This is a genomic window from Asticcacaulis sp. P4_H10, from assembly GCF_056400965.1.
Genome location: NZ_JBFUKH010000009.1, coordinates 1 through 57,671, shown reverse-complemented (window position 1 = coordinate 57,671; position 57,671 = coordinate 1). Strand labels below are relative to the sequence as shown.

The 57,671-nt window shown below is 61.1% G+C and carries 50 protein-coding genes (1 of these 50 running past the window's edge); 24 read left to right on the top strand and 26 right to left on the bottom strand.

The window, feature by feature from the left end:
- On the top strand, window positions 1-2,476 hold the 3' portion of the coding sequence (locus tag AC1DON_RS16580; protein ID WP_476935925.1) for a glycoside hydrolase family 3 protein. 200 nt of this gene lie to the left of the window's left edge; 2,476 of the gene's 2,676 nt are visible here — the last part of the coding sequence; its start codon lies beyond the left edge, outside the window; it ends in the stop codon at window positions 2,474-2,476.
- A 214-nt stretch (window positions 2,477-2,690) separates the two neighbouring features.
- Here AC1DON_RS16580 and AC1DON_RS16575 read toward each other — a convergent pair whose 3' ends face one another.
- From AC1DON_RS16575 to AC1DON_RS16565, 3 genes are read right to left on the bottom strand one after another with little or no spacing between them, the layout of a single operon-like run.
- On the bottom strand, window positions 2,691-5,144 hold the full coding sequence (locus AC1DON_RS16575; protein WP_476935924.1) for an ABC transporter permease: 2,454 nt from the start codon (window positions 5,142-5,144) through the stop codon (window positions 2,691-2,693).
- Window positions 5,144-5,836 (bottom strand): ABC transporter ATP-binding protein, encoded by a 693-nt coding sequence (locus AC1DON_RS16570; RefSeq protein WP_476935923.1) that lies wholly within the window; start codon window positions 5,834-5,836, stop codon window positions 5,144-5,146. The genes AC1DON_RS16575 and AC1DON_RS16570 overlap by 1 nt, the downstream gene beginning before the upstream one ends.
- Window positions 5,833-7,140 (bottom strand): efflux RND transporter periplasmic adaptor subunit, encoded by a 1,308-nt coding sequence (locus AC1DON_RS16565; protein ID WP_476935922.1) that lies wholly within the window; start codon window positions 7,138-7,140, stop codon window positions 5,833-5,835. Before AC1DON_RS16565 ends, AC1DON_RS16570 begins: the two co-directional genes overlap by 4 nt.
- A gap of 117 nt (window positions 7,141-7,257) precedes the next feature.
- Between AC1DON_RS16565 and AC1DON_RS16560 the strand changes: the two genes are divergently transcribed.
- From AC1DON_RS16560 to AC1DON_RS16540, 5 genes are all read left to right on the top strand, one after another.
- Window positions 7,258-7,833 carry a response regulator gene (locus AC1DON_RS16560; protein ID WP_476935921.1) on the top strand — a complete coding sequence of 192 codons (576 nt, stop codon included), beginning with the start codon at window positions 7,258-7,260 and terminating at the stop codon, window positions 7,831-7,833.
- Complete coding sequence (locus AC1DON_RS16555) at window positions 7,823-9,043, top strand: sensor histidine kinase (protein WP_476935920.1); 1,221 nt, start codon at window positions 7,823-7,825, stop codon at window positions 9,041-9,043. The genes AC1DON_RS16560 and AC1DON_RS16555 overlap by 11 nt, the downstream gene beginning before the upstream one ends.
- Before the next feature lie 137 nt (window positions 9,044-9,180).
- The gene (locus AC1DON_RS16550) at window positions 9,181-9,477 is read left to right on the top strand and encodes a hypothetical protein (RefSeq protein WP_476935919.1); all 297 of its coding nucleotides are present in this window, start codon (window positions 9,181-9,183) and stop codon (window positions 9,475-9,477) included.
- Between the two features lie 66 nt (window positions 9,478-9,543).
- Entirely contained in the window at window positions 9,544-14,226 is a 4,683-nt protein-coding gene (locus AC1DON_RS16545) for a DUF3320 domain-containing protein (RefSeq protein WP_476935918.1), read from the top strand.
- Window positions 14,227-14,303: 77 nt separating this feature from the next.
- The gene (locus AC1DON_RS16540) at window positions 14,304-14,813 is read left to right on the top strand and encodes a hypothetical protein (RefSeq protein WP_476935917.1); all 510 of its coding nucleotides are present in this window, start codon (window positions 14,304-14,306) and stop codon (window positions 14,811-14,813) included.
- A 19-nt stretch (window positions 14,814-14,832) separates the two neighbouring features.
- Here the strand turns inward: AC1DON_RS16540 and AC1DON_RS16535 are convergent, their stop codons facing one another.
- From AC1DON_RS16535 to AC1DON_RS16525, 3 genes are all read right to left on the bottom strand, one after another.
- Complete coding sequence (locus AC1DON_RS16535) at window positions 14,833-15,093, bottom strand: hypothetical protein (RefSeq protein ID WP_476935916.1); 261 nt, start codon at window positions 15,091-15,093, stop codon at window positions 14,833-14,835.
- 73 nt (window positions 15,094-15,166) lie between these two features.
- Entirely contained in the window at window positions 15,167-15,367 is a 201-nt protein-coding gene (locus tag AC1DON_RS16530) for a hypothetical protein (protein WP_476935915.1), read from the bottom strand.
- 98 nt (window positions 15,368-15,465) lie between these two features.
- Window positions 15,466-15,882: a CBS domain-containing protein gene (locus AC1DON_RS16525; protein WP_476935914.1), complete on the bottom strand. Its 417-nt coding sequence runs from the start codon at window positions 15,880-15,882 to the stop codon at window positions 15,466-15,468.
- A gap of 238 nt (window positions 15,883-16,120) precedes the next feature.
- Here AC1DON_RS16525 and AC1DON_RS16520 point away from each other — a divergent pair, with 238 nt between their 5' ends.
- A complete protein-coding gene (locus AC1DON_RS16520) occupies window positions 16,121-18,106 on the top strand; it encodes an erythromycin esterase family protein (protein ID WP_476935913.1) in 1,986 nt (661 codons plus the stop codon).
- 69 nt (window positions 18,107-18,175) lie between these two features.
- On the opposite strand, the gene AC1DON_RS16515 is transcribed toward AC1DON_RS16520, so the two are convergent.
- The 3 genes from AC1DON_RS16515 to AC1DON_RS16505 form a co-directional block, all read right to left on the bottom strand.
- The gene (locus tag AC1DON_RS16515; protein WP_476935912.1) at window positions 18,176-18,649 is read right to left on the bottom strand and encodes a hemerythrin domain-containing protein; all 474 of its coding nucleotides are present in this window, start codon (window positions 18,647-18,649) and stop codon (window positions 18,176-18,178) included.
- A gap of 146 nt (window positions 18,650-18,795) precedes the next feature.
- A complete protein-coding gene (locus AC1DON_RS16510; protein WP_476935911.1) occupies window positions 18,796-19,905 on the bottom strand; it encodes a mechanosensitive ion channel family protein in 1,110 nt (369 codons plus the stop codon).
- A gap of 87 nt (window positions 19,906-19,992) precedes the next feature.
- Window positions 19,993-20,514 (bottom strand): cysteine hydrolase family protein, encoded by a 522-nt coding sequence (locus tag AC1DON_RS16505; protein WP_476935910.1) that lies wholly within the window; start codon window positions 20,512-20,514, stop codon window positions 19,993-19,995.
- 248 nt (window positions 20,515-20,762) lie between these two features.
- Between AC1DON_RS16505 and AC1DON_RS16500 the strand changes: the two genes are divergently transcribed.
- Together AC1DON_RS16500 and AC1DON_RS16495 are read left to right on the top strand one after the other, a co-directional pair.
- Entirely contained in the window at window positions 20,763-21,644 is an 882-nt protein-coding gene (locus AC1DON_RS16500) for a sugar phosphate isomerase/epimerase family protein (protein ID WP_476935909.1), read from the top strand.
- 189 nt (window positions 21,645-21,833) lie between these two features.
- Window positions 21,834-22,838 (top strand): LacI family DNA-binding transcriptional regulator, encoded by a 1,005-nt coding sequence (locus AC1DON_RS16495; protein ID WP_476935908.1) that lies wholly within the window; start codon window positions 21,834-21,836, stop codon window positions 22,836-22,838.
- Here the strand turns inward: AC1DON_RS16495 and AC1DON_RS16490 are convergent.
- From AC1DON_RS16490 to AC1DON_RS16460, 7 genes are all read right to left on the bottom strand, one after another.
- On the bottom strand, window positions 22,835-24,949 hold the full coding sequence (locus AC1DON_RS16490) for an outer membrane protein assembly factor BamB family protein (protein ID WP_476935907.1): 2,115 nt from the start codon (window positions 24,947-24,949) through the stop codon (window positions 22,835-22,837). The genes AC1DON_RS16495 and AC1DON_RS16490 overlap by 4 nt on opposite strands.
- On the bottom strand, window positions 24,946-25,938 hold the full coding sequence (locus AC1DON_RS16485; protein WP_476935906.1) for an alpha/beta hydrolase: 993 nt from the start codon (window positions 25,936-25,938) through the stop codon (window positions 24,946-24,948). The genes AC1DON_RS16490 and AC1DON_RS16485 overlap by 4 nt, the downstream gene beginning before the upstream one ends.
- Before the next feature lies 1 nt (window position 25,939).
- A complete protein-coding gene (locus AC1DON_RS16480; RefSeq protein ID WP_476935905.1) occupies window positions 25,940-26,992 on the bottom strand; it encodes a sugar phosphate isomerase/epimerase family protein in 1,053 nt (350 codons plus the stop codon).
- Window positions 26,993-27,151: 159 nt separating this feature from the next.
- The gene (locus tag AC1DON_RS16475; protein WP_476935904.1) at window positions 27,152-28,279 is read right to left on the bottom strand and encodes a Gfo/Idh/MocA family protein; all 1,128 of its coding nucleotides are present in this window, start codon (window positions 28,277-28,279) and stop codon (window positions 27,152-27,154) included.
- Entirely contained in the window at window positions 28,272-29,828 is a 1,557-nt protein-coding gene (locus tag AC1DON_RS16470) for an MFS transporter (protein WP_476935903.1), read from the bottom strand. The genes AC1DON_RS16475 and AC1DON_RS16470 overlap by 8 nt, the downstream gene beginning before the upstream one ends.
- A 185-nt stretch (window positions 29,829-30,013) precedes the next feature.
- Window positions 30,014-31,354 carry an NADPH cytochrome P450 oxidoreductase family protein gene (locus tag AC1DON_RS16465; RefSeq protein WP_476935902.1) on the bottom strand — a complete coding sequence of 447 codons (1,341 nt, stop codon included), beginning with the start codon at window positions 31,352-31,354 and terminating at the stop codon, window positions 30,014-30,016.
- Window positions 31,351-32,376 carry an FAD:protein FMN transferase gene (locus AC1DON_RS16460; RefSeq protein WP_476935901.1) on the bottom strand — a complete coding sequence of 342 codons (1,026 nt, stop codon included), beginning with the start codon at window positions 32,374-32,376 and terminating at the stop codon, window positions 31,351-31,353. Before AC1DON_RS16460 ends, AC1DON_RS16465 begins: the two co-directional genes overlap by 4 nt.
- A gap of 278 nt (window positions 32,377-32,654) precedes the next feature.
- Between AC1DON_RS16460 and AC1DON_RS16455 the strand changes: the two genes are divergently transcribed.
- The gene (locus AC1DON_RS16455) at window positions 32,655-33,110 is read left to right on the top strand and encodes an Lrp/AsnC family transcriptional regulator (protein ID WP_476935900.1); all 456 of its coding nucleotides are present in this window, start codon (window positions 32,655-32,657) and stop codon (window positions 33,108-33,110) included.
- A 97-nt stretch (window positions 33,111-33,207) separates the two neighbouring features.
- On the opposite strand, the gene AC1DON_RS16450 is transcribed toward AC1DON_RS16455, so the two are convergent.
- The 3 genes from AC1DON_RS16450 to AC1DON_RS16440 form a co-directional block, all read right to left on the bottom strand.
- Window positions 33,208-33,795, bottom strand: coding sequence for a hypothetical protein (locus AC1DON_RS16450; RefSeq protein WP_476935899.1), 588 nt, complete (start codon window positions 33,793-33,795; stop codon window positions 33,208-33,210).
- A gap of 129 nt (window positions 33,796-33,924) precedes the next feature.
- Window positions 33,925-35,637, bottom strand: coding sequence for a bifunctional protein-serine/threonine kinase/phosphatase (locus AC1DON_RS16445; RefSeq protein WP_476935898.1), 1,713 nt, complete (start codon window positions 35,635-35,637; stop codon window positions 33,925-33,927).
- 21 nt (window positions 35,638-35,658) lie between these two features.
- Window positions 35,659-35,958 carry an antibiotic biosynthesis monooxygenase family protein gene (locus tag AC1DON_RS16440; protein ID WP_476935897.1) on the bottom strand — a complete coding sequence of 100 codons (300 nt, stop codon included), beginning with the start codon at window positions 35,956-35,958 and terminating at the stop codon, window positions 35,659-35,661.
- A 78-nt stretch (window positions 35,959-36,036) separates the two neighbouring features.
- On the opposite strand from AC1DON_RS16440, the gene AC1DON_RS16435 reads away from it, so the two are divergent.
- From AC1DON_RS16435 to AC1DON_RS16425, 3 genes are all read left to right on the top strand, one after another.
- A complete protein-coding gene (locus tag AC1DON_RS16435; RefSeq protein ID WP_476935896.1) occupies window positions 36,037-37,038 on the top strand; it encodes a Gfo/Idh/MocA family protein in 1,002 nt (333 codons plus the stop codon).
- 352 nt (window positions 37,039-37,390) lie between these two features.
- Window positions 37,391-39,805, top strand: coding sequence for a glycosyltransferase family 4 protein (locus tag AC1DON_RS16430; protein ID WP_476935895.1), 2,415 nt, complete (start codon window positions 37,391-37,393; stop codon window positions 39,803-39,805).
- A 188-nt stretch (window positions 39,806-39,993) separates the two neighbouring features.
- Entirely contained in the window at window positions 39,994-41,313 is a 1,320-nt protein-coding gene (locus AC1DON_RS16425) for a glycoside hydrolase family 130 protein (RefSeq protein ID WP_476935894.1), read from the top strand.
- A gap of 141 nt (window positions 41,314-41,454) precedes the next feature.
- On the opposite strand, the gene AC1DON_RS16420 is transcribed toward AC1DON_RS16425, so the two are convergent.
- Window positions 41,455-41,625 carry a hypothetical protein gene (locus AC1DON_RS16420; RefSeq protein ID WP_476935893.1) on the bottom strand — a complete coding sequence of 57 codons (171 nt, stop codon included), beginning with the start codon at window positions 41,623-41,625 and terminating at the stop codon, window positions 41,455-41,457.
- A 384-nt stretch (window positions 41,626-42,009) separates the two neighbouring features.
- Here AC1DON_RS16420 and AC1DON_RS16415 point away from each other — a divergent pair, with 384 nt between their 5' ends.
- From AC1DON_RS16415 to AC1DON_RS16375, 9 genes are all read left to right on the top strand, one after another.
- Window positions 42,010-42,303, top strand: a complete 294-nt coding sequence (locus tag AC1DON_RS16415) for an ElaB/YgaM/YqjD family protein (RefSeq protein WP_476935892.1) — start codon at window positions 42,010-42,012, stop codon at window positions 42,301-42,303.
- Between the two features lie 243 nt (window positions 42,304-42,546).
- Complete coding sequence (locus tag AC1DON_RS16410; protein ID WP_476935891.1) at window positions 42,547-44,400, top strand: sensor histidine kinase; 1,854 nt, start codon at window positions 42,547-42,549, stop codon at window positions 44,398-44,400.
- Window positions 44,401-44,408: 8 nt separating this feature from the next.
- Window positions 44,409-44,855, top strand: a complete 447-nt coding sequence (locus tag AC1DON_RS16405; RefSeq protein WP_476935890.1) for a response regulator — start codon at window positions 44,409-44,411, stop codon at window positions 44,853-44,855.
- Between the two features lie 5 nt (window positions 44,856-44,860).
- A complete protein-coding gene (locus AC1DON_RS16400; RefSeq protein WP_476935889.1) occupies window positions 44,861-46,549 on the top strand; it encodes a response regulator in 1,689 nt (562 codons plus the stop codon).
- 143 nt (window positions 46,550-46,692) lie between these two features.
- Window positions 46,693-46,959: a hypothetical protein gene (locus AC1DON_RS16395; RefSeq protein WP_476935888.1), complete on the top strand. Its 267-nt coding sequence runs from the start codon at window positions 46,693-46,695 to the stop codon at window positions 46,957-46,959.
- 231 nt (window positions 46,960-47,190) lie between these two features.
- Complete coding sequence (locus tag AC1DON_RS16390; RefSeq protein WP_476935887.1) at window positions 47,191-47,817, top strand: hypothetical protein; 627 nt, start codon at window positions 47,191-47,193, stop codon at window positions 47,815-47,817.
- Between the two features lie 16 nt (window positions 47,818-47,833).
- A complete protein-coding gene (locus AC1DON_RS16385; RefSeq protein ID WP_476935886.1) occupies window positions 47,834-48,007 on the top strand; it encodes a hypothetical protein in 174 nt (57 codons plus the stop codon).
- 60 nt (window positions 48,008-48,067) lie between these two features.
- Window positions 48,068-48,415 (top strand): hypothetical protein, encoded by a 348-nt coding sequence (locus AC1DON_RS16380; protein ID WP_476935885.1) that lies wholly within the window; start codon window positions 48,068-48,070, stop codon window positions 48,413-48,415.
- Window positions 48,416-48,549: 134 nt separating this feature from the next.
- Window positions 48,550-49,296 carry a sensor histidine kinase gene (locus AC1DON_RS16375; protein ID WP_476935884.1) on the top strand — a complete coding sequence of 249 codons (747 nt, stop codon included), beginning with the start codon at window positions 48,550-48,552 and terminating at the stop codon, window positions 49,294-49,296.
- Between the two features lie 174 nt (window positions 49,297-49,470).
- Here AC1DON_RS16375 and AC1DON_RS16370 read toward each other — a convergent pair whose 3' ends face one another.
- The 3 genes from AC1DON_RS16370 to AC1DON_RS16360 all read right to left on the bottom strand — a co-directional run bounded on the left by AC1DON_RS16370 (window position 49,471) and on the right by AC1DON_RS16360 (window position 51,102).
- On the bottom strand, window positions 49,471-49,653 hold the full coding sequence (locus AC1DON_RS16370; protein ID WP_209719807.1) for a DUF1328 domain-containing protein: 183 nt from the start codon (window positions 49,651-49,653) through the stop codon (window positions 49,471-49,473).
- A 268-nt stretch (window positions 49,654-49,921) separates the two neighbouring features.
- Window positions 49,922-50,617, bottom strand: a complete 696-nt coding sequence (locus tag AC1DON_RS16365; protein ID WP_192619596.1) for a response regulator — start codon at window positions 50,615-50,617, stop codon at window positions 49,922-49,924.
- Window positions 50,618-50,745: 128 nt separating this feature from the next.
- A complete protein-coding gene (locus tag AC1DON_RS16360) occupies window positions 50,746-51,102 on the bottom strand; it encodes a 4a-hydroxytetrahydrobiopterin dehydratase (RefSeq protein ID WP_476935883.1) in 357 nt (118 codons plus the stop codon).
- 69 nt (window positions 51,103-51,171) lie between these two features.
- On the opposite strand from AC1DON_RS16360, the gene AC1DON_RS16355 reads away from it, so the two are divergent.
- On the top strand, window positions 51,172-53,067 hold the full coding sequence (locus tag AC1DON_RS16355) for a glycoside hydrolase family 2 protein (protein ID WP_476935882.1): 1,896 nt from the start codon (window positions 51,172-51,174) through the stop codon (window positions 53,065-53,067).
- A 131-nt stretch (window positions 53,068-53,198) separates the two neighbouring features.
- On the opposite strand, the gene phhA is transcribed toward AC1DON_RS16355, so the two are convergent.
- The 3 genes from phhA to AC1DON_RS16340 all read right to left on the bottom strand — a co-directional run bounded on the left by phhA (window position 53,199) and on the right by AC1DON_RS16340 (window position 55,034).
- Entirely contained in the window at window positions 53,199-54,062 is an 864-nt protein-coding gene (gene phhA, locus AC1DON_RS16350; protein ID WP_476935881.1) for a phenylalanine 4-monooxygenase, read from the bottom strand.
- A 66-nt stretch (window positions 54,063-54,128) separates the two neighbouring features.
- Complete coding sequence (locus tag AC1DON_RS16345) at window positions 54,129-54,434, bottom strand: winged helix-turn-helix domain-containing protein (protein ID WP_476935880.1); 306 nt, start codon at window positions 54,432-54,434, stop codon at window positions 54,129-54,131.
- A gap of 3 nt (window positions 54,435-54,437) precedes the next feature.
- On the bottom strand, window positions 54,438-55,034 hold the full coding sequence (locus AC1DON_RS16340; protein ID WP_476935879.1) for a hypothetical protein: 597 nt from the start codon (window positions 55,032-55,034) through the stop codon (window positions 54,438-54,440).
- A gap of 172 nt (window positions 55,035-55,206) precedes the next feature.
- Here AC1DON_RS16340 and AC1DON_RS16335 point away from each other — a divergent pair, with 172 nt between their 5' ends.
- Window positions 55,207-57,387 carry a prolyl oligopeptidase family serine peptidase gene (locus AC1DON_RS16335; RefSeq protein ID WP_476935878.1) on the top strand — a complete coding sequence of 727 codons (2,181 nt, stop codon included), beginning with the start codon at window positions 55,207-55,209 and terminating at the stop codon, window positions 57,385-57,387.
- The last annotated feature ends 284 nt before the right edge of the window (window positions 57,388-57,671 follow it).

Genomic DNA, 57,671 nt, shown 5'->3' with positions numbered 1-57,671 from the left:
GCAGATGGGCAATGCGGCTCCCGCCCTGCCGCGTCTGGGCCTGCCCGCCTATGACTGGTGGAACGAAGTCCTGCACGGACTGGCACGCGCCGGCAATGCCACCGTCTATCCGCAGGCTATCGGCATGGCGGCGACCTGGGACAAGGGTCTGATGCTGGATATCGGCGAAGCGATCGCCACCGAAGGCCGCGCCAACTACAATGCCGAGCTGGCCCGCAGCGGCGGCACAGCGCGCTATTTTGGCGTCAACTACTGGTCGCCCAATATCAACATCTTCCGCGACCCACGCTGGGGCCGAGGCCAGGAAACCTACGGCGAGGACCCGTACCTGGCCGGGCATATGGCGATCCCTTTCATCAAGGGCATCCAGGGCGACGACCCCAACTATTTCAAGGGCATCGCCACGCCCAAGCACTTTGTCGTTCACTCGGGGCCTGAGCCGCTGCGCCATGGCTTCAATGTCGACGTGTCGAAGTTCGACCTTGAAGACACCTATACGCCGGCCTTCCGCTCTGCGATCGTTGATGGCCAGGCCTATTCCCTGATGTGCGCCTATAACGCCATCGACGGCTTTCCCGCCTGCGCCAGTCCATTGATGGAAAACCGGGTCCGCAAGGACTGGGGCTTCAAGGGCTTTATCGTCTCCGACTGCGATTCGGTCGACGACATGGTCATGGGCCACAAGAGTCAGAAGGACCACGCCGGAGCGTCCGCCGTCGCCATCCGCGCCGGCACCGATCTCGATTGCGGCGAGAGCTATCGCGCCCTGCCGGCTGCCGTGCGCGCGGGCCTGATCAAAGAGTCCGAGGTCGATAAGTCCCTCATCCGCCTGATAGAAGCCCGGATTCGCATGGGGCTCATCGGCGGCGGCCCGGAAAACGTAAAAAGCTACGACGATATTCCGCTGGCGGCCATCGACACGCCGGAGCATAGGGCCCTGGCCCTGCGCGCCGCGGAAGAATCCATCGTTCTGCTCAACAATGCCAAGGGCCTGCTGCCGCTCAAGGGCAACGAGAAGATTGCCGTGATCGGCCCAAATGCACAGCATCTGCAAAGCCTGGAAGGCAACTATACTGGCGCCGCCGTCGATCCGTCCTATCCACTCAACGGCCTGCGCGGTGTCTACGCAGATCGGGTGACCTATGCCCCCGGCTCCGCTCTGATGGAAAACATGCCGATCGAAATCCCGTCGATCTTCCTCAAGCCCTCCGAAGGCAGCCGTGAGAACGGGCTTAAGGGCGAATATTTCGACAATCCAACCCTCTCAGGGGCGCCGAAGATGACGCGCACGGATGAGGTCATCAATTTCGACTTCTACCACACCGGCCCGACACGCGACTTCGCGCCGCTGAACTTCTCCGTGCGCTGGACGGGCGTGCTGACGCCGCCCGCACCCGGTACTTATCGCATCGGCTTCCGCATGTCGGCGCCGCGCACGGGCCAGGCACGCCCTAACGTCAAGGTGTGGCTCGACGGCAAGGAGGTCGCCCAGAGCGACAGGAACGGCGAGATGGCCGAGGTGACCTTTACCGACACCAGGCCGCACGATATCCGCGTTGATTACGTCCGCGCCAATGAGGACCGGCTGGTCGCACTCGACTGGGTCGCGCCTGCACAGGTGCTGATCGACGGCGCGGTCAAGGCGGCCGAGGCGAGCGATGTGGTGGTGGCTTTTGCCGGCCTGTCGCCCGATCTCGAAGGCGAGGAGATGAAGGTCGACTATCCGGGCTTTGACGGCGGCGACCGCCTGACGCTCGGTTTGCCCGACGCCCAGCGCAAGATGCTCGAAGCCGTCAAGGCGACGGGCAAGCCTTTGGTTGTCGTCTATCTGACCGGTGGCGCGGTGTCCGACCCGTGGGTCGAAAAGAATGCCGACGCGCTCGTCCAGGCCTGGTATCCCGGCCAGGCCGGTGGCCAGGCGATTGCGCGCGTCCTGACCGGTGAAGTGAACCCGGCCGGCCGGCTGCCCTACACCATCTATCGCGATCTCAAGGATCTGCCTGCGTTTGGCGACTACGGCATGGCCAACCGCACCTATCGCTATTTCAAAGGCGACGTGCTGCATCCGTTTGGCAAAGGCCTGAGCTACACGACCTTTGCCTACTCTGCGCCGGTCATGTCGGCGCCTTCGCTCAAGGCCGGTCAGCCGGTCACCGTCACCACCACTGTGCGCAACAGCGGCGCGCACGACGGTGATGAGGTGGTGCAGCTCTATGTTACGAAGCCTGCCGTCAAGGGCGCGCCGAATGCGAAACATGCCCTGACGGGGTTTGAGCGCATCCACCTCAAGGCCGGCGAAAGCCGCCAGGTGACGATGACGCTGGATGCACGCGCCTTGAGCGTTGTCGATGGCAATGGTGTGCGCAAGGTTCGTCCGGGCGCCTACAGCCTCCATGTCGGCGGCGGCCAGCCGGGCTACAGCGCGACCGTAAAGGCGACCTTGAAAATATCAGGCACAGCTTCGGTGCCTAAATAATTATCGACTGAGCGTGTTTGATCGACGCAAGGCCCCGCCCACTATGAATTGGGGAGGGCGAAGTGAACACAAATTTACTGGTATAGTTTGTTTTTTTTACGTGTTTTTGTGGTGGATAATCAAGCTCCTCGCCCTCCCCATTCATGGGGAGGGGGGACCGCCGAAGGCGGTGGGCGGGGCCAGCGTCAGACGAAACAGACCCCGCTTTAAACCACTATTCGTGCCGGAGCGCCTTACCCGGTTCCGTCGAAGCACTCGCCAGGGCCAGCCCACCGACCGTCAGCAACGCAATCGTCATGGCCACCAGCGTCGCCGCCACAAAGATCAGCGGATCAAGCGCCACGGCGTCATCGAACTGCGATAGCCACTGTGACAACGCATACCACGCCAACGGCCAGGCGATCAGGTTGGCCAGAAGGACCGGGCGCAGGAACTGCCCCACCAGCAAACCGACCACCTTGCCACTCGACGCCCCCAACACCTTGCGCAGGCCGATTTCACGGGCCCGGCGCGACGTGTTGAACGCCGCCATGCCGTAGAGGCCGATACAGCCAATCAGGGCAGCAATGCCGGCGCCGATGCTGAACAGGTTCGAGCGATTGCGGTCGGGTTTATAATATGCGTCGATATTCTCGACACCCGATACCGCCTTGAACGGCACCTGCGGCGCGATCGCCTTCCACGCCTTTTCCATGCGCTGACGCATGACCGTCTCCGGTACACCTGCATAGCGCACGCCGGTGATCGCATGCTGATACGGCGTCAGGTCCATCAGATAGAGCATGGGCGCAACCTTTTCCTTGGGAGAGCGGAAGCGCATGTCTTCAATAACGCCGGCGACACGGACCTTGTAGTCGTCGAAGTCCAGCACCTTACCCGGCGCATCCTGCGGCGACTTAAAGCCAAGCGTTTCCGCAGCGGTGCGGTTGATCATGACATTGGCGATTTCACCGCGCGGCGGATCTTCCGCTTCGCCATTGACCCAACGGATATAGACGTCCTCACCGCGCGACGGATCGAGCATCCGCCCGGCGATGACCGAGCCGCCGTAAGCTTTGAAATAGTCCGGGCCCACAAAGGTATAGCTGGACGACGGGCGGCGACCGACATGGCCTTCGCGCGACACGTCGGTGTTGTTGGTCAGCGAGTTGTCGCCCGGCGCGCTGTTTGCGCCGGCCACCGCGATGACACCCGGAAGATTGCGGAAGGCTGCCCAGATGGCTTCGCGCTGAGGGTTGCTCAGGGCTGGATCGTAGGTCGAATCCGAGATCATCAGCCCTTCGCGTTTAAAGCCGATATCGGCCGTCTTCATGTGATTGAGCTGGCTCAGGAAGCCCGCCCCCATGATGAAGAAGGCGATGACAATGGCGAACTGGAGCACGACCAGGGCTTCACGCAACCGAATGGCCATGCGGCCGCCCGCAGGCGTGCGCGACGACGCCAGCACCTGGGCCGGCTTGAAACCGGAGAGCACAAAAGCCGGATAGAGCCCCGCCAGCAAACCAACCAGGACAATGAAGGCGCCGGCCAGTGCAAGCGGGATGGCTTCACCGGCATAGTCGAGCTTGAGCTTCAGGTCGCCGAAGCTGTTGATATGCGGCAGGCTGAGTTCAACAATGCTGAGGCCGATCAGCGCGGCAATAATTGTCGTCAGCAGGGCCTCGCACAGGAACTGCGTCCGCAATGCGCCTTGGGTGGCGCCCAGGGTCTTGCGCACGGCGACCTCCTTGGCGCGCATGCCGGCGCGGGCCGTAGCCAGGTTTATATAGTTGATGGCGGCAATCAGGAAGGCCAGGATGCCGACTATGCCCAGGACATAGACTGCGGTGCGCGTCTTTTCATCTTCCAGGTGCAGGGTGGTCAGCGGCACGACAATGCTTTTCAGAATATGGCTCGGCTTGTCGTCACCGAACTGGTTGGCGGCGTGGCGGTCAATAAAGGCCGGGAAACGCGCGTTCATGTCGGCGGCATCCTTCGGCCTGTCGAAGACGAGGACAGTTTGCAGCCGCTGCGACCCGTAGCGTTCCCAGCCGCGCGTCCGGTCAATCAGGGACCGGTTGAGCAAACGTACGAAATCGAACGTGGAAGTGGTCGTGTTGGGCAAGGCGTCGATAATCGCGCTGATGCGATAATCGTGCGTGCCCTCTTCGTCCGTAAGGCGGACTGTCTTGCCGATCAGATTGCCTGCCGCTTCGCCAGGGAAATACTTGTCTGTCATAGCCTTGGAGACGACGACATTGTCCGGTGAGGCCAGGGCCGTTGCCTTGCTGCCGGCGAGAAGTGGCAGGTCGAAGACCTTGAAGAATGCACTGTCGACCAACAGGCCCTCTTCCTGCGTGCTGTTGGCGCCGATATGGACCGTAGCCTTGAAATCCCACAGGCGCGTCCCGACCTGCTGCGGATTCTCGGACTTGATATCGTCAAGCATGCCGCCATTGGTCCATGGCTCGGGATCGGTGCGCACAGCGGCGAACTTCCAGGCATTTTCGACAACATAGAGCTTGCTGGCATTCGGCAGCCATTGGTCGAACGTCGTCTCAAACCGGAAGAACAGGCCGAGCGTTATGAAGACGGCGATGCCGAAGCTGAGACCCAGCAAATTTAATAGGGCGTAGAGCGGATGGCGCGTAAACGAACGGTAGAAGGCGGTGAAAGTGTTGCGCAACATCACAGTACCTGCGCAACCGAAGCGACCAGTTGGCCATCGAGGATATCGACCTGGCGCGTCGCCTGGTCGGCGTGGGACTGCGAGTGAGTGACCATGATGATGGTCGCACCGGCCTTGTTCAGCCCTTTGAGGATATCCATCACCTGGGCGCCGTTCTCGGTGTCGAGATTGCCGGTCGGTTCGTCCGCCAGGATCAGGTCGGGCTGGCCGACAATGGCGCGGGCAATGGCGGCGCGCTGCTGCTGGCCGCCCGACAGCTGGTGTGGGAAGTGGCGGGCGCGATGGGCGATACCGACCTTGTCCATGGCGCCTTCAATCGCCTGGCGGCGCGAGCCCTTGCGGCCTTCGCGATACAGCAGGCCGAGTTCGATATTCTCGTAGATGGTCAGGTCGTCGACCAGGTTGAAGCTCTGGAAAATAAAGCCGAGATGGCGGGCACGATGTTTGGCGAGGTTCTTTTCGCTCATCTTCGCCAGATCCTGGCCTTCAAAAAGATAGGCACCGCCGGTCGGCCGGTCGATTGTCCCCAGAACGTTCAGAAGCGTGGACTTTCCGCAACCCGACGGCCCCATGATGGCGACGAATTCCCCGCGCTTGATGGTCAGCGAAATGTTGTGCAAGGCCGTCGTTTCGACATCGTCCGAACGATAGAGGCGGGTGATTTTTTGCAGGTCGATCAGGGTGTCGGTCATTGGCTTGCGTTCTTTTTCAGACGGAGGTGTTGTGCTTTTTGATAGTTGGTGGTGCCGGTGACGATGATGCGCTCGCCGGGCTTGAGGCCGCTCAGGACCTCGACATATTCGGGATTGCGGCGGCCGATGGTGACGGCACGGCGCGAGGCCTTGTCACCCTTGGCATTCAACACAAAGACCGAGGTGCCGTTGGTGTCGGATACCCAGCTGCCCGAAGGCGCCAAGGTCGCGACTTCACCGCCGGCGCTCATCTGCAGGCGGATATCGGCGGCCTCACCGCGTTTCAGGTCGGTGGGGACGGCGGAATCGAACTCGAGCTCGACCGTTACGCGGCCATTGGTCACCTGCGGAAAGACCTTGCTGACGTGGACATTGACCGTCTGGTCGTGCAGGCGCGCCTGCGCCTTCAGGCCGGTTGTCAGACGTTGCAAGTAATATTCATCGACCTGGGCGCGCAGCTTGTAGGTGCCCTCAGAGTCGACCTGACCTAAGGCTAAGCCTTGCGTCACGGCCTGGCCCGGCTTGAGGTCAAAACCGGTCAGCCGGCCGGCGGTCGGCGCGGCGATGGTAAGCGCGGTCAGCCCTTTTCGTACCTCGGTCAGCGAGCGGCGCAGGTCAGCCGCGGAATCCACGATCTGCTGGCGCTGCGACTGATAGAAGGCGGTTTCCTGCGCTTCGCTGGTTTTCAGCGCCGACAGGCGCGTGCGCTGATAGTCGGCCTCATCGACATAGATCTTGAGCGCCGCGTCATTGATCACGCCCTGATCGCGCAGCGTCCGCCGGCGGGCCAGGTCCTGATCCGCCTTGTGCAGGGCATAGGCGACGTCGGCGCGCGCCTGTTCGCGCGCCTGTGCCTGGGTTTGCAGGTTCATCAACTGGCTGGTGCTGTCGCTGAGGCGCGCCGAGATGTCGGCTTCGCGCGTCGAGACTTCCAGAGTCAGCGACGGATTGGACAGCCGTGCCAGAGGCTGACCTGCGCCGACCATCACGCCGTCGTCGGCAGCCACGCTTTCGACACGCCCAGGCGCCTCGGCGGTGATGAAGACGGTGACCAGCGGCACGACTTCGGCGCGCAGCGGCACATAGTCCTGGTAGGCCGCGCGGACGACTTCACCGCTGTCGATCGTGGCCGCATTGACATCGACCGTGTTCGCGGCAGGGCGCAGCAGGAAAAGCGTCAGGCTGACGGCGCTGACGGTCGCGACAACCGCGCCGATCTGGAACGGCCGCTTGCGGTACCACGGGCGGTCAAGCGCGCGGTCCATCTTGCGGGTCGGTGCATTGGAAGAGGAGGTATCGGGCATGATAAGAAGCTAACACGCCTTTTTCAATAGACATAAATTACTCATTTCATTTGACTTTTAGGCGAAATACAGCGAAGTTCAGCGGCATCTCACCTCCTCAAGTGTCCGTTTTCGAACATGAGCGATGCGCCCGAAATCAGCGAAAGCCGCTCCCCCATCCGAGCGTTTTTCCTCGATGATGATGCCGATGTGCTGACCTCGGCCGAGTTGGTGCTGATGCGTCACGGCTTTACACTGGCGACGGCCCAGACGCCCGAGGCAGCCCGCGACTATCTCGATCGTGAGCCGGTGGACGTCCTTCTGCTCGACCTCAACTACCGGCGCGGCGATACGTCGGGCGAAGCGGGCCTGGCCTTTCTGAAAGAGCGCATGGCAGCGACCCCGCACCTGCCCGTGGTCATTGTCACGGGCCATAGCGGCATGAATATCGCCATCCAGGCCATGCGCATGGGCGCGCAGGACTTCGTCGTCAAACCCTGGAACAATGAGCGCTTCCTGGCCGCGATCCGCGCCGCCATGGAGGCGCCCCGCCGCGCACCGGCCCCGCCGCAGGATCTCAATCTCGAACGCTCGGAACGCGAGCTGATCAAGGCTGCGCTCGACCGGCACCAGTTCAATATTTCCCATGCGGCCAAGGATCTGGGCCTGACACGAGCGGCGCTTTACCGGCGCATGGAAAAGCATGGACTATAGACGCCTCGCACTTGCGCTTGCGGCACAGCTGGGGGTGTTTGCCGCCGGCGCCCTGGCATGGCTGGCCTTTGCCCGCGGCCTCTATGCCAGCGCCATCCTGTGCAGCCTCATTGGCATCATCTTGGCTAGCCTGGGCTTGACGACAACGGCCTTTCGCATCGGCCGCGATCTGTTGAAGCGTGCGGCTCAGCCCGGCGCCATCTTCACCTCCGAACTCAGCCGGCGGCGCTTGCAGGTGCTGCTCGACCAGACCCCATCGCCGCTGTTGCTCCAGCCGGAAAGCGGCCAATTGATCGCCGTCAACCGCGCCGCCCGCAACCTGTTCGAGGTTTCCTATGCCCTGCCGGTAACGGCGCGGCGGCAGTTGCTGGGCGAAGCCGACGGCCTTGCCACCCTTCCCGGCCAGATCAAGTGGAAAGGCGGCACCTATGCCGTCCATCTGGCCGAAATGGAGGAGGAGAACCGCTCATCGCACCTGGCCGTCCTGACCGATATATCCGCCGATGTCCGCGCCGCCGAGGCGACAGCACTACGCGACCTGCTGCGCGTGCTGAATCACGAACTGATGAACGCCCTGACACCCGTCGCATCGATGAGCAAGAGCGCGCTCGACTTGCTGGGCGACGACACGCCGGAAGCCCGCGCCCTGGCCGTCAAGGCACTGGAACGCGTGGTGGCGCGGACGGAAAACCTGTCGAGCTTTATCAATGCCTATCGCGCCATGACGCGCTTGCCGCCGCCGGTGACGCGGCCGGTGCGGCTCGACGACTGGCTCGACGTCGCCGCCGAGAGCTTCGCTGCGCAATGGGGCGAACGGGTACATCTGGATCATAAACTGTCGGATGGCGATCTTAGCGCCGTCATGGACGAGGACCAGATGTGGCTGTGCGTCGGCAACCTGCTCAATAATGGCGCCCAGGCCGCCCTGGATAATGGCCAGCCACCGGTCGTGCGTTTGCATATCCAAAACCACGGCGACGGCATCGCCGTCCATGTCGAAGATTCAGGTAAGGGTATTCCCGCCGATCAGGCCGACCAGGTCTTTCTGCCCTTCTATACCACCAAGGCGACAGGTACGGGCGTGGGCTTAAGCCTGGCTCGCCAGATCGTACAGGGCCATGGCAGCACCCTGTCCCTGGTGCCGCCGGCACCGGGAGACGCCGCCCGGCTGGGCGGCGCCTGCTTCGCATTTCACCTTCGTACAGTTTGATTTTGTCGCAATGTTTAGCGGAAAACCGCTGCACACTTTTCCGCACATTGCTCGGTGAATCAATCAATGTTGCACACAGCTGTTGACTCTTAATCATGAATGGAACAAAATAAGAACATAGGGCTTGGGGGCCTGTATTGACTGGGAACACCGCCATGATGTTCGATGCGAAACTCTGGATGAAGACGTGGAAATGCCCGCCACAGGTCAAGGATCTGCCGCGCGATGGCCATCTCGATGTCACGTGCCGGTCCTGCCGGTCGCAGTGGAAGCAATCGGTCCGTTCGCTGATCGAAGACAAGCGGCTGGGCGCGCAGTTTCTCGACCTGGTCGAGTGGGAAACGCGTTGCCAGGACAAGACCTGCGGCGGCATGGTGTGCTTTGCCGTTCCCGGTGAGGACGAGGACGAATACGATCTTTTAGCTGCCGCTTAACTTCCCCGTCTTGCGCTCGTTCCTCTCCGGTGCAACATCGTCACCGAGACTCTGCGGGAGACAGGTATGGCCGAAGGTGAAGCGCTGATTTCGATCCGGGACCGGCTGCTAAAGGAGCGCAATGCGCTGCTCGACCTGTCGGCGCGCAATCGCCTGATCAACACGCCCCTGCGAACCAAGAACAATCGCGCCATCGAGATTGTCGATGAAAAGGCCGCTGAGGTCTTTGGCCGCCTGAGCGATGCCAAGGCGATGACCTTCCTGCCCGGCGCCGGCGAAGAGGAAGACGCGACCTTAAGCCTGCCGCAACCGGACGAAAAGCGCGATGCCAATGGCAAGCCAGCGCGCCACACCGACCTGAAACTGCAAACGCGCCTGACCTCTGAAGGCCTACAAAAACGCCTGTTCGATATCTGGTACGACGCGCAGACGCTGGAACAGGAACAGGGCGTCAATATCCTCTATCTCGCACTCGGCCTGCTGCGCTGGTACGATGACTCCGAGACCGTGCGCCACGCGCCCCTGGTGCTGTTGCCGGTGCGGCTGGAACGGACCAGCGCGGCCGACAAGTTCCGCCTCAAGGGCCGTGATGAGCCGCCCTCACCCAATCTGACGCTCCAGGCCAAGATGAAGGCCGAGTTCGGTTTGATCATCGAAGATTTTCCCGATGAGGACGAAGTCGATCTCAATGCCTACGCCGCGCGCATAGCGGAAACCGTCGCCGGGCAAAAGCGCTGGGAAGTCTTGCCCGACGCCATGGTGCTGGGCTTCTTTTCGTTTGCCAAATTCCTGATGTACCGCGACCTCGACCCGGAAAACTGGCCCGAGGACGGCGGCATCGAGGATGCTCAACTGATCAAGGCCATCCTGCGCGACGGCTTTGCGGAAAGCGAGCCGCTGGTCGGCGATCATGACCGCATCGATGACAAGCTGCCGCCGGCCTCGCTGCATCACGTCGTCGACGCCGACAGTTCCCAGACCGTGGCGATTGCCGAAACCGTCGCCGGCCGCACCCTAGTCATCAAGGGGCCGCCCGGCACCGGCAAGTCGCAGACCATCACCAACATCATCGCCGGCGCCGTCGCGGCCGGAAAAAAAGTGCTTTTCGTCGCCGAAAAGATGGCGGCGCTAGATGTCGTCCATCGCCGGCTTAAGGCTGCGGGTCTGGGGCCTCTGACGCTCGAACTGCATTCCAACAAGGTCAGCAAACGCAACGTGCTTGAGGAACTTAAACGCACCAAGGAGGCCGCCGCACGGTCGGCGCCCGGTGACCTGACGGCGCTGCAACGGCTCGATGATCTGACGCAGACGCTGAACAGCTTTGCCGACCGGCTGCATGCGCCGTTAAGCCCCTCCGGCTTGTCGCCGCAAAAGATCCTAGGGCGATTGGCGAAATGGACGGCCGCAGGCGAGGCCGGCCGCGACTTTGCGCTCATCGACGCCGAAACCTGGACCGCCGCTGATACCGCCGAACGGCGTACCCTGGCCGAAGACATTGCCGAGCGCTTGGCATCGCTCGGATCGCCTGCCACGAATATCTGGCGCGGGGTGCAATGCGATGCCCTCGATCCGTCCGAGCGCGATGGGTTGGGGCGCGATATCGCCAAGGCGCAGGACGCCTTGCGTAACGCCCTGTCGCAAGCCGCCGTCGCCACACGCCTGCTGGAAGCGCCTGCACCTGCGCGCATCAGCGATCTCGACCGGGCGCTGGCCTATCTGCGCCTCACCCCGCCACCACGCGACGGCGACAGATCTGCTTTGGCCGATACTAATTGGCGCAACCCAAAGGCTCTGACCGCCTTGATCGACACCGGCGAAGCCCTGGTGCGGCTGCGCGTCGAAGCGCAAGGCGCGTTGAACGACGCCGGCCTGACCGCCGACTACACCGCGATCCGCGAAGACGTGGTGACCAAGGGCGCCGACCTGTTCCGCTTCCTCGATGGCGGCTTCCGGCGCAACATGGTCCTGCTGCGTTCCTATGCCAAAGGCGCCTTACCGCAAGCCCCCGACGACCGGTTGAAGCTCATCGATCTGGCCCTGCGCCTGCAAAAGACCGAAGCGACATTCGAAGATACCCAATCCCTTGCGACCGCCTTTGGCCGCCTGTGGCAAGACACCGGCAGCGATTGGGACGCGCTTCGCAACATCGTCAACTGGCGGTCATCGCACAATCTGCCCGCCGAGGCCTGGCCGCTCTATGCCGCGCTCTCCGATGCAGGCATTGCCGAAGCCGACCAGGCACGCCAGACGCTCTATCACGCCCTGACCGATCTCAAGGCGGTGCTCGACAGCATCATAGCGCTACTCGATCTCGACCTTAATCGTGCCTTTGGCGCCAGCGATATCGGCGCTCTACCCGTGCCAGCTCTCGATGAAAGACTGGATGCCTGGCTGGACGATCTGGAAAGTTTAAGCCGCTACATCGCTTTTGCCTCACGCGGCCGCCAGTTGTCGGCGCTCGGCGCCGAAAGTCTGGTCGAAGCGCTGCACACCGGCGAGTTGGATGGCGAAGACCTGATGGCAGCCTTTGACGGCGCCTATTCGCACGTCCTGCGCAATGTGCTGTTCCGCGACTGGCCGGAGCTGAAAGCCTTCGACGGTGACGCACAAAGCCGCCATATCAACCAGTTCCGCCAGCTCGACCGCACGCGCATTGACCTCGCCAAGGCGCAGATTGCCGCCCAGGCCAGCGCGGCGCGTCCCACGGGCAATGCCGGTATCGGGCCGCTTGGCATCCTCAACGCCGAACTGGCAAAAAAGCGCAGCCACAAGCCCATACGCGTCCTGCTCGATCAAGCCGGCGTCGTCATCCAGGACCTGAAGCCGGTCTTCATGATGTCGCCACTGTCGGTGGCGCAGTTCCTCAAACCCGGCGGTTTGCAGTTCGACCTGCTGGTCATGGACGAAGCCAGCCAGATCGAGCCCGTCGATGCACTTGGCGCCATCGCCCGCGTCAAACAGCTGGCCGTCGTCGGCGACGAGCGGCAACTGCCGCCGACCGCATTCTTCAAGAAGCTGACGGGCGAAGACGAAGCCGTCGACGACGACAATGTGACGCTTCAGGCGCGCGACGCCGAAAGCATTCTCGACCTGTGCCTGGCCAAGGGCGCACCGCATCGCATGCTCAACTGGCATTATCGCTCCAAGCACCAGTCCTTGATCGCCGTCTCCAACCGGGAATTCTACGACAACCGGCTGTTTATCGTGCCGTCGCCCTATGACGCCGTGGCCGGCATGGGGCTGAAATTCCACTGGTTGAAGGACACGACCTACGATCGCGGCAATACGCGCACCAATCCGAAGGAGGCGCGCCTCGTCGCCGAAGCGGTGATTGCCCATGCCCGCCTGCGGCCGGAGCAAACCTTGGGTGTGGCCACCTTCTCCGTCGCCCAGCGCCAGGCGGTTCTGACCGAACTCGAAGCCCTGCGGCGCGCCAATCCCGAGGTTGAACCCTTCTTCTCCGAAGAGGCCGCCGAGCCCTTCTTCGTCAAGAACCTCGAAAACATTCAAGGGGATGAGCGCGACGTCATCTTCATTTCAGTCGGCTACGGCAAGACCGAAAAGGGCGATCTGTCCCATGCCTTCGGGCCTTTGTCCGGCGAAGGCGGCGAGCGCCGGCTGAACGTGCTGATCTCGCGCGCCAAGCTGCGTTGCGAGGTCTTCTGCAATTTCCGCGGCGCCGATATCGATCTGGAACGCACCCAGGCGCGCGGTGTGGCGGCGCTGAAAATGTTCCTGAGCTTTGCCGAAACCGGCCGCTTCGATGCGCAAGATAGCGACGGCGCCCACGACAGCGACTTCGAACATCAGGTCGCCGAACGCCTGCGCGCTCTGGGCCATAAGGTCGAAAGCCAGATCGGCGCCTCGGGCTTTCGCATCGGTCTGGCGGTAGCTGATCCCGACCATCCTGGCCGTTTCCTGATCGGCATCGAATGCGACGGCGCACAATACCACGCATCGCGCTCGGCGCGCGATCGCGACCGCCTGCGCCAGCAGGTCCTGGAGAGCCACGGCTGGGTCATCCACCGCATCTGGAGCGCCGACTGGTATCTGCGCCCCAAGGAAGAGGTGAAAAAGCTGGTGGACGCCATCGCGGCGGCTAAAGCCGAATGGAAATTGCGCGATCAGGAAACGGCCGATACCGATGCTGCCGAAGCGGTTGCGCCGCCAGTAGCTGAAGCCGCATTGCCGGCGCCGGTCGCTGAAAAGCCGCTGCTCTATATCGAGGCCGACTTTCAGGTGAACAGCCGCGCCGATCCACAAAACCTGACGGTGCGTGAACTGGCGGATGTCGTCACTTCGATCGCCGCCATCGAAGGACCGGTGCACGAGGACGAGATCGTCGCGCGCGTGCGCTACCTGTGGGACCTGCCGCGCACTGGTCCGCGCCTGAAATCGGCTGTAGCGGCCGCCTTGCGTTTCGCCTCTGACGAAGGCGCTGTCACCGAGGCCGACGGTTTCTATGGCGTCCCCGATCAGACCGTGCGCATTCGCGACCGGTCGCAGGTGACATCGACGGGCTTGCGGAAGCCCGACATGTTGCCACCGGCCGAGATCGAAGCTGCGCTGCTCAAGGTGGTCGACGACAATTATGGCGCCACACGCCCTGATCTGGCGCCCGCCGCCGCCCGCCTGCTCGGCTTTGCTATGACCGGCACGGCCCTTAAAGCGCGAATTGACGACAGCATTGCCAAACTGGAAGCCGATGGGCGGCTGGTCGAGAAGAACGGGCTGCTGGTTTTACCCTGACCTTGCAGAGGCTTGGTCGGCTTCGGATGCGGTTCTTACACGTGCGCGCCTAAACTCCTGGCAACAGGAGAACCATCATGGCCGATACCAAATCCACTGATCATAGCGATGCCGGCGCTGACCTGACCAATCAGCGCAGTTCCAGCCGCCCGGGTTCCATTACCCAGGAAGGCAAGGACATCAACACCTCTCAGACGCATAAACAGCGCATGGAAGGTGTTGAAACCACGCAGGGTCATCAGGGCACACCCAGCAAGGATTTCGATCCTGACAAGGCCAACGCGGATCGTGATGGCTTTGGCATGCAGGACACCGATCGCCGCCCTGCGGACCGCGACAATGCCCAAGGCGATGCCCAGGTCGGCGCATCCCCTTTGCACGACAGCCGCTATAGCCGCGACGAAGACCGGTCGCGCGGCAGTGTCAGCGCGCAACCCGGTCAACAGGAAGCCGATATAAAGGACGAACATCCTGAACGTCCGGGCCACGCCACTCCCGAAGGCAAGGCTCAAAATGGCAAGGGCAATGACGAACGCGGAGAATACGGTAAAGGGTCTGCGAACACACAACCCGGCACGGCAGGCTGACAGCAGTCAATAGGCGCAGTTATACCACTGTGCCTGTTTTATGATCATTGCCGTATTCATGTAGGAACAGGGCAATATCCGTCCTGAGCCGGTGGGAATCCTGCGGATCGGTCTTGATGGCCGTGTCGAAGATGATCTTTTGAACGTCGCGTGGCAGGCGGTCCCAAGTCGCCAGCACGCCCGCCCCGAGATGGGAGAGCAGGTCGCGTTCGGCAGCCTCCAGATCTTCACTGAGTGTCTGCGGCGTCCAGGTGGTCGCGGGTTCGGCAATATCGGTCATGGCATCGTCCTCCTGACAGGAGTTCAGCAGCCGCCCGCTAAAAAAACCATACGCTTTTTGTGCCTAACCGGCCTTAGCCACGACGGGCAATGAGACCCAGCGTGAAACCGATCGCCACAGCGACGGCCAGCGATGTCACCGGGTTCTGCTTGACGGTGGCAACAAGGTCCCGCGACAACTCCTTGGTCGCGTCCTGTGCCGCAGACACGCCCTCCTCGACTTCCGCGCGGATATTGTCCAGGGCGCCGCGAAGCTCTTCGGTACTGTTGATCATCGGGTGTGCTCCTGATTTTCAACCAGTATGCGGCAGGCAGGGCCAAAAGCAAGCAGGCTTTATGCCGCGCCCTGGATGATATTTACATCAGACCGGGATCAGGTCTCTTGCGCGACGCCGGTTTCGATCTTGCCGGTCAGCTGATTGTCGTCCGTGTCGCGGGCGATATCGCCGATCGACAGAATACCGACCATGCGCTTGTCGCGATCCAGCACGACCAGACGGCGGATCTGACGCGTGCGCATCACGTCGCCGGCTTCGCTGACCTCGTTGTCGTCAAAGCAGTAGACGACATTTTCCGTCATGATCTGGCGGACGGGTGTGTCGGCATCAAGCCCTTCGGCGACGGCGCGAATAACGATGTCGCGATCCGTCAAGGCGCCACTCAGACGGTCGTTTTCACCGACGGGCAGGTAGCCAAAGTCGCCGTCGCGCATCATCCGCGCGGCGTCGCGCAAGGTGGTCTCTGGTGTGGCGATTTCGAACTCGGGGCACATGACTTCGCTGACTTTCATGGCGTAACTCCTCTGCGGGTGAAGTGGGATTTCAAGCTGGGCGGAGAATAGGCATCAGTGCGTAAGAAGAGGCTGCGCTTGGCCAGGAGCCAGCGTAAATTCGCGATAAGATTTCCAAATTTATGGAATTTTGATTCCATTACGCAGGTTTCTGATATTTCCCTTAGGTTGCAAGGACTAGCCTGGAGGTTGTTACAGGGCCTGCCAATCACAACAGCAGCAGGCGGAGGAGTGCACGATGCGGCTGCACGACCGGAAGGCGGCAGGACAAGCGCTTGCCCGCAAGCTTGAGAGCTTTTCCAGAAAACCCGATACGCTGATCCTGGCCCTGCCGCGCGGCGGTGTGCCGGTGGCCTTTGAGATCGCCCGAAGTCTGCGTCTGCCGCTTGATGTTGTCATGGTGCGCAAGCTGGGACTGCCGCGCTTCCCCGAGATCGCCATGGGCGCGGTCACCAGCGGAGGCGTACGGGTGATGAATGCCGACGTGGTCAAGGCCTACGGTGTTCACGATGCAGACATCGAAAGGGTCGCCAGAGACGAAACCGAAGAATTGTTCCGGCGTGAAAAAGCCTATCGCGGCGATCGCCCCTACCCTGCCATTCGCGGCCAGACGGTCATCGTCGTCGATGATGGCCTGGCGACCGGCGCCAGCATGCGCGCGGCGCTGACGGCGCTCAGGCGCGAAGGGCCTGACGAACTGATCTGCGCCGTGCCAGTGGCAGCGCCTTCACAGGACAACGACTTATTCGAAGCCGACGAAGTTTTCACCCTGATGCGGCCGGAACCCTTCCAAAGCGTAAGCCGATGGTACGAACACTTCAACCAGGTCAGCGACAGGGAAGTTCAGTTGCTGCTCAAGGACGCGGAAATCTTCGCACCCGACTCGCCGCGCGGCGAGGCCGATATCCTGGCCGACAAGCTACGTCGCCACGTCACGCCGCTGACAGGCAAGCCGGCCGACTATGACGAACTGATGGTCATGGCCGAAAACGCGCGGTTCGTACTGATCGGTGAGGCCAGCTACGGCACGCACGAATTCTACAAGATCCGCGCCGATATAACCAAACGCCTGATTAACGAGAAAGGGTTTTCGGCGGTGGCGATCGAGGCCGACTGGCCCGACGCCTTTCGCGTCAATCGCTATGTGCGCGGTGAGGGGATCGACAGCCCGACCGACGCGTTAAGCGACTTCAAGCGCTTTCCGCAATGGATGTGGCGTAATCGCGAAACACGTGACTTTGTCGACTGGCTGCACGATCACAATGCCTCCTACGCAACGCGCAATGCCGGCTTTTATGGGCTGGACCTCTACAGCCTCAATAGCTCGGTCGATGCCGTAATAGGCTACCTGGAGGGCGTCGATCCGATCGCGGCTAAGGCAGCGCGCGGCCGTTATGGCTGTTTCGACGCCTTCGACAATGATCCCCAATGCTATGGCTACATGACCGGGCGCGGCAGGGCAGAGATCTGCGAGGACGCGCTGATCGCCCAGTTACGCGACCTGCAGAAGAACACCTACGACTATATGCGGCGTGATCGTGCCCTGGCTGGCGAGGAATTCTTCTCGGCCGAACAGAACGCACGCCTGATCAAGACCGCCGAGCACCATTACCGCGCCCTGTTCCGCGGCCGTCCGAATTCATGGAATATCCGTGACACCCACATGGCCGACACTCTGGATGAGCTTGACCAATTCCTGTCCAGGCAGCGCGGCCGGGCCGCCAAGATCGTCGTCTGGGCGCACAATGCGCACGTCGGCGATGCACGGGCGACCGGCGCCAAGGCCCGCGGAGAACTGAACCTGGGACAACTTGTCCGCCAGCGTCATCCGGATGAAAGCCTGCTGATCGGCTTTTCGACCTATCATGGCACGGTCATGGCGGCAGACGACTGGGATCAAGCGGCGCAGGCCAAGACGGTGCGGCCGGCCTTAAGCGGCAGCCTGGAAGAGGTGTTCCACAAGGTTCGGGAGCCCGGTTTCCTGCTGAACCTGCGCGACAAGGGCATGGCTCGGCACCTGCTGAAGGAACCACGGCCGGCGCGGTCTATCGGCGTCATCTACCGGCCGGACAGTGAGCGCGCCAGCCACTATGTCGATGCCACCATGCCGGAACAGTTCGACGCCGTGCTGCACATCGACAAGACACGGGCCGTGTCGCCATTGCCCGACGAAGCAGCATGGCCCGTGCCGCACGCCGATGAGACCTACCCGACAGGGTTATAGACCCTACGAAAAAGCCCCGGAAATCCGAACACGGCTCTCCGTGGCTTTTTCAACATTGGTGCTTGAACTTTAGCCTAGCGCGTCAGCCGGCACCTTGATGTCAGCCTGGGCCTGCTTTTTCAGCGCATCCATTTCCTTGGCCAGGTCCTTGGCCTCCTGGCTGGACAGGTACTTCTTGGCCTTTTCGAAGATCTCGCCCTCTTCTTCCTCAACATGGTGTGTGACCGAGTGCTTTAACTCGCCGAAGGTCACAAGCCACTGTTCATCCGTGACCGGGGTCGTGCTCAGCTTGTCGAGATATTCGCGAATTTCGTCGTGCTCGTGATTGGCGTGCTCGATCTTCTCTTCGACGGCCTTGGAACGCGTGGCGTCTTCGATCGCCTTATAGAAGGTCTGCTCTTCGGTGTCGGCGTGAAGCGTCAGTTCGGCCTTGATGGTTTCGAACAGACCCTGGCGCTCGGCCGGATCCTTGCTGGCGACGACTTGCTCCATCAGGTCCGCGACCTTTTGATGGTCCTTTTTCAGATAGTTGTAGATGTCCATGATCGTGTCCTCAAATGCTGGGGAGGCAAACGCCCCGTGACGAACTTCATCTTCGTCATCCAGCGGTAAGATCGATATGGCCGCGAGTCAGGACTTGCATAAGACTTACATAAAGCCTTGATTGCATTTGAGAATTACTCTCACATTTACTTGTGTGTGATCTGGATGCCGGCGGCGTCAAAGGCCAGTTTAATCCGCCGGTTATACTCCCTGAGCACATGCCAGCGCGAGGTCGGCTGGGTGCGCAGCCGTGACTTGAGGATGATGCCGACGTCTGACAACAGGTCGACGCCGGCGATTTCGAGGTCGGCGAGGATCAGCGGGCCATAGTGCGGATCCTTGCGCAGTTCGGCGGCGGCATCGCGCATCACCTGCATGGTCTGGTCGAGGTTGGTATCGTACTTCACCGGCAGGTCGGACGCCGCATAGGAGAAGGTCTTGGTCATGTTGTGGATGACCTGGCTTTCGCCGTACGGAAAAATATGCAGCGTGCCATCGGAGTCGCGCAGACGAATGGTGCGCAGGGTCATATCCTCGACCTCGCCGCTGAAGGTGCCGATCTGGACAATGTCGCCGACCGCGACGATGTCTTCCAGGATCAGGAACAGGCCGGTCAGCATGTCCTTGACAATGGTCTGGGCACCGAAGCCGACCGCCACCCCGACGACACCGGCCCCCGCCAGCACGGGCGCGATTTCGACGCCAACCTGGCTGAGCAGGGTAATGATGGCCAGCACGATGATGACGACCTGCAAGAGACGGCGCACCAGCGGTCCCAATGTATCCAGTTGCGCACCCCGGCGCGGATCGCCTTCGCGCCGCAGCCGGTTCAGGGTCTTGCGGGTGAACAGGCCGACGCCTTCGACGGCGAGCGTCGCCAGGACGAGGACGGCCAGGACACGAAGCGTAGTCGAGGCAATGTCACGCCCTGCGCCTTGCGATGCCCAGACGACGATGTCGATGCCCCAGACGTTGGCGGCGATGAATATGGCGATCAGCCACACGACCATGCTGGTGACAGTGCGCGTTAGTTTCAGCGCCTTGTCGGCCCGCTGCTTGCGCGCTTCTGAGCTTTCGCCCGGCAGATGCGCGATGGCCTGGCACATCAGCCAGGTCAGCCCTTTGATAATCAGGAAGGCAGCAACAAGAATGAGCACGGTCAGCCCGGCATTGATCGCCAGACCTTGCGGTCCCAGCCCGACCAGGTGTTTCCAGAACTGGCTCAGATTGCCGGTAATCTGCTCGTACGCCGTCATAATCTTATCCTTGGCGGTTACACGGCCCGACCCTGACGGCGGGGCCGTAAGGCGGAAATGACCGTCACCCGACCGGACAGATAAAAATCAGCAAGTCTTCACCATCCCGGACATAAGCTCGGCGCTGTTGACCAGGTGCTTCGTGCCGATCAGCGTGCCGAGAATCGAGATGGCCATGTCGTGAAAGCGATGCTCCTTATCGCTGGCACACAGGTCTGCGATCACCCAGGTGATGATATCCCGTTCGAACAAGTCGCTGACCGTCTTCATGACGCAGGCCTCGGTGGCGATGCCGGCGATATGAACCTCGTCCGTCCGCCACAGGGCGAGGTGCCGCTTCAGTTCGTCGTTGCAGCCGCTGTAGTCGGGCTTGTCGATGATGACGGCGTCGGCGCGTGGGACGACGGCCAATTCAGTGCCCTCGCTGCCCGGCGCCAGGTCGCAATAGCCGAGAATGCGCCGGAAGGGCGACGGATCGGGATTGTAAAAACGGGTAAAGACGACGTGGTCGAAGCGATGCTGAAGGGCTTCGATCGGCGCCACAATGTGCCGGGACGATGGACTGACGAACCCTTTTTGAACGTCAACGGCGACAAGAACTGTGGGCATACTTTTCTTCCTTTTAGGAAGAATCATAGGGCGACCGCGCGTAATGAATCGATCCGGATCCAGAGCAAAAAAAGCCCCGGGGCGTGAACCACGGGGGGCAAGCAGATTGGGGAGACCTTGCTAAGGAAAGCTTCGGTATTGTCGCTATCACAACTTGAAATCGATTACAATTCTGTTAAGGCTATGCCGGTTCAAAGCTAATGCTATGCTCGGCCGCAAAGGTCAGGGCCATAAGAGGAAACCGCATCATGGACGTATCACGGCGTTATTTTCTGGGCGCTTCGGGCGCGATGGCGGCCTTTGCGGCGGCAGGCCAGGCGGGCGCCGCAGCTGGCCTGATCAAGACCTGGCCGCTGGGTGTCCAGCTATGGACCGTCAACGCCCAGATGAAGGAAGACATTCCCGGCACGCTGAAAAAGCTGAAAGCCGTTGGCTTCGACGTCGTCGAGACCGCGGGGCTTTACGGCGGCACCGCCCAGACCCTCAAAGGTCAACTGGCCGGCGCAGGCCTCAAGACACGCGCCTGCCACATGAATATGGGCGCGCTGTCGACCGATATCGACAAGCACATTGCCGACACGCTGACGCTCGGCGCCGGCTGGCTGGTTGCCTCCTCGCCCAAGACGCCCGGTCCGATCGATTCGACCAAGCCGTGGGTCCAGGCCATGAGCGAGGCTATGACCAAGGAAGCCTATCAGCAGAACGCCGAGATCATTGCGCAGATCGTGCCGAAGATCGAAGCGGCCGGCCTGAAGTTCGCCTATCACAATCACCCGATGGAGTTCGATGACTTCGGCGGCCAATCGGGCCTCGACATCATGCTGACCGGCTCAGACAAGGCGCGCCTGGAACTCGACCTCGGCTGGGTTGCCGCCGCCGGCCACGATCCGGTCGCCATGATCAAGAAGTACAAGGGCCGTGTCGACCTGCTGCACATCAAGGACATGGTCAAGGACGGCGCCGGCTACCGCTCGGTTGAACTGGGCAAGGGCATAGTCAAGTGGAAGCCGGTCTTCCAGACGGCCAAGGCGGAAGGCGTAAAGCAGTTCTTCGTGGAGCAGGAAGACCCTTACCTGCGGCCGATCTTCGAGTCGCTGGCCGAAAGCATCGCCCATCTCCGGTCGTTGTAGGTCAAGGATTGGGTAGGTCAAGGATTGGGTAGGCCAAGGCCTGCTAAGTTAAGGGTTGGCAACTTCGCCAACCCGGTCTCTATTCAAGCCGCATGCTTGGCACGAAAAACCGTTTCCACTTTTTCGAAGCATGCTCTAGGGATTGCCTTTGCGGCGCGTTTCGGGAACGCGCCGCAACAGGATGTATATATGTCGACCATTTCCGATGTCGCCAATCTGGCCGGCGTCTCCACGGCAACCGTATCGCGCGTACTCAACGGTTATACGCACGTCTCACCGCGCGTACTGGAAAGGGTTGAAAAGGCGATCGCCGAACTGGGTTATGAGCCCAATGCCATGGCCAAGTCGCTGCGCACGCTGAAAAGCAACCGCATCGTCGTCACCGTCCCCGACATCGCCAATCCGTTCTATGCCAACATCATTCGCGGCGTCGAAGAGACCGCGTCGGCCGCCGGTTACGCGGTCCTGCTGGGCGATATCGGCTCGGCCGCCGGCAGCGACGAAGCCTATGCGGCGCTGCTCAAGCGCAAGGAGGCCGACGGCCTGATCTTCCTTGGTCACAGCTTGCCGGACTCGCTTCAGGAACGCGTCAAGCGCGAAGGGGCGGCGGCGCCCGTCGTCAATGGCTGCGAGTTCAGCGGCAGCCTGCCTGTATCGAGCGTCAATATCGACAATACCGCCGCCGCGCGCGAAATGATCGAGCACCTGCACGGGCTGGGCCACCGTCGTATCGGCGTCATCACCGGTGATATGGCCAGCCCGACCAGCCGAGGCCGCCTGAGCGGCGTCGAAGCCGCGGCCCGGGACCTGGGAATTCGCGACATCCAGATCGTCAACGGCGACTATACGATCGAGTCCGGCATCGCACGTGCGGCCGAGTTGATCCAAGGCGACAACCGTCCAACCGCCATCTTCTGCTTCAGCGACGATATGGCGTTCGGCGCCATCCATGCGCTGCGAGGTGCAGGCCTGAACTGCCCTGACGATGTATCGGTCGCCGGTTTTGATGACCTGCGCCTGGCCAAGTACGCCCAGCCAGCCTTGACGACTATTCGCCAGCCGATGCACGAGATCGGTGTCAAGACGGTCGAATTGCTGCTCGACATTATCGAGAACGGCGGCGTTGAACGGGTCAATGTGACGCTTGGCCATGAGCTGGTCGTGCGCGCCAGTACGGCTGCGCCGAGGCTTTAGGGCAGGCTATACGCAATCACCTTGCCCGACGGCTTGACCTTGGGATTCTTGCCACCACCGGCCTGGACGACGACATATTGCTTGCCTTTGACGGCGTAGGTCGCGGGCGTAGCGATGCTCGACGCCGGCAGCTGCGCCTGCCATAACAAAGCACCGGTCTTTTTATCGAAGGCGCGGAATTTATTGTCGCGGATGGTCGCAGCGATAAACAGCACCCCGCCCCTGGTCACCACCGCGCCGCCATAGTTCTCGCTGCCCGTCGTCTTGTCGGCCAGTTCGGGATATTCGCCCAGGGGCTTCTTCCAGACGTACTTGCCGGTATTGACGTCGAGCGCGCTGAGCGTCCCCCAGGGCGGCTTGATCGCTGGGTAGCCGTCCGGATCGAGGAAGCGGACATAGCCGTCGAAGACATAGGCGTCGGCGTCAACCTCCGGGTATTCGCCGGCGGGCTTTTTGGCTTTCTGTGCCGGATCACCCTTGAGATAGCCGATGACATTCGCAACGTCGCCAGCGCTCAGCTGCGCGCCAAAGCCCGGCATCCGGCCGGCGCCACGGCTGATCTGACGCGTAAGCTGCTGGTCGTCGAGGCGGGTATGGACGCCGATCAGCGACGGGAATTCCGGCGGGCTGCCGGTGCGGTCGTCGCGATGACAGGAAGCGCAATTATTCTGATAAAGGGCTTCGCCGCTCTCCCCGCTCATCTTCGGGGGCTGCGGCTTGACCTTGAGTATCCACGCCATTTCGTTGGCATTGATGTAGAGCAGGCCTGTTTCCGGATCGAACGACGCGCCGCCATATTCGGCGCCGCCGTCCATGCCCGGCAAAAGCACCGTCCCTTGGACCGACGGAGGATCGAACGGCCCGCGTGAACGCAGGCCGGCGAAGACCTTCTTGACCGCAGCATTGGCTTCCGGCGTGCGGTCGGTCAGCAGGTCTTCGGTCAGGTGCTGGCGCGCGAACGGCTCGGGGCTGAGAGGCATGACCTGGGTTGGCGAGGTCGTTTCGCCCGGGACATCGGTCGCCGGCACCGCAATCTCCTGGACGGGATAGAGCGGCTTGCCCGTCTCGCGGTCGAGAATGAAAACCAGGCCTGCCTTGGTCACTTGCGCCACTGCCGGGCGGCCCTTGACGGTGATCAGCGTCGGCGGGGTCGGCGGATCGCGATCCCACAGGTCGTGCCTGACCAGCTGGAAATGCCACACCCGCTTGCCGGTATTGGCGTCAAGCGCCACCAGCGAGGTGCCGAACAGATTGTCGCCTTCGCGATCGCCGCCGTAGAAGTCCTTATTGCCCATACCGGCCGAGGCCAGCGGCACGAAGACCAGGCCGCGCTCGGGATCGAGCGTCAGGCCCGACCAGGCATTGGCGCCCTTGGCCGTCTTCCAGGCGTCCTTGGGCCAGCTTTCATAGCCGTATTCGCCTGGGTGGGGGATGGTGTGAAAGATCCAGCGTATCTTGCCGGTGCGGACGTCGAAGGCGCGGATATGGCCCGGCGTATTACCGGTCGAGCCCATGACGATCAGGTCCTTATACACCACGCCCGGCGTGACATTGCCGACGCCGATCGAGTCAAAGTCGCGCCCCAAACCTTCGCGCAGATCGACCTCACCGTTCTTGCCGAAGGTGTTGATCAGGTGGCCAGTCTTGACATCAACGGCGATCAGCTTGCCGCGGAAGGTAAACAGGATGCGCGCGCCACCATCGCCCTCCCAGTAGGAGATGCCGCGCAGGCGTTGGCGCGTGACGATTGCGTCGCCGAAGGACGGATCAAATACCCACTGCTGTTTGCCGGTCGCGGCATCGAGACAGAACAGCTTGCCCTTGGGCGAGATAAAATACAGCTGCCCGCGGATGACCATCGGGTTGCCTTCCATCTCGGACTGGCTGGCGCCTTCGCCAAAGGCATCGCCGCTGTCGAACGTCCAGGCAACCTTCAGGTTTTTGACGTTCTGCGGCGTGATCTGGTCGAGCGTTGAATAGTGCGTACCGTTGGGATTGCCGTGATAGTGCGGCCAGTCGGCGCCCGAGGCCGAAGATGTACCGTCGATCGGCTTCTGGCCGCAGCCGGCCAAGAGCAGAGCAACCCCAAGAGCAGCCCAACCCGCCCTCACCCCATCAATCCCTGACGGCGAACAAAGGCGACCAGCAGATCCGACCATATGCCCCACGGTTCGCCATTGCCGGGCTTCATGCCAAAACCATGGCCGCCGGTGGCAAACAGATGGGTTTCGACGACGCGGCCCTTGGCCTTGAGCGCATCACGTAAGGCCGTGGAGTTTTCAACCGGCACCGTCTTGTCGTCTTCAGCGTGAACCAGGAAGACCGGCGGGGTGTCGGCATCGACATTGCGGTCGGGGGTATAGCGCGCGATCTGTTCGGGTGTCGCCGGGCCACCGAACAGCGACGGCGCCGTGCCGGCATAGGCAATAGCGGGGTCGAGCGACTGCACCGGATAGATGGGCGCAGCCAGGAACGGGCGGGCGCTTAAAGAGTCCGTAGCATCGGTCTTCGGATAAGTGAAGGCGGTGTGGCGCGTGGCCACCGAGGCCGTCAGGAAGCCGCCGGCGCTGAAGCCCGCGACACCGACACGGGCGGCATCGACCTTGAACCGCGCGGCATTGGCGCGAATGACCCGCATGGCGCGCAGGGCGTCGATCGTCCCGACATCGGCGCGATCGGCCCAGCCATCATTGGCCAGGCGATAGAAGAGGACAAAGCAGGTGATGCCCTCGGCGTTCAGTTTCGCCGCGAGTTCATATCCCTCGTGATCGAAATAGTTCCACGAAAAGCCTCCGCCCGGGATGATCAGCATGGCGCTGCCATTGGGCTTCGCCGCCGGGAAGACAGCAAGGCGCGGCTTCGATATACCCTGGACGCGGCGCAGGTGATCGGCCGGATTGGTCGAGACCTCCTCGACCACCTCTTTCAGATTGGCCGGCGCCTTCAGGTCCGTTGACCACAGGTCGATTGTGCCGACGGGCTCGGGCCAGGTCAGCTGGCGCGCGTCGCCGGGCACGGTCGGGGCTGCCGTCTGGGCAACAGCACCCGTCGCAGCCAGAGCCAGAGGGGTCATTAGCAGGCTGCGACGCACGACATCCATATTAGTACCCCATCAGCTTACGTAGGGATTCCTTAGACGCGCCGGAACCGGCAAAGTCGTCAAAGGCCTTTTCCGTCACGCGGATGATATGGTCGCGGATGAAGGTCGCCCCTTCGCGCGCGCCGTCTTCCGGATGCTTGAGCGCGCATTCCCACTCCAGCACCGCCCAGCCGTCGTAATTATACTGGGCCATCTTGGAGAAGATGCTCTTGAAGTCGACCTGACCGTCGCCGAGGCTGCGGAAGCGGCCCGGACGTTCTACCCAGCCCTGATAGCCGCCATAGACGCCCGAACGGCCGTTCGGGTTGAACTCCGCGTCCTTAACATGGAACATCTTGATCCGCTCGTGATAGATGTCGATGTAGCTTAAGTAATCGAGCTGCTGCAGCACGAAGTGGCTGGGGTCGTACAGGATGTTGGCGCGGCGATGGCCGCCGACAACATCCAGGAAGCGCTCGAACGTCGCGCCATCGTGCAGGTCTTCACCAGGGTGGATTTCGTAGCAGCAGTCAACGCCGCAGTCTTCATAGACATCGAGAATCGGCTTCCAGCGCCGGCCCAGCTCGGCAAAGGCTTCTTCGACCAGGCCATGAGGACGCTGCGGCCAGGCGTAGAAGTAGGGCCAGGCCAGCGCACCCGAGAAGGTGACCGAAGCGTTGAGGCCCAGACGTTGCGACGCCTTGGCGGCCAGCTTGACCTGGTCGACGGCCCAAGCCTGACGCGCCGCCGGATTGTTGCGCACTTCCGGCGCCGCGAAACCATCGAACAGGGTGTCGTAGGCCGGATGGACGGCCACGAGCTGGCCCTGAAGGTGGGTCGACAGTTCGGTGATTTCCAGACCGTAGGCTGCTAGCCCGCCCTTGATCTCGTCGCAGTAAGCCTGGCTTTCCGCCGCCTGCTTCAGGTCGAAGATGTGCGGATCGCTGGTGGGCACCTGGATGCCTTTGTAGCCCAGATTCGCCGCCCATTCGGCGATGGTGTCGAGACGGTTGAACGGCGCCTTGTCACTCAGGAACTGGGCGATGAAAATGGCCGGGCCTTTGATGGTCTTCATAATTTAATCCTTGCCGATGCCTCTTCTCCCTATCGCGCAGCGATGGGGAGGTGGCAGCGCCGCTTGCGGCGATGACGGAGGGGTATGCAAGGGCAGAAATACCCCTCCACCCCTTCGGGGTCCCCCTCCCCATCGCTAGCGATAGGGAGGAGAAGTTTGCTACACGTCCTTAAACAACCGCCATTGGCGGGCATTGCTTGATTCGACCGCGACGGCGACAAAGTGCATGCCGCGCACGCCATCGTCGATACCAGGCACGGTCTTGCCGCTGCCGCCGATCTGGTCGGCGAAGTCGCGGTAAATATTGGCGAAGGCTTCGAGATAGCCTTCCGGATGGCCCGCCGGAATGCGGATCATTGCCTGTACGTCGGGTGACAGATAGCTGCCACCAGCGTGGAGAACCTCCGTCGGCTTGTCACCATAGTTCAGCGTCAGCGTGTTCGGCGTTTCCTGGCTCCAGTCGAGCCCGCCGAATTCACCGTAGACGCGGATGCGCAGCGCATTGCGTTCGCCGGCTGAAATCTGCGAAGCGATCAGCGCACCGCGCGCACCATTGTCGAAGCGCAGCAGGATGTTGCAATCGTCGTCGAGCAGGCGACCCGGCACGACCTTGCCAAGATCGGCGCACAGTTCGGTGACGCGCAGGCCCGTGATAAACTCGGCGAGATGAAAGGCGTGGACGCCGATATCGCCGATGCAGCCGCCGAGGCCGGCCTGCTTGGGATCGACGCGCCAGTCGGCCTGCTTGGAGTGTACGTCCTGCGACAACCAGCCTTGCGGATATTCGACGACGATCTTGCGGATCTTGCCGAGCCTGCCCTGAGCGACCAGCGCCTTGGCCTCACGCACCAGCGGATAGCCGCTGTAGGTGTAGGTAAGACCATAGTTGCGTCCGGTCTTGCGGATGACCTCGCGCAGGGCCAGGACCTCATCGAGGTTCAGCGTCGCCGGCTTGTCGCACATGACGTCGAAACCGGCTTCCAAAGCGGCCTTGCTGATCGGGAAGTGCGTGTCGTTCGGCGTCACGACGCAAACGACATCGACCTTGCCCTTTTCCTTGGCCAGCAAATCGCGCCAGTCGGTATGGACGCGGTTGGCTGGCAGGTTGTAGCCCTCGCCTGCCGCCGCGTTTTTTGCCGGGTCGCGGCTGAAGGCGCCGGCAACCAGTTCATAGCGCCGGTCCATGCCCGTGGCCTTCAGGTGAACCGGGCCAATAAAGGCGCCCGGGCCACCGCCAACCATTGCCAGCCGCAGTGGTCCTTTTTGGGGACCTGTCGTATTAGCCATCGATGTTTTCGCCTTCGCTACGCCCTAGAATCACCGGTTTGTAACCGCCACGGCTGCGGAACCACAGGATGAGAAGCAGGAAGACGATGCCGGTCACGACCGGTATCAGCGACACTTCCTTGAGCGCGTCCTTCTTGGCGCTGGCCGCCAGGCCATCGAGAACCGCCTTGTCGGCCTCAGGGGCTGCCGCGACCTTGGCCTCGTTCAGCGCCTGATAGGTTCCGAAGATCGAGACCTTGGGTTCGCTGAGATATTCGGCGGTCAGGGCCGTCTTGTTAGCTGCGTCGTGCGCCCGCAGGCCTTCGCGGGTCGAGTGGTCCTGCGCGGCGCCCAGCAGCACCGAACCCAGGATACCGGCCGCCAGCATACCGCCGCCGCCCAGCATGTTCATGGTCACAGCGCCGCCCTTGGGGAACTGTTCCGAAGCGACGGCGATGGTCGTGCCCCAGAAGAAGCTCTTGCCGATGCCGTACAAGGTTGCAGCGGCCAGGATGACGCCGCCAGTCGCGTCCGACATCAGGAAAAGACCACCTGCCGCCAGGGCGCAGGCCATGGCCAGGACGCCGAGCGGTTTGAACTTTTCGATCAGGCTGCCGGCGAAGATGCGGATGACGAAGACGATCAGCGAGGTGTAGATCAGCACCCAGCCACCGGCCAGGCCGATGTTTTCCATTTCCGGCGCCATCAGCGACGAGATCCAGCTGTCGGTCGCCAGTTCAGTGACGGCCAGAGGCATCATCAGCAGGAGCAGCAGGATAAACAGCGGGCGGCCCGGCGCGCGCGCGAAGACGGCATAGACCACCGCCAGCGCAACGGCGCCACCCCAGCTGATCATCGGATCAAGGGCGAAGACGCGGCCGACTTCAAGCATGATCAGGGCACCAAGGATAAAGGCGCTGATAAAGCCGGCTTCGCCGAGCATGGTGCGGTAGGAGACGCCCGAGGCGACGCGTTCCGACACCGGGAACTTACGGCCCAGCAGCAAGAAGGTGTAGGTCAGGACCGGCACGACCATCAGGCCGACCTTAACCTGCCAGCTGACGCCCGGCGTAAAGTGATCGAGCGCCATGGCGAGCAGGCCGCCGAGGATCATGCCGCCCGGCCATGCTGCGTGCAGGCGATTGAGCCACTTCGGCTTGTCGTGGCTGTAGATGGTGGCGATCAGGGGGTTGGCGGCGGCTTCGACCGCGCCGTTGCCCAGCGCCATGACGAAGGTACCGGCATAGAGTGCCCAGTAGCCATTGGCCATCAGCAGCAGGGCCAGACCACCCAGGTGGCACAGGCCCGCGAACCAGAAGGTCGCCTTGAAGCCGATCTTGTCGATGAACAGCGAGATCAGGACGATCGAGATCGCGAACGGCCACAGGCCGACGCCCAGCAATTCACCCTTCTGCGTTTCGGTCAGTGCGAAGGCGACACCCCAGGTGTCGACGACCAGCGCCCGCAGAATAAAGCAGAAGGAGGTGGCGGCGATGGCCGCGAAGGAGGCGGCGAACAAGGGCCCGTTGCCTTGAGCGCCTTGGGACGGTGCGGCGGATGCGCTACTCATGTATGAACCCCTGTGTTTCAACCCTTTGGCCGCCGGATTTCTTGTTGACTATGGCCCGGCCGGCCTCTTGTGATTTAGGTGTAATCGATTACAGCTACCTTGTGAAGCTGTCGCGACGCAAGCTGTCCCATATTGGCGGGATTGTCCAAGGGAAAAATCGTATAAAGCGAGCCGGGGGCACGGCGCTAGTAAAGATCGCGCCGATAGCGGCCGGCCGCGATGGCATCCTCGGACCAGTCATTGCCGAGGTGCCGGCGCAAGGCCGCATCGATGGCCCTGCCCATGTCCAGTCCGCCGCAGACCAGGACGGAACCGTCAGCAGAAAGCCAGGCCTTGAGGTCGTTGGTCCGGCCGACCAGGATATCCTGGACATACCGACCCTGCTTATCGTCAGAGACCGACGAAAAGGCCAGGTCGAGGCGCTCAAGCTTTCCGGCATCCTGCCAGACGATCAGCTCATCACAGGCGCCGCCGTCGGTTACCGGGTTGCGCTCGCCATAGATCATCCAGCATTTGCGGCCGGCCGCCATGGCAGTCAGCAGGTGAGCGCGCAAGCCGGCAAGGCCCGATCCGGCGCCGATCAACAGGACCGGCCCTGAGCCTTCGGGCAGATGGAAGTTGGTGTGCGTCTTGACGCGCAGCTTCAAGGCTTCGCCCGGCTGCAGCGTCTCGGTCAGCAGCTTTGAGCCGTCACCATCGGCCTTCTGGCGTACCAGAAGCCGGATATTACCTTCGTTCGGCAACGACGCGATGGAATAGTCGCGGCGGTGCCCCTTGGGCGTGATGATTTCGACCAGGTCCCCGGCCTGCCATTCAGCGTCGCCTTCGACGGGCCGAACATCGACGCGCACCAGTTTTTGCGCCCTGCTGTCCGGGTTGAGGACTTCGCGTGCGACCAGTTGCCAGTCGTCAAACACGGCCTCTTCTGGAGCCACCTGGCCGCCACCGAGGCTCGACAGGAAGCCGTCCCACTTCGCCAGGGCCTTGGGATCAAGGTCGTCGACCTCGATACAGCCGCGCAGCTGGCGCGCGCCGCATTCCATCAGCCAGGCATCCAATCTATGACCAAAGGCGCAAAAGTGGCCGTGCGTCCGGTCGCCCAGCGCCAGGATCGCAAAGGTCAGTTGCCCTAGCTCCACCCGCTTTTTCATCAGGGTGTGCTCAAAGCGCATGGCTTCGTCGGGCGCATCCCCTTCCCCGGCGGTTGATACCACGCACAGCGCCTGGGATGCGTGCTGTAGCAGGTCCGGAGTCGCCTCTTTCAGTGACAGGATGACGGCAGCCTGCCCGCCGGCAGTCAGGCTTGCGGCCGTGCGGCGCGCCAGCGATTCCGCCTGTCCTGTTTGCGAGGCATAGAGGACGAGGATGGCGGACGCCTCTTTCATCGCTTCGACTGTGGCTGCCGCGCTGACCTGCGGCTTTTTGCGCAAAGACAACAGGGTGACAATCAGGACTATGAGCGCCGCCGCTCCAGCCAGCAACCAACGCGTCGCGTCCTGCGTTACAAATGCACCCAAATCCGTCAAAGCCAATTCTCCAGAGCGGGACTGATGACGTCCCGCATCGCCCCGTTATCCCTCACACGCAGCAGGCAGGCGATCCCTTCCTGCCGTGCGAACTCCAGTGCGCGCGCCTCGCCCATGACGATCAGCGCCGTCGCCAGCGCATCGGCGCGCCAGGCGTCGCGATCGATGACCGTCGCGCTGGCCACTTCCGGCCGCACAGGACAGGCGGTGCGCGCATCTATGGTGTGCGACAGGCGCACGCCGTCGTACTCGAAACCGCGGCGCAGGTCGCCGGAGGTGGCGACGGCGTGGTCGCACAGCGCGATCACCGTGCGCTGCGCGGCAGCGACACCCTCGGCGCCTTCGACCTCTACCCACCACGGCAGCCCGTCCGGCTGGACACCAAATCCTTTGAGTTCGCCACCGATCTCAACCAGACCGGCCGAAACGCCGGGTTCCAGGCCCAGCATCTGCGTCAGGCCATCGACGGCATAGCCCTTGGCGATGGCGCAGAGATCGAGCCTGACACCCTCGGGACGGACCAGGCCATCCGCCTGCCACACCAGGTCGCGCCAGTCGTGCGCGCAATCCCGTATCCGGCGGATTTCAGCTTCGGCCGGCACGTCGTCAGATACCACCTTGGCGCCGAATCCCCACATCTCGACCGCAGACAGAAGAGACGGATCAAAGGCACCATCGGTCAGCCGGGCGATATCGAGCGCGTGGCGCACGACCTGCAGCATAACCTGCGGCAGGGGTACGAAACTGCCAGCAGCGGCGGCATTGAAGCGGCAAAGGTCCGACTGCGGCTTGTAAGGGCTCATCTGACGGTCAATCAGGTCGAGCCACGACTGCACGCGGGCGCGCAAGGATTGCTCCAGCCCCGACAGCCGTTCCGGCGTCGCGTAAACAGCTACGCGCCAGTTGGTCGCAAACGCTTCTCCGTCCAGAACGAGCTTGCACGCCTGCCCATCCGGACGCGGCAAGGCGGCGACGTCCGGAATAATCACCCGGGTGTCATAGGCGCCGGAAGGTCCGGTCATGCGTGCATCCGTGGCGTCAGACGGCATTCTTCGGTTTCAGCCCCTGCTACAGCCACAAGACATGAGAATGATTTGCATTTACGAGCAGCAGCCAGCGCTGTCAATCGCGTAATCATGGCAGGCCCCCGTAGCCGTCACAAAACCGTCCCAACTATAGAAACATGACGCAGCGCAATATGCCAGCGCGCGTCAAAGCGCTTGATCGATCCCACGGTGCGTGTATCCCATTGTACACACTTAAATTTGGCCAACCGTTGATTTGAGACCTGACACCCCAGATGACGACGCGAAAAAGCGCATCTCCCGAACTCGACCCCATGGACAGCCGTCTGCTGGCCTGTCTGCGCGAGGATGCCCGCCTGCCGGTGTCGCAGTTGGCCACCCTGCTCGAAATCCCACGCGCCCAGGTCTATGCACGGCTGGAACGGCTTGAAGCGGAAGGAATTATCGAGGGCTACACCGTCCGTCTCGGTTCGGCGTTTTCCAAGACGCGGATGCGCGCCCACGTCATGATCAAGACGCTGCCGCGCCAGGGCCAGGCGGCCGAAACCGGCCTGGCCGGGATCGCCGAAGTGTCGGCCATCTACGCCATCAGTGGCGAATACGACATCATTGCCCAGGTCGAAGCCGCCGACAGTGTCGCCATGAACGAACTGCTTGACCGGATCGGCATGCTGGACGGCGTCGAGCGCACGACCACCTCGGTCATTCTGGCGACGAAACTTGAACGATAGAGCGCAATCCGAAAAGTGTGCAGCGGTTTTCGGACAGATTGCGCGTCAAAAAGCCGGCTCAAACGAGCCGGCTTTTTAAATCTTCAAGGGTCAGGCCTTACTTGAAGAAGGCCAGGAAGCGGTCACCCGCCTTTTGCGCCGAACTACGACCGCGAAAATCAGAAAAATGAAAGTCCGAAAGGTGCGGACGTTCCATGCGAGACAGACGGTCGCGGGCCAGCTCTTCGAGGTGAGCCATTTGCTCACGCGCCTTGCCTTCGTAATGGTGCAAGCGGTCACGCGCATGATCAACCTGCTTGCTGTAACCATAGGCCGGCTTGGACAGGTTGAACTTGTTCAGGCCGATGCGGTGGGCAAAGCGCTCGATGCGGCTTTCCGGACGGCGCGAACGGGCATAGAGGGCGCCGGCGATACCCGCCACCACAACGCCGCCGGCGATGGCGCCGACGATCTGCCATTGTTCACGGCTAATCAGCGGCTTCTTGCCGACCTCGGGGCCAACATCGGCAGCGGGTTCGTCAGCCTTGAAGGCCAGGGAATGCGGGCTGTCGTAGTCGAGGCCGGAAATAGAGCGCGTGGCATCATCAATGCCGGGATTGTCGGCAATGGCGTCCGGGTTGATCGACGGGTTCGGGCCTGAGGTCTCCTGGGGCCCGCGCGGCAGAATCTTCTCTCTCGTGTCCATGTCTGGCTCTCCTAGCTGGCGTCATTGCGCATTTGCGAAGTCTAGCGGCCCGTTTGTAAAAGATACGCCGGACACTTTGTTCGGAGCCGTCAAATATTGATAAGCGCGCCGCGCTGTTTGTCGCGAGAGCTAGCTAAATTTCATGCCGGCAACGATCAGCAAGGCAATGAGCAGAAGCAGCGAAATCGCCTGCCACAGCTTGACCGGATCAACCTGGCCCCACCGCCCGCGTCGCGTTGAGGCCGGTGCCGTCGACAGCATGCCGTTTTCCAACGCATAGGCCATTTCGAATCCGTCCTGGAAACGTTCGGACGGCTCCGGCGCGATCGCGGTCAGGATGACATTCTCCAGCCAGGCCGGCAGGTCGCGGCGCTTGGACCACAGGGCCTGCGGGCGGCCAAGAACCGGCTTGGAGAAGGCCGGTGCGTCAGGATAAGGAAAGTCCCCGCCGGAGAACATGCGGTAGAGGCTGATGCCCAGAGCGAAGATGTCCGAGCGCTCGTCGCCTGGCAGGCCGTCGTAAAGCTCCGGCGACTTGTAATTGGGTGTACCCGGCGTGTGGTCGACCTCTCCTGCCGGATCGAGATGGATCAGCCGCGCCACGCCGAGGTCGATCAGCTTGAGGCCACCGTCGCTGAGCAGCATGACGTTTTCCGGCTTGATGTCCCGGTGGACGATGCCGGCGCGGTGCAGGGCCGCCACCGCCTTGGCCAGCTTGGTGGCGATGTCGAGGCCCGCCTCGACAGGCACCTTTTCCTTGCGCGACAGGCGGTCCTCAAGCGTTTCACCTTCGTAGAAGGGCTGGGCGATATAGAGCCGCGTCTGCCGCCCGGGCGGCAAGGTCAGGACGGCGCCCACCAGGGCGTGGCGGACGCGGCTGGCGACCCAGGCCTCGCGCGCGAAGACTGAACGCGCCGACTGTTCGGAACCGATCGTGTCGGGCTTGGGGAATTTGAGCAGGACGGTGCGCTGGTCCTTCAGGTCGCGTGCGCGGAAAACGCGGCTGTAGTCGCCGTCGGCCAGGCGCTGCTCCAGGCGGAAGTCATCGACGACGGCGCCCGTCTCCGGCGCGTCCAGCAAAGGCAGACGGGCAAAGGCAGCGTCGAGGTCTTCCAGGGTCGCCGGCGGCAGCTCCAGCACATCGACCACCAGGGCGGTCGTATTGTCGTCGCCATTATGGGCCAGGGCTTCGGAGACAAGCTTGCGCGCAGTCTCTTCCGGAGAGGCGCGCTGAATGAGAATAGCCTCGATCTGGTCGGCGGACAGGGGCCCGTGGACGCCATCACTGGTCAACAACAGGCGGTCGTGGGTCTGCACGTCCTCGATACGGTAGTCGATGCGCACGGCTTCTTCCAGACCAATGGCACGGGTGATCAGGCTCGACTGCTCGGCGCCTTCGGGCTTGTGGTCACGTGTCAGCTGGCTCAAGGCGCCGTCGCGCAGCCGGTAGAGCCGCGTATCGCCGACGTGGAAACAGTGCAGGCGCTGGCCCTTGATGACGATACCGGTGAAGACCGCCGCCATGGCCTTCAGGTTTTCATCCTTCTGACCCTGGACGTGGATCCAGTGATTGATGCTTTCGAGCGCACGTGCCGCCGTCTTGCGCGGCGGCAGGGCGTCGGACTGGCTGACATAATCGTCGATAAAGGCGCGCACCGACAGTTCAGCCGCGACACGTCCCCCCTTGGTGCCGCCGACACCATCGGCCACGGCGGCGACCAGGCCGTGATGGCGCGGCGGACCTTCGAGATAGGCGGCGGCGAAGTCTTGGTTGTCAGGACGTGGCCCGGCCTCACTGGCAAAGCCGGTGGCGACCTTAAGGCGTTGCGTCGGAGCGGCCATCAATTCTGATCCGGCTATAGACTAAAAATAGACGCCGACAGTTTCACTGTGCACAACGACCGGCGGCTCTAGGAAAAACGGCCCGGCCAAGGCGCGCCACTTCTGGAAGTTTTCCGAACCGCGGAAATCGACCGTGTGGGCTTCAACCGTTTCCCATAGCACGCGCAGATTATAGGCGCCGGGCGTCTCGATCACGCGTTCCAGGCTTATGCCGTGGCAACCGGGCGCGGTGCGAAAGTGCTCCTTCGCGGCCGCCACCGCCGCCTCGAAGTCGCCGGCGCGGGCAGGGTCGATGCGAAGGGCGGCGATTTCGGTGATCATGACGGCTCCATGGTTGCGGCTGATTAGCCAGCGCGCTATGCCGGGCACTCTATTCGGGCCAAGCCAGGAGTCGCAAGCATGAAAACGGTCAAATGGGGTATCCTGTCCACCGCGCGCATCGGCGTAACCAAGGTCATCCCTGGCATGCGCAAGAGCGCTTACGTCGAGGTCGCCGCCATTGCCTCGCGCGACAAGGCCGCAGCACAAGGCGTGGCCGACAGCATCGGCATCGAAAAAGCCTATGGTTCTTATGAGGATCTGCTGGCCGATCCGGACATTGACGCCATCTACAATCCCTTGCCCAACCATCTGCACGTGCCGATGACCCTGGCCGCAGCGCGCACCGGCAAGCACGTCCTGTGCGAAAAGCCGATGAGCCTGAACGCCGCAGAAATCGACCAGTTGAAGGAGGTCGAAGGAAAGGTGCATATCATGGAAGGTTTCATGGTGCGCCATTCGCTGCAATGGAATGCGGCGAGGAAACAGGTCCGCGAAGGTGCTTTGGGCGGCGCCCCACAGATGATCCAGTCCTATTTCAGCTACAACAACCAGGACCCAGCCAATATCCGCAACAAGGTCGAATGGGGCGGGGGCGGGCTGATGGACATTGGCTGCTACCCGATCGTGGCCGCACGCTTCTTTTTTGAAGCCGAGCCGGCGCGCGTCATCGCCATCTTCACTCGTCACCCGGAATGGGGCACCGACGTCGTGACTGGCGGGATTCTCGATTTTGGCAACGGCCGCCACCTGACTTTCTCGGTATCGACACAACTGGCGCGCGGCCAGCAACTGGTCGTCTGGGGGCCGGACGCCCGCCTGACCATCCCCGTGCCCTACAACGCCCAGCCGGATGAGGCCAATGTCTTCGTCATCGACGATGGCGACTCGCTGACGGGCGCAACGGCAAAGCTGCACACTATGGACATCTCGGATCAGTATACCCGCATGGCCGAAGATTTCTCGCGCGCTGTACTTGGTGAAATCCCATTACCTTACGATTTAAGCGACGCGCGCGCCAATATGCGCATCATCGACGCCCTGTTTCGATCGGAATCCTCCGGAAAATGGGAAGTTATTTAAAATATTCGACGCAAAATTATATTTTAACATCTGAAGTTATTTTGAAATAAATACAGGCGCTTTGCATTTATCCTATGCAAGGCGCCTGAAAAGTGTTCTAGACATCCTTATCGCACCTTCCGCGATCACCCGGCATTCATTTGATCAGTGAACGCCGGTACCCGAACAGATCACGCGAATACCGCATCGCATCACGTTCGCTTGAGATCGCCGCCGGATCATCCACCACTTACCGCATTTCCGGTTTTTCCTACTGATTCTTTATCCGCCGCCGGACATTGTGTGCAATGCGAAGCGGCGCAATATTTCGCGCCCCTACTCCCTTAGTTCCCGCCGGTCCAAAATGAGGTCGATGCCTTCCCTCTCATGGTGCGCGCGGCCGTTTTCAGAGGTCACCATGCTCGAAGCCACGACGTTCAAATCCCAGGGTGAAGACTTTACCGTCGCCGATATCCCTCAGATCGCCAAGGCCCAGAGTACAGGATCATCGCTTATGAAGACGGCGATCATAGGCAATTTCCCGCCGCGTCAGTGCGGCCTGGCGACCTTTACCCGCGACATGTACACCTGCCTGCACAAGGCTTTGCCTGACGCACGCTGGGACGTCATTGCCATGAACGACCCGGACAATACCTACGATTATCCGCCGGAGGTGACCCGGCAGGTCCCGCAGAACGACGGCGCGGCCTATATCCGCCTGGCCGATGAATTAAATGCGGCGGGCACCCAGGTTCTGTTCGTCCAGCACGAGTTCGGCATATATGGCGGTCCGTCGGGCGCCTATCTGCTCGACTGCCTGGAACGCCTGCACATGCCGGTTGTCACAACGCTGCACACCATTCTGGAAACGCCGAACGAAGAGCAGAGGCGCGTGATGGACGGGCTGATCCGCGCGTCGGCGACCCTGGTGACCATGGCGCGCAAGGGCGCCGATATCCTCAAGCGTGTCTACGGCGTGCCAGAATCCAAGATTGCCATCGTCCCGCATGGCGCCCCATCGCGGCCGCTGCAGGACACCGAGGCTTTCAAGGCGCATCACGGCCTGAGTGGGAAGAAAGTCCTGACGACCTTCGGCCTGCTGTCGCCCAACAAGGGCATCGAAACCGTCATTTCCGCTTTGCCGGAAGTCGTGCGTGGCACGCCCGACCTGATGTACCTGGTCGTCGGCGCCACCCACCCGCACCTGATCCGTCACGAGGGCGAAAAGTACCGTGACAGCCTCAAGGCCATGGCGCACGAACTGGGTATTGAGAACCATATCCGCTTCGTCGACAAATATCTCAGTGATAACGACCTGGTCGATATCCTCCAGGCCACCGACGTCTATGTGACGCCGTATCTGACTGAAACGCAGATCACCTCAGGAACCCTGTCCTATGCGATCGCGCTGGGCCGACCGGTTGTTTCCACCCCCTACTGGCACGCCCAGGAAGCCCTGGCCAACGGCGTCGGCGTCCTGTGCCCCTTCAACGACAGCCAGGCCTTCGGCAAGGCGATCGCCAGGCTGATGGAATCGGACACGACCCGCGAAGCCATGTCGCGCAAGGCTTATATGTACGGCCTGTCGTCGCGCTGGTCGGCAGTCGCGCAGGCCTATATCGCCCGCGCCGAGGACGATGTAAAAAAGGGCTGCCAGGTCGTTGAAACCGAAACCCGGTTTACGGCACAGCGCCCGCTCTGGGATGCGATCCAGCGCATGAGCGACGATACGGGCATATATCAGCACGGCAAGTACCGTCTGCCAGATCGCGCGCACGGCTACTGCACCGATGACAATTGCCGCGCGCTGGGCCTGGTCGCGCGCCAGTCAAAGCTTGGCAAGCTCGATGGCCAGCAACTGCGCCTGGCCTATATCTATGCCGGCTTCATCAACCACGCCTGGAATCCGGACACCGGCCGCTTCCGCAATTTCATGGGCTTCGATCGGCAATGGCTCGATGACGGCGGCTCAAATGATTGCTGCGCCCGCACCTTCGAAGCGCTGGTCGATGTCGCCCGCTCCGATCTCCCGGCCGACCTGCGCAACTGGGCGACCGAACTGGGCCAACGCGTCTGGCCACGCGCACTGACCTGGACGTCGATGCGCTCACGCGCCATCGTCCTCAAGACGCTGATCCGCGCCTTTGGCGTCATTGGCCAGCCGCAGGAAATCCAGGCGGCGATCCTCGATCTGGCGCGCATGTTGAACAGCTACTACACCCAGGCGTCCACGCCGGACCGGCTGTGGTTCGAAGCCTCTCTCTCGTATGACAATGCCCGCCTGAGCGACGGCCTGATCCTGGCCGGCCAGTTCCTGTCGGACAGCGTTATCCTGAGCAACGGCCTGGCGTCGCTCGCCTGGCTGATGACGCAGCAGACCCTGCCAGTGAAAGGTTGCTTCCTGCCAGTGCCGACCTCACGCTTCAAGGAGGATGGCGAAGTCCATCCGCTATATGACCAACAACCTTTGGAGGTCATAGCTACTATCGAGGCGTGCCTGACCGCATGGCGCGTGACGGGCGAGCCCGAATGGCGCGAAGAGGCCTTGCGGGCCTGGGCGTGGTTCGAAGGCGTGAACAGCCACAATGTGGCAACGATAACCGCCGACGGCGGTTGCTTCGATGGTCTGACTGTGCACGGCTGCAATGAAAACCAGGGTGCTGAATCGATCCTGGCCTACCACCTCAGCTGGACAGCCCTGAAAATGGAACTGAAAGCCGGGATCGCCACGGCTCCGAAGGGGACTAAAGCGCCTAAAACCGAAATGAAGGCATTGGCGCAAGTCTGATTTTGCGCTGGCCGAGCAGATCAATGATACTGTCAGGCACCACGGCATGCAGCCCTGGTGCCTAGACCGCTTGGATTGGAACGATTTCAGTTGGAATCATCACTCCGATCCGAGCTCATACTTTGTCGCGATATGTCGAAAACCACTTAGCACTTTTCGACATGTCGCTCTGGAGAGGGATAACATTCATGGACGGCGGCACCAAGCTGACAAAATCGACCCATGTAGATATGCTGCAGAGCCCTTTGATGCTCAGGGCCAATCCGGAAAGGGTGGTTATCCTACCCTTTGCCATCGCCAGCGGCGCACGTGACAGCGCCAAGGGCACCATGTCGCGGGTGACACGGATCTGCGACGCCATTATCGCCCTGTCGGCGGAAGAGGTGCGCGACGTAATGGAGGAGGTCAACCGTGACTTTACCGGTCGGCACTGGCAGACGCGCGGCATCTTCCTGGAGCGCTTCAACCAGATCCAGGCGATCAATGGTGGCATGGAGACGATCGATGAGGACCACCGCGCCCTGATCGGCGCCTATTTCAGCCACGAATACAGCTACCAGGCGGCGGCGGTCATGAACCCGTCAATCGTCGTTCATCCGGATCAGACCGGTGCCGGCAATGGCTCTGTCAACTTCATCCTGTCGACGCGCACCGTCGGCGAGGGCCATATCTCGACCATCTCCTTCCGCGAAGGCGTCTTCCACACCGACGGTTCGATCGAACTGAAGCCCGAAACCGATTTCGCCGTTGCCGCCAGGCCCAGGGACCCAGTGCCTTACGACGGCGCGGTTACAGTCCACAGCCACCAGGCGTGCCCTGTGTCGGAAACGGTCCTGTTCCCGGTGACGCGATCCCAGACCAACGGGCTTGAGGACTTGCGCATGGTGAAATTCACCGAGGAGGATGGAAGCCAGATCTATCTCGGCAGCTATACGGCTTATAACGGGCGTGAAATTGCCTGCGAATCCTTTGAAACCAGCGACTTCCGCAGCTTCAAGCTGGTCCCGTTCCGGGGCGCTGCCGCCAATCACAAGGGCCTGGCCCTGTTCCCGCGCCGGCTGCACGGTCGTTATGCCGCCATCACGCGCCTGGACCACGAAAGCATCTTCTACCTCGAAAGCGATGACCGGCTGATCTGGAACAATGGCGAGCGTATCCTGGGACCGGAATATCCGTGGGAACTGGTCCAGATGGGCAATTGCGGCTCACCGATCGAACTCGACGAAGGCTGGTTGGTCCTGACCCACGGCGTCGGCCCAGTGCGCCGCTATTCGCTGGGGGCTGCCCTGCTCGACAAGGACGATCCGCGCAAGGTGATCGCTCGTTCTCAGACACCGCTCCTGTCGCCATCGGAAGACAACCGCGAAGGCTATGTGCCGAACGTCATCTATACCTGCGGTGCACTCAAGGTCGGCGACTGGCTGTTCATGCCCTATGGCGTGGCCGATTCCAGCATCCACTTCGCTTCGATAAAGATCGCCGACCTGCTGGCACATCTGGGCGTTTGACGCAGAAGCGTTTCAAACATGTCATAAGGCCGTTGCACAGCCATGGCATAACATGGATATTTCAAGGCCAGCCATATTTCTGATCAAAGAAAAAGCCTCCCGGTCCACCGGGAGGCTTTTTTCTGTCGCTCTGTCCGGAAGCTAAGGCTTTTCGGCGCCGACCTTGGTGACCTTGGGCATCTTGCCGTTGCCGACACGGCCCTCATTACGCATGCGACGGCCCTTTTCGGCCATCTTGTCATTGTGCAGGGCTTCACCCAGCTCTTCTTCGGCGGCGCCGGCGGTTTCCTTGATGCTCGACTTAACAGACATGATGAGCTCCTCCTAAAAAATGAACAGGTGTCGCGATTTGCGACCACCTGAAACGTATCAGGGTCGGCATAAAATTGACGCACGCAACGCCGCGGCGTGGGTAAATATGGGGTAAGACCTGACTGCCGGCCTTTGCGGCGAAATCGCGAATGAAACCGGCAAGGCGCCTTTATCACTATTTTATTTTCGCTACCGGCGCAGCGCATCGCCCTTTGAGGGAACGGCCTGTAGTCTGACATCATCGCGTTCACGGACGCCGGGTTTGGGGCTCTTCATCGCCCCCCCCTAGCCTAAGACCTCAGACAAGGCCTCCGTGAACGCGACCCCATTTCCTCCCCCCGACATCGCTGATCCGTTTTCATTGAACGATAGGAGTCCCTTCACATGCTGTCCTCCGCCACCAAAGCCGCCGCCGATGTGACCAAGGCGTCCGCCGAGAACGACCTGCGCAACGTCGTCCAGGACGCTGCTAACGAAGGCAAGGACGCGCTCCACAGTGTTTCGGACTATGCCAGTGAAGCTGGCCAGAAGGTCCGTGGCGCTTTTGACAAGACGCTCGACCAGACGTCGAAGCTGTCGCAAACCGTCGAAGCCGAAATCAAGTCGAACCCGATTCGCTCCAGCGCCATTGCGCTCGGTGCCGGTTTTATCCTCGGCGCCCTGCTGACCCGCCGCTAAATCTCAAACGGACGCATATATAAAACCTTCTCCCTTGCTGCCTACTGCCCGTAAGAGCCCCGCTCTTACGGGTTTTTTATTTTTTCCGCCCTGTCACTTATTGCCGTTTGTGGTTACCCGCGCTAGCGTCCACCTTCGGGCGACAGACAGACCCGTGTTTCGGCATGCCGCCGAATTCCAGTGGGCCGATCACCCGCCATCTGGAATAATATGGGCAGAAGGCATCATCAACGGCCGAGCACGATGTGGTTACCCTGGGGCATTAACGTCAAGCACATCTACCTGGCCTTTTTCAGCATCGTGTCGATCGCGCTATGCGCCTTCACCATGATTATCCACAGCCAGTACAAGACCGTCGAAGATCTGAATGACGACACCGTCTATCAGTATGAGACCATCGGCCAGACCCGGAATATCTATATCGGCACCCTCGAGATGGAAAACGGCGTACGGGGCTATATCCTGTCCGGCGACGACCACTTCCTGAAGCCTTATCGCGAAGCCGGCAACCGGCTGCGCACGCAGGTCGTGACTCTCCGCAACGTCACCTACCGCGAAAAGGCCTTCTTCGCCCAGACCAATGTCTGGCTCGATGCGATCGACGACATCCAGAAAACCTATGAGCGCCAGATCGCCGCCGTGCGCACCCATGGCCGGGGCGCGGTGTCGGTCGAGGACCTGGCCCGCCAGAAGCAGTCTATGGATGCCTTGCGCGAACGCCTCGACGACAGCATCGCCCTGCGCCTCGCCAGCCTCAAGGCGCACGTCAAGCAGGTCCAGTCGCAGCGCGCCAACTTCATCTATATCCTGATCATTGGCGCCATTATCGGCATCGGCATCGTGCTGATCGGTACCATCACCATCATTAAGCTGGAGACCGAAAACCAGGCCTTCGAGGACGAGAGCCGCAAGGCGGAGCTGCGCTTCAGGACGGTGATGAACGGTATCAATGACGGCCTCTATGAACTCAACTTCGTCAGCGAGACCTTCTACGCGTCGCGCGAGTTCAAGGCTATGTTGGGCTATGGCGAAGACGAGATAGCCGATACGATTGATTCGGTCATGGGCCTGACTCATCCGGACGACCTGCCCAAGGTCCTGGAGGTGCGGCGCCAGTACATCATGCGCCAGTCCCCGGTCTACGCCAATGTCTTCCGCATGAAGCACAAGGACGGCACCTGGCGCTGGGTGCTGTCGCGCGGTGTCGGCACCTGGGACAAGTTCGGCCAGATCCGCACCCTGATCGGCACCCACACCGACATTACCGAGCAGAAGGAACGCGAGGAAGAGTACAAGCAGCTTCACGCCGACATGGAAGCCTTCACCTACATCACCTCGCATGACATGCGCTCGCCCCTGGTCAACCTCAAGGGTTTCAGCCACGAACTGTCCATGGCTGTTGAAGAGGTCCGCGAACTGATTGAACCACAGCAAAAGAAGCTGGGTACCGAGACCTGGACGCGGATCGAAGCCCTGCTCAAGGCCGATATCCCGGAATCACTCGGCTTTATCGGCAAGGCGGTCGACCGCATGGACACGCTGACCACCGCCATCCTAGACCTTTCGCGTATCGGCAAGTACGTCTACCGCGAGGACCGGGTCAGTTCGCGCACCATTTTCGACAAATGCCTAGGCGCGCAAAGCTATGAGCTGACCGGCAAGGGCGTCGAGGTCGTGGTCGGCCACCTGCCCGAACTGATTACCGACCCAGTGGCGCTGGAGCAGATCTTCTCCAACCTGCTCGACAATGCTGTCAAGTATCTGCAGTCCGGACGCCCGGGCCGCATCGAGATCAACTGCGTCGAGACCAGCCGCGAATACGTCTTTTCCATCCGTGACAACGGTCGCGGCATCGAGGCCGACGACCGCCAGAAGGTCTTCCACATCTTCCGCCGCGCCCGCAATACCGGCGATGTACGCGGCCTGGGGTTGGGCATGGCTTTCGTCAAGGCGACGCTGCGCAAGCTGTCAGGCGCCATCTGGTTCGACTCGACGCTTGACGTCGGCACGACCTTCTATTTCAGCCTGCCGAAGAAACTCCCCACTGCCGCCAATGCCGAACTGCCCCAAGACGGGGCTCGGGCAATGGCGAGTTAGGACCCCTCATGACCTCTCCGTTTTCGGAACCCTTCTCGCTCGTGCTGGTCGAAGACGATGCTGGCCACGCCAGCCTCATCCGCCGCAACCTGAAACGCAGCGGCGTCCAGAATACGATCGAACACCTGGAATCGGGTCTGGAGGCAATGAACTACTTTTTTGGCCCCGACCAGCCCGAACGCCACTATGACAAGATGGTCGCCGTCCTCGACCTGAACCTGCCGGATATCGATGGCTTCGAAATCCTGAAGAACCTCAAGGCTTCGGAAAAGACACGGCGCATGCCCGTCATCGTTTTAACGACGACCGACAGCCCCAAGGACATTGATCGGTGCTATGCACTGGGCTGCAATGTTTTCATGAACAAACCCGTCGGCTATGATGAATTTTCGGAGGCTATTCAGAAACTCGGCCTTATGATGACCATAGTTCGCGTACCCCATATCAATGACTGATTCTCATGCCGCTTGACGCCGAAATAGATCCGCAATCCCACCCGTTGTCCGGCATGCAGAAAATCCTGTATGTCGAGGACGACGCTGCGCTGGCGCGTCTGCTGCAAAAACGCATGGACCGCGCGGGCCTGGCCGTCGATACGGTCGAGACGGCCGAAAAAGCGCTGGACCTGATCATGCGCGACGGCAAGGCGTACGATCTGCTTCTGGTCGACTACAACCTGCCGGGTATGAGTGGCCTTGAGCTGCTTGAACGCCTCGGCAATGTGCCGGGCTCGCCGCCCGCCGTCATCCTTACGGTTGGCGGCGATGAACGCATAGCCCTGGAGGCCCTGCAGCGCGGCGCCGCCGACTATGCCGTCAAGGACGTCAACCAGACCTATCTCGACCTCCTGCCGGCCATCATGCAGGCGGCCTACACCAAGGAACGCCTGCTGCGCGAGAACGCCCGCCAGCGCGAGGAACTGATGCTGGCCAAGGAGCGCGCCGAGCAGGCCAGCGAGGCCAAGAGCCGTTTCCTGGCGACGATGAGCCACGAGATCCGCACGCCGATGAACGTGGTCACCGGCCTGGCGACCGTGCTGGCCAAGTCCCCGCTCAATGTCGATCAGAAGAAGATCGTCGAGACCCTGCGCACCAATGCCGACCTGCTTTTAAAGCTGATCAACGACCTGCTCGACATCAGCCGCATCGAGGACGACCGGATCGCGCTGGAAAGCATCCGCTACGAGCCGGCCGAAATCCTCAAGGACATCCACCTGATGTTCGAGCCCGACGCCGGCCGCAAGAACCTGCGTCTGGTGCTTGACGACCGCACAAACGGCGACGTGCTGATGGGCGACAGGACGCGGTTGCAGCAGATTCTGATGAACCTGGTCAGCAACGCGCTGAAGTTCACCGACGAAGGCGAGATCGTCATCACCGCCGAAACCCACGCCCATGGCGACGACTCCGTGACGCTCAACCTGTCGGTGCGCGACACCGGCATCGGTATCCCGGCCGAAAAGTTGCCACTGATCTTCGACAAGTTCACCCAGGCCGATGAGACCATCACGCGCCGCTTCGGTGGGTCGGGGCTGGGCCTGTCGATCGCGCGTTCGCTGGTCGAGCTGATGGGTGGCGCCATCCGCGTCGAGAGCCAGCAGGGCCGGGGCTCGGTATTCAAGGTGACGCTCAACCAGGACCGCGCTTCGAGCGAGGAACCAGCCGTCGTCGCCCCTGCCGGCAATGTCCGTCCGATCTCGGCCAGCCTGACGACGCTCTACAACCAGCGCCGCGCCTTCAAGCCGATCACCGGCGAGAATGGGCGCCCTTGCGTGCTGATCGTCGAGGACTACGCGCCTAATATCATGGTGCTGAGCCTGATGCTGGAGGAACTGGGCTACGACACGGTCTCGGCCATGTCGGGCACCGACGCGATCGACATCATCAAGGCCGCCGGCGGCCCGCACTACGCCATCCTGATGGACGTGCAGATGCAGGGCATGGATGGGCTGGAGACGACGCGCTGGATCCGCGACCTCGAAGCCGCCAAGGAAGCGACTGGCCGGGGATACCGCAATACGATTATCGGTGTGACGGCGCACGCCCTGGCCGGCGACCGCGAACGCTGCCTGCAGGCCGGGATGGACGAGTACATCTCCAAGCCGGTCCTGCCGGATATCCTGGCGCTGAAGCTGGGCGCTCTGCGGTAAACAACGCGCTTTTTGACACCAGCCGCCATCAATCCAACGCCGTTCTTATGCGTACGGATGTAGGTTGTGCCCCATAGTTTTGTCGCGATGTCTGCGCGGAAAACCGCTCACGCTTTTCTGCACATCGCTTTTGGGAGCATTCCATGAAACACACCCTGCTTTACGGCTCGACCCGCGTCCTCAGCCTCCTGCCTTTCGCCCAGGCCCTGACCAAGACGCCAGCCTCCCCCACGCTCATGACCGCCGCAGCATTGGTCAACACACAGTTTGTCCGCCGCATAGCGCCGGGTCTCAGCGCGGTCGCGACCGTCGGGCTCGCGGCGGTCGCCCTGGCCTCCTTCGTCAAGGGCCTCAAGCACAAGAAGACCCAAGCGCGTGGCGACGATCTGGCGCGCTCCAGCGCGACCTGAAATGCCTGCCAGACCCATGACAGCGGCCGCCCTCAGAGCGGCCGTTTTGCCTTGTATCGCGCGATATCGTGAACGCTTCTGCCGGCAAATTGAACGCCGTAAACCCCATAAGGTTAAGGCTTACGATGCGCTTATAGGCCGTTGCGGCGAACGGCACTGTGCCTTTGCAACCTTTGACCTATCGTTTTTCCAAGGCCTCAGTTGAGAGGCATATTTCGAGGACACGCCACCATGGCCGACGATTTCAATTTCAAGGTCAAGCCGGACAGCGGACTGCATCAGCCATCACTAGCCACGGCACAAAAACCCGCTGCTGAAACCGCACAGGCGGCCGCGCAGGCCGGCCTGGATATCGGGCAGGTCGACGCCGTCCATAAGGTATCGCGCGACCTTAAGCGCATCATGAACAGCACCAGCCGTCTCAAGCCCGAAACCGCCGGCCATCTGGCTCAGGTAGTCAAGTGGACCGATGACTACCTGACCGGCCTCGATGCCGCGCGTAAGCTGTCGGAAAACGCCGGCGGCGCGCTCGGCGAAGCGCAGCGCGAATTGTCTCTGGCGCTCGATGAATTCCTGCGTCTGGAAGGCGAAGGTGGCAACGTCGCCAGCCCGTCGCAGCAACGCCATACGGACGATCTCAGCCAGGCGCTGCGCCGTCTGAATACGGTTATTGCTGCCGCACAGACGACCTTCAGTGCATCGAGCGGCCCTAACGATCCCCCCAATCCCGAGATCGAGCCAAACGAGCCGACCGGTCCGGAAATTAATCCCACCCCGGCGCCCGAAGGCAATCCGGATGTCCTGCCGGATATTCCACCGGTCGATCGACCTGAAATCGCCCGACAGCAGGCTGGCTAGAGTTCGGAGTTCCCCTATGGCTTTTCCTACGCCCCATCCCCTACCCGGTCACAAGCCGGACTATACGCACCAGGTCCGCTACGACGGCGAGTTCTACGAAGATGAACTTCCGCCGGAGCTGTTCGACCCTCAGGATGACGACGAGGAACTGGTCGTCTTTCAGCAAATCGCAGAACACATCGATGATTAGAGCGACCTGGCGAAAAGCACGTATCGCTTTTCGACTAAATATCGTGGCAAAGCAAAAGGCATGAGCACCGTCGCACGGATACTCGTCGTTATCATCATTCTTATCGTTGTCATTATCGGCGCGTCACTCTTCCTTAACCGGACGGACGGACGCACAACCGGTGAAAAGGTCGGCGATGCCATAGATGCCGTTCCGGTTGCTGTCGAAAGCGCCGCAGCAGAGATCAGCGAATCATCGCCGCTGGCAAAGGCGGGCGAAGCTTTGGAGAATGCCGGTGACGCCGCCGAATCGGCTGTTTCGAAAGTCGGTCAGGAGGCGCGTGAAGCGGCTTCGGAGACCTCGGCTGACATCAAGGCGGCGCGTGACAAACAAAAGCAGCAGGATAAGGCGGAAAAGCGTAACCCATAAGTGATCACACATTTGCCTTCACAACAGAACGCTTGTATGGGCACGGTTTCAGGGGAGCAGGGCTACTCAGCCAGGCTCCCCTTTTCCCGTAAAGCCATTTGTTCGCACCCTATTTGTCTGATATGATTTTGCCCATGACTCCCGATGATTTGTCGTCTCTGTCGCATGATGAAATGCGTGAGTACCTGCATCGGCAGATGCTGTCTTCAGTGTCCCATGACCTAAAGACGCCACTGGCGACCATCATCGGTTCGCTTGAAGTCATGACCATGCTGTACGACAAGCTGCCCGAGGAAAAACGCCGGTCGCTGATCAGTTCGGCCCTGACCGAAGCCTTCCGGCTCGACTACTTCATCACCAATATTCTCGACATGGCCAAGTTTGAGGCGGCAGCGGTCAAGCCGCGCTTTGAAGCCTGCCGCATGGGCCAGCTGGTCCAGGACAGCCTGTCGCGCCTGGGGCCGCTCAAGGCCCGCGGCGAGCTGGAAGTCCGTCAGGTTGGAGAGCGCGACGAGATCTTCACGGATCCGATGCTGGGCAGCCGCGCTGTTGGCCTGGTGCTGCACAATGCCTTCAAGCACGGGGTGCGCAAGTACGGCGCCACCGAGCCCTATGTTGTCATCGAACATGGCGTGACGGGATCGGAGGGCTTTGTCCGGATTCGCGACCATGGCGACGGCATTCCGCAGGACAAGCAGGCCCTCGTCTTCGACAAGTATACACGGCTGCAACGGGCGGATCAGCAGAATGCCGGCACGGGGCTGGGACTGACCATCTGCCGGCATATCATGAAGCTGCTCGACGGGCGGATTGAATTGGCAAACCATCCTGAAGGCGGAGCGGTGTTTACGTTATTCTATAAAAACCATCGGGCCGATTGAGATAACAGCTTATGGGGCTGGGGGCTTGCGGCCCCAAGTCTTCCTGATCCAACAAGAAAGCCTCGCCCTTTTGGGGGCGAGGCTTTCTTGTTGGAAAGAAAAGGTTTGTGGGGCCGATGGCGGGCGAAAGCTATACTTTCGCCACGACATACCCACAAACCCCATTTCTTGTCATCACAACGGCGGATTTGCACTCCGCCCCGTAATCAGCCTGTAAACCAGACCGGCGATAAACAGGACGACGAAGATAATGGCGATGAACTTGGCAATATCCGCGAAAGTGCCGGCCAGTCCCGTAAAACCAAGGAATGCCGCAGCGACGGCAAGTATAAAGAAAGTGACTATCCAGTTAAGCATGACATTCTCCTGAATGGACTGGACCAAAATGAGCTACCGGTGCTTACCGATCTTCTTGATGCTAAGTCCGCCACCATAAATATACAAAGACGAGTTTGGCACTTCCCGTAAGAATGAAATAAAACGGTCGCACTTATAAGCGCATTCCTAAAACTGTGCGGCGGCTCCCCGCGGGATGCGCGTCGAAGCCAAAATTTAAGGCTCCGATCTGGTGTGACCAGATCGGAGCCTTAAGGCATAGCCAGTAATCTTAAAACCAGCGCCGAACCTATTCAACCAGGTCCATGCGATAGCCGATCCCGGATTCCGACACGATCGACTTGCCGAGGCCTTCGCGGGTTTCCAGCTTGTCGCGAACCTGTCCGATATAGACGCGCAGATACTGCGTGTCCTCCAGGTGCGCAGGCCCCCAGACTTCCTTCAGGATCTGTTTGTGCGTCAGCATGCGGCCGCGGTTGACCAGGAAGTAGCGCAGCAGGTCGTATTCCTTGGGCGTGAAGCCGACACGCTCGCCGTCGATAAAGACTTCGTGGCGCACCAGGTCCATGCGAATCGGGCCGTGAATGATTTCCGGCTCGCCGACTTCCTTCACGGCTGACTTGCGCAGGTTGGCGTGGATGCGTGCCAGCAAGACTTCGGCCGAAAACGGCTTGGTCACATAGTCATCCGCTCCGGTGTTCAGCGCCGGCGCCGCATCCGAGTCCTCGGAACGCGCCGTCAGAACGACGATCGGCACATTCGACCACTCGCGAATCTTGGTGATGACTTCCTTGCCGTCGATGTCCGGCAGGCCGAGGTCGAGCAGGATGAGGTCCGGACGCACCGAAGCTGAAAGCCGCAAGGCCTGCTTACCACTGTCACACTCGCAGACCTTGAAGTCCGCGGCATCAAGAAAGATGCTGAGCATTTTGCGGATTTCTTCCTCGTCATCCACAATCAGGATCGTATTCTTCTTCTCGAGCATGTGCGTGACTCGTGGTCCTCTCTGGTTCAATCGTCAATTAAAGGGTGTAGGTTTGCAAAAATAAAAATTAAATATGGAGCTCGGCGCTTACAAACGATACCAATGGCATTAAGCTACCGTATTTCTTATTATTTTTCCACACCCTGACTTACCGCCGCAGCATCAATATGGCGTGCCAGCATGATATCCTTTTCTGTTAGCCCGCCGGCATCGTGCGTCGTCAGGCGAATGGAAACCTGATTGTAGATATTTGACCATTCCGGGTGATGATCCATCTCATCGGCCTTTGCCGCTACCTCGGCCATGAAGGCAAAAGCCTGTTTGAAATCCTTGAAGATAAGCTTGCGCGACAAGGCCTCCCCGTCGCTTGCCCACTCACGCAATTCGCCTGCAAGACTACCTATCCGATCGGGTGTAAGCTTGGGAATAGTGCGTCTCCTTGGGTGAGATAAAGATAAGACAACGCGTGCCGATTGTCGCCGCACAAAATCGTGCGCGGAAAGTTGTCAGACCAATTTTATCTCGCTAAGGTGTGTCAAACAGAGAGGTACTCCATGCTGAAACATCTGCTGAGCGCCGCCGCGCTGTCGGCCCTTATTGCGTTACCGGCCTTCGCCGGGCCTGCCGCACCGGCCAATGCCCCCGAGCTGCAATCCGTTGTTCCACAGCACGTACTGGTCAATGCGGACCGTCGCGACAGCCAGAACCTGTCCGGTCCGTGGCACTATTCGGTCGATCCTTATCGCGACGGCCAGGCGGATTTCATGGGCCGTCCGGTTAATCCGCGTCATGCGCGCGGGTCCGACACCAATGTTGAAAAGACTTCGAAGGAAAACCCGAACGCCCTGTTCGAATACGACCTGCGCCGGTCACCCGAAGCGCAAATCCCATCGTCCTGGATCGGCCATAGCGCCGAAATGCGTTATTACAACGGGCTTGTCTGGTACCAGAAGAGCTTCGACCGCCAACCGAAGCAAGCCGGCAAACGTGTCTTCCTGCGGTTCGGCGCCGTCGACTACAAGGCGACGATTTATCTCAATGGCCAGATGATCGGCCAGCATGAAGGCGGCTTCACGCCGTTTGCCTTCGATGTGACGGATGCCCTGCGCGAAAAGGACAACAATCTGGTCGTCGCGGTCGATTCGGTGCGCAACGCCGATACGGTGCCGCCGACGGTCACCGACTGGGAGACCTATGGCGGCATCCTGCGCGAGGTCCTGCTGGTTGAAACGCCCGAGACCTGGATCGACGACAGCTTCGTCCGCTACACCAGGGATGGCCGTATCCTGGCCGATATCGCGATCGAAGGACTTGGTAAGGCCAATCAAGCCGTTGAGGTCGCTGTCGAAGGGCTGAACCTGACGCTGAAGGGCACCACCAATGCCGAGGGGCATGTGGCCCTGAGCACCAAGGCGCCGCGCGGCCTGAAGCTGTGGTCGCCTGAAACGCCGACCCTGTACAATGTGACGGTCAAGGCTGGCGCCGATGCGCTCAAGGACCGGATCGGTTTCCGCACCATCGAGGTCAAGGGCACGCAGATTGTGCTCAACGGCAAGCCGGTCTTTTTGCGCGGTATTTCGCTGCATGAAGAAGAGTTCGGCCTGAACCCGGCGCGGATCATCACGCCGGAAGCCTCGCGCGCCCTGCTGAGCGAGATCAAGTACGGGCTGAACGGCAACTATGTCCGGCTGTCGCACTATCCGCATTCGGAAGTGACGACGCGCATGGCCGATGAGATGGGCCTTTTGGTGTGGAGCGAAATCCCTGTCTACTGGACGGTCAATTTCGCACGGCCGGAGACACTGATGGTCGCACGCAAGATGCAGGCGGAAAACATTCTGCGCGATCGTAACCGGGCGTCGGTCGTTATCTGGAGCGTCGGCAATGAGACGCCGATCAATGAGACGCGAACGGCTTTCCTGAAGCGCCTGGCCGATGATACGCGCGCTCTGGACGGGACGCGCCTGGCCAGTGCGGCCCTGATGACCGAACGCGAGATTGTCGACGGTCATATCGACATGAAGATCGAGGACCCGCTGGTCGCGTCGCTCGATGTCATGGCGATCAACACCTATAACGGCTGGTATGGCAACGACAAGATCGAGGATGTTCCGGCGACGCAGTGGCACAGTCATTGGAACAAGCCGCTGATCCTGTCGGAGTTCGGCGCCGACGCGCAGTTCGGCTTCCACGATGAGGCCGCCAAGCCGCGCTTCAGCGAGGAGTACCAGGCGCTGTACTATAAAAACACCTTGGCCATGGCGGACAAGATTCCGTTCCTGAGCGGTCTGTCGCCGTGGATTTTGAAGGACTTCCGCTCGCCGCGCCGTCAGCACATCTATCAGAAGGGCTGGAACCGCAAGGGCGTGGTGTCGGAAACCGGACAGCGGAAGATGGCGTTCAAGGTGCTGTCAGATTATTTCGCCGGGAAGGCGGAAACGACACGGTAGCATTTTCGGGGTTTGGGGCCTGTCGCCCCAAGTCTTCCCTGATCCAAAAGGAAGCCCCGCCCCTAAAGGGCGAGGGCTTTTCTTTTGGAATAGATAAGGTTATGGGGTCACTGACCCCACACCCCGAAACACTACAGCGCCCGTTGCCCCGTTCCGCGCGTAAATACCCGATCGCTCCCGATTACCTCAGACGCCATCAGGTCGCGCTCATCGTGCAGCGCTGCATAGATCGGCGCGAAATCCGTCTGCGCAAACTCCAGGAGACTCTCGATTGACGGCAGGACGAAATAGCTCTCCTGGAAATCGTCGATGCGATACAGGGTCCGCATAACTCGCCGAAGATCAAAGCCAATCCGGTTCGGCGACACATCTTCCAGCGCAAACCGCGTTTCCGAAAACGACGACAAGATCCCCGCGCCGAAAATCCGCAAGGCCCCGGCTTCCTGGACCAGGCCGAATTCCACCGTGTACCAGTACAACCGCGCCAGCCGGTCCAGCTCCCCCAGCCGCTCGGCGCGCTTGCCACCGTCGCCATAAGCTTGCATGAAGTCCGCCATGACCGGGTTCATCATCATCGGCACATGACCGAAGACATCGTGGAACACATCCGGTTCCTGCAGATAGTCGAGCTCGTGGGCCTTGCGGATAAACTGTCCGGCCGGAAACCGCCTATTGGCCAGGTGGTCGAAGAAGACATCGTTCGGCACCATGCCCGGCACCGCCACCACCCGCCAGCCCGTGCGTTGCATCAGCACGTCGCTTAATTTCTCAAAATCCGGAATTGCATCGGCGTCGATCGGCAGATCGCGCAAGCCATCAAGATAAGCCTGGCACGCCCGCCCCGGCATCAAGGCCATCTGGCGCTCGAACAGGGTCTGCCACACAGCGTGATCTTGTGCCGTATAGGCCGCCCAATCCTGCGCAATCGTCCAGTCCGGCCGCTCAGGAACATAGCCGCCAACCACACCATGCTTTTCTGAAACGACCTGATCCATGGCATTCTCCGTTTCCGGAATATGCCATGGATTTGGTTTCATTTGCAAATATCTTTGCCGTGAAGCTCACAATCCAGAGTCGGCAATCAGCTTCTTCATGGCGTCAAGGTAGGCGATATAGGCCTTGCGTCCTTCGGCCGTCAGCGTGACCATCGTCTGCGGCTTCTTGCCGACGAAGGCCTTGTCGATGACGACATAGCCAGCCTCCTCCAGCTTGCGAAGCTGCACCGACAGGTTACCGTCCGTTGCCTGGAGCTTGGCCTTCAGCAAGGGGAAGTCGGCCGCCCCCGCCGTCGACAGATAGGCCATGACCCCCAGCCGCAACCGCCCGTGAATGACGTCGTCGAGCGAGTCGATGTTGAAGTCGTCCATGGCTCAGCCTTTTGCCGACCGCATCAGGATCAGGCCGGGCAGCATGGCGAACAGGACCAGGCATCCCGCATAGGCCAGCATCTGTTCTGGCAGGGTGGCAAGGTACGCGACGGCCGGCGCGGCCAGGAAACAACCCGCGCAGATCCACTTGAGCCAGCCCTGGCTCGACACGACGGCGGCGACCCACCAACCGATGCCGTAAAGGATCAGAACGGTCGGCGCGATCAGGACCGTTATGGCTTCGATCGAATGAAGCCGCACCCCAGCCGCGATCATGCAGAAACCTAGGGTGGCGATGGCCAGGCCGACAGCCGACCAGACCGAATTGACGGCCCTGGTTACCGGACCGCATGTGGCATTTCTCTTGTGCAGAAAGAAGGAGAGGCCGAACAGCACGCCGGCGCCAGCCCAGACCGCGACCGGATACCAGGGATTGCCCAAGGGCAGCAGACCCGCCATGAAGCCATACTGCGCGACTGAGGCGGCGCCAAAAAGCAGGCCGGCCCAGAACATGGCCTGTCCATTGACGGCCGGGCGGCTACCCTCTTCGGCCAGGGATTTCATATAGGCAATATCATCGTGCAGGGTTGAGTTGGACATAACAGCTTCCTCCGTGAGCAGCTGATATTAAAATACAAAAGAACTTTATTTTGTAAAGTACTTTTTCAACATCATCGAAATCATGACTTTTTTGTAATCTACCTGCCCTTGCCACGCAGACGGAAGCAGGTAGTTTCAAATGTTTAGTTTCTACAAAAAGGTGGGGCGGCGTATGCGCAATCTTCTCAAATCCCTATATGTCACCTCTGCGCTGGCCGTGGCGGCCTGTGCAGCACCTTCGTTTTCGCAGACTTCACAGGGTACGATGACCACCGTCGCCAGGCAGATCCCATCCAATCCGAATACCGCTCCCAAGGAGGCTGCCGATCCGCGCGCCTTCCTCGACGCCATCGAAGGCAAGGAAGCCCTCGACTGGGCCATTGCGCGCAATACCAAAACGCTCGACCGCCTGTCCCAGGACCCGCGCTTTGGCCAGTACCAGGCCGAGATGCTGAAAATTCTGCAGGCGACAGACCGTATCGCCATGCCGGGTTTTGAACACGGCGGCATGATCGACAACTTCTGGCAGGACGCCGAGCACAAACAGGGCGTGTGGCGCCGCACGACCTGGGAGTCGTACAAGACCAGTGATCCGAAGTGGGAGACGATTTTCGACGTTGACGCCCAGTCGAAGATCGACGGCAAGATGTGGGTCTTCAACGGCTCGGACTGCCTGCCACCCGACAACCGCTACTGCCTGATCAGCCTGGCCGATGGCGGCACCGACGCTCGCGTCGTGCGCGAATTCGACATCAAGACCAAGACCTTCGTGCCCGGCGGCTTCGACCTGCCCGCCGGCAAGCAGACTGTCAGCTGGGTCGACAAGGACACGCTCTATATCTCACGGGAATGGCAGCCGGGCGAGCTGACGACGTCCAGCTATCCGTACATCACCAAAAAGCTGAAGCGCGGCCAGAAGCTGGAAGAGGCAGTCGAGGTGTTCCGCGGCAAGAAGGAGGATGTCTCCGCCGGCCGCTACGTTCTGCGCGACATCGACGGCGCCTATGTCATCGACATGTCCTATGCGACGCCGAGCTTTTTTGAAACGGTGACGACCTTCTACACCGAGCATGGTCCGGTCACTTTACCCTTCCCGCTCAATTCGGATTTCCAGGCCTATCACACGGGTCAGGCGATCTATCGCCTGAAGTCCGACTGGACCAGCGCAAAAGGCACAGTGTTCAAATCGGGCGCGATCATCTCCTTCGACCTCAAATCCACCCTCAAGAACCCGGCCAAGGTCGAGCCCATCACCGTTTTCATGCCGGGCGACCATCAATCGGTCGAGACCATCAGCCAGACGAAGACGCGCCTGGTCATGGCTATCCTGTCGAACGTGACGGGCGAGGTCCACGGCTTTACCTTCAACGGCAAGACCTGGTCGGCGAACAAGCTGGACCTGCCGGCCAATTCGACACTCGAACTGGTGTCGTCTGACGACCAAAGCGACGACGTTTTCGTCTCGGCCTCGGGCTTCCTGGCGCCAACGACATTGTATCGCGCCAATATCATTTCCGGAAAATCAGAAAAAATCAAGGCAGCACCGGAACGCTTTGATGCGCAAGGCCTTCAGGTCCAGCAACAATGGGCGACATCGACCGATGGCACCAAAGTGCCGTATTTCCTGATTGCCAGAAAGGACATCAAACTCGACGGCCAGACGCCGACCTTGCTCTACGCCTATGGCGGATTCGAAGTGTCGATGCTGCCTTCATATTCCGGATCGCTCGGCAAGCTGTGGCTCGAGAAGGGCGGCGCCTATGCGCTGGCCAATATCCGCGGTGGCGGCGAGTTCGGACCGAAGTGGCACGAGGCTGGTCTGAAGACCCATCGCCAGCGCGTCTTCGACGACTTCCAGGCTGTCGCAGGCGATCTGATTGCGCGTAAAGTCACATCGCCGCGCCGTCTCGGCATCATGGGCGGATCGAATGGCGGGCTTCTGATGGGCGTGCAACTGACGCAGCGTCCGGACCTGTGGAACGCCGTCGTCGTGCAGGTGCCGCTGCTCGACATGGTCAACTATACGCACATGTCGGCAGGCGCGTCATGGCAGGGCGAATACGGCAATCCAGACGACACGACCGAAGGCGCCTTCCTGCGCGGCATCTCGCCCTATCACAACGTCAAGGCTGGCACCGCCTATCCGGAGCCCCTGTTCGAGACGTCGACCAAGGACGACCGCGTCGGTCCCGTCCATGCCCGCAAGATGGCGGCGCTGTTCGAGGACATGGGCCTGCCCTACTACTATTATGAAAACATCGAGGGCGGTCACAAGGCGGCAGCCAACCTGCCCGAAATCGCCCGCCGTTACGCGATCGAATATACGTACCTGACCCAGAAGCTGATGGACTAAATCCCTGCGAACACTTCGCCCTCCCTGCTTGCGGGTGTTTAGTCCGGGGACATAGGTGACATGTGTTCGGAGACATGGGTGACACTTTAGGCATGGAATAGCTGAGGAGCTTGCCATGCCTTGGAATGAGGTGTCGGTCATGGATCGCAGGCGGGAGTTTTTGAGTTTTGCCAGTCAGGCAAATGCGAACATTGCGTCGCTTTGCCGGTCTTTCGGGATTAGCCGGAAGACGGGTTACAAATGGGTGGAGCGGGCGTTGTCAGGGCTTGGCGAGGCGGGTGTCT

Coding starts and splice junctions, on each gene's coding strand:
- AC1DON_RS16525 (WP_476935914.1), bottom strand. CDS start 15,882: ATGAAAGTCAGCGAAGTCATGTGCCCCGAGTTCGAAATCGCCACACCA.
- AC1DON_RS16565 (WP_476935922.1), bottom strand. CDS start 7,140: ATGCCCGATACCTCCTCTTCCAATGCACCGACCCGCAAGATGGACCGC.
- AC1DON_RS16500 (WP_476935909.1), top strand. CDS start 20,763: ATGGACGTATCACGGCGTTATTTTCTGGGCGCTTCGGGCGCGATGGCG.
- AC1DON_RS16485 (WP_476935906.1), bottom strand. CDS start 25,938: ATGGATGTCGTGCGTCGCAGCCTGCTAATGACCCCTCTGGCTCTGGCT.
- AC1DON_RS16535 (WP_476935916.1), bottom strand. CDS start 15,093: ATGACCGATATTGCCGAACCCGCGACCACCTGGACGCCGCAGACACTC.
- AC1DON_RS16470 (WP_476935903.1), bottom strand. CDS start 29,828: ATGAGTAGCGCATCCGCCGCACCGTCCCAAGGCGCTCAAGGCAACGGG.
- AC1DON_RS16460 (WP_476935901.1), bottom strand. CDS start 32,376: ATGACCGGACCTTCCGGCGCCTATGACACCCGGGTGATTATTCCGGAC.
- AC1DON_RS16455 (WP_476935900.1), top strand. CDS start 32,655: ATGACGACGCGAAAAAGCGCATCTCCCGAACTCGACCCCATGGACAGC.
- AC1DON_RS16445 (WP_476935898.1), bottom strand. CDS start 35,637: ATGGCCGCTCCGACGCAACGCCTTAAGGTCGCCACCGGCTTTGCCAGT.
- AC1DON_RS16545 (WP_476935918.1), top strand. CDS start 9,544: ATGGCCGAAGGTGAAGCGCTGATTTCGATCCGGGACCGGCTGCTAAAG.
- AC1DON_RS16435 (WP_476935896.1), top strand. CDS start 36,037: ATGAAAACGGTCAAATGGGGTATCCTGTCCACCGCGCGCATCGGCGTA.
- AC1DON_RS16345 (WP_476935880.1), bottom strand. CDS start 54,434: ATGGACGACTTCAACATCGACTCGCTCGACGACGTCATTCACGGGCGG.
- AC1DON_RS16540 (WP_476935917.1), top strand. CDS start 14,304: ATGGCCGATACCAAATCCACTGATCATAGCGATGCCGGCGCTGACCTG.
- AC1DON_RS16365 (WP_192619596.1), bottom strand. CDS start 50,617: ATGCTCGAGAAGAAGAATACGATCCTGATTGTGGATGACGAGGAAGAA.
- AC1DON_RS16430 (WP_476935895.1), top strand. CDS start 37,391: ATGCCTTCCCTCTCATGGTGCGCGCGGCCGTTTTCAGAGGTCACCATG.
- phhA (WP_476935881.1), bottom strand. CDS start 54,062: ATGGATCAGGTCGTTTCAGAAAAGCATGGTGTGGTTGGCGGCTATGTT.
- AC1DON_RS16495 (WP_476935908.1), top strand. CDS start 21,834: ATGTCGACCATTTCCGATGTCGCCAATCTGGCCGGCGTCTCCACGGCA.
- AC1DON_RS16475 (WP_476935904.1), bottom strand. CDS start 28,279: ATGGCTAATACGACAGGTCCCCAAAAAGGACCACTGCGGCTGGCAATG.
- AC1DON_RS16340 (WP_476935879.1), bottom strand. CDS start 55,034: ATGTCCAACTCAACCCTGCACGATGATATTGCCTATATGAAATCCCTG.
- AC1DON_RS16410 (WP_476935891.1), top strand. CDS start 42,547: ATGTGGTTACCCTGGGGCATTAACGTCAAGCACATCTACCTGGCCTTT.
- AC1DON_RS16405 (WP_476935890.1), top strand. CDS start 44,409: ATGACCTCTCCGTTTTCGGAACCCTTCTCGCTCGTGCTGGTCGAAGAC.
- AC1DON_RS16385 (WP_476935886.1), top strand. CDS start 47,834: ATGGCTTTTCCTACGCCCCATCCCCTACCCGGTCACAAGCCGGACTAT.
- AC1DON_RS16505 (WP_476935910.1), bottom strand. CDS start 20,514: ATGCCCACAGTTCTTGTCGCCGTTGACGTTCAAAAAGGGTTCGTCAGT.
- AC1DON_RS16415 (WP_476935892.1), top strand. CDS start 42,010: ATGCTGTCCTCCGCCACCAAAGCCGCCGCCGATGTGACCAAGGCGTCC.
- AC1DON_RS16420 (WP_476935893.1), bottom strand. CDS start 41,625: ATGTCTGTTAAGTCGAGCATCAAGGAAACCGCCGGCGCCGCCGAAGAA.
- AC1DON_RS16335 (WP_476935878.1), top strand. CDS start 55,207: ATGCGCAATCTTCTCAAATCCCTATATGTCACCTCTGCGCTGGCCGTG.
- AC1DON_RS16570 (WP_476935923.1), bottom strand. CDS start 5,836: ATGACCGACACCCTGATCGACCTGCAAAAAATCACCCGCCTCTATCGT.
- AC1DON_RS16440 (WP_476935897.1), bottom strand. CDS start 35,958: ATGATCACCGAAATCGCCGCCCTTCGCATCGACCCTGCCCGCGCCGGC.
- AC1DON_RS16370 (WP_209719807.1), bottom strand. CDS start 49,653: ATGCTTAACTGGATAGTCACTTTCTTTATACTTGCCGTCGCTGCGGCA.
- AC1DON_RS16450 (WP_476935899.1), bottom strand. CDS start 33,795: ATGGACACGAGAGAGAAGATTCTGCCGCGCGGGCCCCAGGAGACCTCA.
- AC1DON_RS16530 (WP_476935915.1), bottom strand. CDS start 15,367: ATGATCAACAGTACCGAAGAGCTTCGCGGCGCCCTGGACAATATCCGC.
- AC1DON_RS16520 (WP_476935913.1), top strand. CDS start 16,121: ATGCGGCTGCACGACCGGAAGGCGGCAGGACAAGCGCTTGCCCGCAAG.
- AC1DON_RS16395 (WP_476935888.1), top strand. CDS start 46,693: ATGAAACACACCCTGCTTTACGGCTCGACCCGCGTCCTCAGCCTCCTG.
- AC1DON_RS16510 (WP_476935911.1), bottom strand. CDS start 19,905: ATGACGGCGTACGAGCAGATTACCGGCAATCTGAGCCAGTTCTGGAAA.
- AC1DON_RS16390 (WP_476935887.1), top strand. CDS start 47,191: ATGGCCGACGATTTCAATTTCAAGGTCAAGCCGGACAGCGGACTGCAT.
- AC1DON_RS16560 (WP_476935921.1), top strand. CDS start 7,258: ATGAGCGATGCGCCCGAAATCAGCGAAAGCCGCTCCCCCATCCGAGCG.
- AC1DON_RS16375 (WP_476935884.1), top strand. CDS start 48,550: ATGACTCCCGATGATTTGTCGTCTCTGTCGCATGATGAAATGCGTGAG.
- AC1DON_RS16480 (WP_476935905.1), bottom strand. CDS start 26,992: ATGAAGACCATCAAAGGCCCGGCCATTTTCATCGCCCAGTTCCTGAGT.
- AC1DON_RS16425 (WP_476935894.1), top strand. CDS start 39,994: ATGGACGGCGGCACCAAGCTGACAAAATCGACCCATGTAGATATGCTG.
- AC1DON_RS16515 (WP_476935912.1), bottom strand. CDS start 18,649: ATGGACATCTACAACTATCTGAAAAAGGACCATCAAAAGGTCGCGGAC.
- AC1DON_RS16400 (WP_476935889.1), top strand. CDS start 44,861: ATGCCGCTTGACGCCGAAATAGATCCGCAATCCCACCCGTTGTCCGGC.
- AC1DON_RS16355 (WP_476935882.1), top strand. CDS start 51,172: ATGCTGAAACATCTGCTGAGCGCCGCCGCGCTGTCGGCCCTTATTGCG.
- AC1DON_RS16575 (WP_476935924.1), bottom strand. CDS start 5,144: ATGTTGCGCAACACTTTCACCGCCTTCTACCGTTCGTTTACGCGCCAT.
- AC1DON_RS16380 (WP_476935885.1), top strand. CDS start 48,068: ATGAGCACCGTCGCACGGATACTCGTCGTTATCATCATTCTTATCGTT.
- AC1DON_RS16555 (WP_476935920.1), top strand. CDS start 7,823: ATGGACTATAGACGCCTCGCACTTGCGCTTGCGGCACAGCTGGGGGTG.